Raw genomic sequence first — 57,671 nt, forward strand, 5'->3', positions numbered from 1 at the left:
TTCGGGGGTTTCAGTCAACGATTGTATTTCGGTAAGTCGGAAAATAGAACACAATCTTGACCGCGAGGAAGAGGATTTTTCGTTGGAAGTTGCCTCGGCCGGAGTCTCAGAACCATTGAAATTACCAAGGCAATACAAGAAAAATATCGGAAGGAGGCTTGAAGTCCAAACAAATTCCAATAAATTTGAAGGCGAATTGGTCGCAGTAGATGAAGAGGGAATTAAACTTACCTGGACGGCACGAGAACCCAAGCCGGTAGGGAAAGGTAAGGTAACAGTAGATAAAGAGGCGACATTGGCATTTCAGGAAATCGTGAAAGCTAAGGTTTTAATAACATTTTAATAATTAAACTGATATGGAGAATATCGCATTAATAGAGTCTTTTTCAGAATTTAAAGACGATAAATTAATAGACAGAGTTACCCTAATGGCAATTCTGGAAGATGTGTTCAGGAGTGCTTTGAAGAGGAAGTATGGGGAGGATGACAACTTTGATATCATTGTAAACCCTGATAAGGGGGATTTAGAGATTTGGAGAAACCGTGTGGTAGTGGCCGATGGTGAAGTGGAAGATCCAAACCAGGAGATTTCGTTAACTGAAGCCAGAAAGATAGAGCCTGATTTTGAGGTAGGAGAAGACGTTTCTGAAGAAGTGAAATTAATAGACCTTGGACGTCGTTCAATTCTGGCCTTGCGTCAAAATTTGATCGCCAAGATACACGAACACGATAACACCAATATTTACAAGCACTTTAAAGATCTTGAAGGAGAGATTTATACTGCTGAGGTTCATCATATTCGTCACCGCGCAATTATTTTACTGGATGATGAAGGGAATGAAATAATTTTACCAAAAGACCGACAAATACCTTCAGATTTCTTCAGAAAAGGAGAAAACGTACGAGGGATTATTGAAAGTGTTGAGTTAAAAGGAAGCAAACCCCAAATTATTATGTCGCGAACTGCTCCCGTTTTCCTTGAAAAATTGTTTGAACAGGAAATTCCTGAGGTTTTCGACGGGCTTATCACGGTTAAAAAAGTGGTTCGTATTCCTGGAGAAAAAGCAAAAGTGGCGGTAGATTCCTATGATGACAGAATAGATCCTGTTGGAGCCTGTGTTGGGATGAAAGGATCACGTATTCACAGTATTGTTCGTGAATTAGGCAACGAGAATATCGATGTTATTAATTACACGAGCAATGATCAACTCTTTATTACAAGAGCATTGAGTCCGGCAAAAATAACCTCCATCAAAATGGATGAAGAGAATAAGCGGGCAGAGGTGATGTTAAAACCTGAGGAGGTTTCCAAGGCAATTGGCCGTGGAGGACACAATATCAGACTGGCAAGTCAGCTTACCGGTTATGAGATTGATGTGTTTAGAGATGGAGGAGAGGAAGATGTTGAATTAAGAGAATTTTCAGATGTAATAGAAGACTGGGTAATCGCCGAGTTTGCGAAAATTGGACTGGATACCGCGAAAAGTATTTTGGAACAGGATGTAGATGATTTGGTTCGCAGAACCGATCTTGAAGAGGAAACCATCCGCGAAGTGATCAATGTATTAAAAGAAGAATTTGAAGAACAATAAGCCGTTCTTTTTATATAAGCATACAATAATAATAAGAGGTTAATTTATAGGCAATTTATGGCTGAAGCAAAAACAATGCGATTAAACAAGGTACTACGTGAATTCAATATTTCGCTAGATCGTGCTGTGGAATTTTTAAATTCCAAAGGTCACGAAATAGAAGCGCGTCCTACCACAAAAATTTCTGAAGAGGTTTACCAGGTACTTTTCAATCAGTTTCAAACAGATAAAAGTAAGAAGGTGGCATCCAAGGAAGTTGGCGAGGAGAAGCGCAAGGAGAAGGAGGAACTTCGTTTAGCTCGTGAAAAGGAGCAGGAGGAGAAGCGGAAGGAAGAGCAGAAGCAGCAAGATATCATAAGTGCCAGAACCAAGCTTGAAGGCCCAAAACAGGTGGGTAAAATCGACCTGGATAAAAAGTCTGAAAAAGCGGAAGAAAAACCTAAAGAAGCTGAAGTTGAAGAGAAGCCTGTAAAGGCTGTTTCAGAACCCGCACCAAAAGAAAAGGAAAAAGAAGCTGAAAAGCCGAAGGTAGTTGAAGCTGAAAAACCGGAAGAGAAGGTTGTTTCAGAAGAGAAGGTTGTTTCAAAAGAAACTTCAGCCAAGGAAAAAGAAGTTCCTACTGAAGAAGTTCCTACTGAAGAAGTTATAGCTAAGAAAGAGGATATTCAGCCTAAAAAGGAGGAGCATAAAATAGGTTCCAAAAAAGAAGATGCAGCAGCAAAACCAGCTGAAGAAGATCCTGAAAAGACTCCTGAATCGGAAACTTTAAAAACGAATTATACCAAGCTTAACGGCCCCAATTTTACCGGGGAGAAAATCGATCTTTCCCAGTTTAAAAAACCGGTTAAAAAGAAAGACGAGAAGAAAGCTGCAGATGACAAGAATAAGGCTAAAAAACGTCGTCGCAGAATAACCAAAGATGTTAAGGGGACTCCAGCGCCAGGAGCCGCAGCTGCAAGAGGGCCGAATAAACCGGCAGGTAAAAGACCGGCCAGGCCAGCTATTGCAAGGGAAGAACCAAGCGAAGAAGAAGTACAAAAACAAGTTAGGGAGACCCTTGAAAAATTACAGGGAAAATCTTCAAAAGGAAAAGGAGCTAAATTTAGAAGGGACAAAAGAGATACCCACCGTCAACGTTCGGCAGATGATCTTGCTCAGGCAGAAATAGAAAGTAAAATTTTAAAAGTAACCGAATACGTAACTGCAAATGAGGTGGCTACTATGATGGATGTTCCGGTTACCAAAATTATTTCAGCTTGTATGTCACTTGGAATGATGGTAACGATGAACCAGCGTCTTGATGCCGAAACGCTTTCTATTGTAGCAAACGAATTTGATTACGAAGTAGAATTTGTTTCAGCAGATATTGAAGAGGTTTCAGAAACAGATAAAGATAATGAGGAAGATTTAAAACCACGCGCTCCAATTGTGACCGTGATGGGACACGTAGATCACGGGAAAACATCCTTATTGGATCATATACGTGAAGAGAATGTAATAGCCGGTGAAAGCGGTGGTATTACACAGCATATTGGTGCTTACGGGGTGGAGTTGGAGAATGGTGAGAAAATAGCCTTTCTGGATACTCCCGGTCACGAGGCCTTTACCGCCATGCGTGCAAGGGGTGCCCAGGTAACCGATATTGCAATTATTGTAATAGCAGCAGATGATGATGTGATGCCGCAAACAAAAGAGGCCATCTCTCACGCTCAGGCTGCAGGTGTCCCAATAATTTTTGCGATTAATAAGGTCGATTTGCCTCATTCAAATCCGGAAAAAATTAAAGAAAAACTGGCAGCGATGAACCTGCTTGTAGAGGACTGGGGAGGTAAGATCCAGTCACACGATATTTCAGCTAAAACTGGTTTGGGAGTTAAGGAATTACTTGAAAAAGTGTTACTTGAAGCCGAGATCCTTGAGCTTAAAGCGAACCCAAATAAACCAGGTAAAGGAACCGTAGTGGAGGCTTTTATGGATAAAGGTAGAGGATATGTTTCCACTATACTTGTTCAGGAAGGTTCACTAAGAATTGGGGATTATGTTCTGGCCGGTAAGCACAGCGGTAAAATCAAGGCGATGCAGGATGAACGGGGTAAAGATGTAGAAGTAGCAGGGCCAGCCACACCCGTTTCAATTTTGGGATTGGATGGAGCTCCGCAGGCTGGAGATAAGTTCAGGGTAATGCTGGATGAGCGGGAAGCAAAAGATCTTGCTGCAAGAAGAACCCAGTTACAAAGAGAACAATCGGTACGAACTCAACGTCATATTACACTTGATGAAATAGGTAGGCGTATTGCGCTTGGAGATTTCAAAGAGATCAATATAATTCTTAAAGGGGATGTAGATGGGTCTGTAGAAGCATTGACGGACAGTTTCCAAAAACTCTCCACTGAAGAAATTCAGGTGAATATTATACACAAAGGAGTTGGTCCAATTACTGAAAGTGATGTATTGTTAGCTTCGGCTTCCGATGCGGTGATTATTGGATTTAATGTGCGTCCTGCCGGAAATGCCAGAATGTTGGCAGATAAGGAAGAGATCGATATTAGAATGTATTCTATTATCTATGATGCTATCAATGATCTTAAAGATGCTATGGAGGGAATGTTGTCTCCTGTGATGAAAGAAGAGATTACCGGTACTGCTGAAATTAGGGAAACCTTCAAAATTTCCAAGATTGGAACTATTGCAGGATGTATGGTAACTTCAGGAAAAATCATCAAAAATAACGGAATCAGATTGATACGGGATGGAGTAGTAGTTTATACCGGAGACCTTTCTTCGCTGAAACGCTTTAAAGATGATGTGAAAGAAGTTTCTAAAGGATATGACTGTGGTATGCAAATCAAGAATTACAACGATATTAGAGAAGGTGATGTTGTTGAAGGATACCAGGAAGTAGCTGTTAAGAAAAAAATGAAATAACCCTTAACAGGTAAATTATATTAAAAGCTGTGCAGATATTTCTGCACAGCTTTTTGTTTTTAAAGAGGTTTATGGCCTTTAGCCTATTTTGTTTGCCAGCTGGCTCAGCAAATTCGTTTGATGATATAAAGCTGTCAGAGTGTTTTATAGTGACATTTACTGCTGAATATGGTCCTTATAGAGAATGGAATCCGGTAATTAAAACGCGAGGCATTCAATAAAAGATTTGGCATAAAAAAAACTCCGATAGGAACATTTCTCAACGGAGTTTTTTATTATTAGGTTTATTTTGTTTATCCCCTTTGAGGTTTTGGGATAAATGCAGAAGGGAAATCGGGTTTTATTTTTAATAATGCTCTGTCTGCTTCCAGTCTGTTTCTGAAATTTCCAACCCAAACTTTATAGTTTGGGGTTTCGTAAATAACGGAAGAAGGCAGGGAATTATATTTTGCCCTAAATTCCTTGATCACATTACTCGCAGCGTTGTTATCTCCGTAATATAGCTGGATTGTATAGCGTTCTCCCAGCTTCCCGTCTTTTGTCATCTCCGATTTTAGTTCCAGTAATTTTGGAATAAGCTCATTTTGCTGAATATTGATTTGCCCGGTTTGTGCACTCATGGTGAAACAAATTCCAAGCATAAACATGCCAATGAAAAAACAGTCTTGTATTTTTAATATTCTCATTATAAAAAGGTTTGGTGTAAAAGTATATATTAATAACTTAAACGGGGGTTAAATTTTTATTTAGAACTGTTATAAATTGCAAGTTAACACTTCTATAAGATTTCTAAAATCGACTTTAAGTATTACTTTTGTCCGTGAATTTTAGGGTTCGATTGCTTATATTCATTGATTATAATAATTATGAAAAATCGTGCCAAACAATAAGACGTTAATTCAACTTACAATATGAAAAAGGTGAAATTCCGCCATTCAACCACACGCCTGCTGATTTTATCAGCAATATTTCTGTTTTCATTTTCCGATTTTGCTTTTTCTCAGGAAGGCGATGTGGCTCCAGCTGAAGCGCAGGCACAGGAAGAGGCAGCAACTGCTCCGGAATCAGATTTAGGAGATCCTGTTAACGGGAAATCATTGTTCAACACACTTTGTGCAGCCTGTCATAAGCCTTATTCAAAAGGTATAGGTCCTGCTTTGCACGGGGTAACAGATAAATATAGCCGTGAATGGTTAAATTCCTGGATTCGTAATTCATCAGCGATGATAGCTTCCGGAGATGCACAGGCTATAGCTATTTACGAAGAGTATAACAAAACTCCAATGCCTGCATTCCCTGCATTAACCGATGTAGAAATCGGGGATATGCTTGCCTATGTTGAGACGCCTAAACCGGAACCTGTAGCTGCTGCAGGTCCTGCTGCTGCCGGCGAAACAGGTGCCGGGGTTGGCGGTGTTTCAAATAATATTATTCTGGTTATCCTGGCATTTGTACTTCTAATGCTCTTATTAATTCTTTTTCTTGTAAATAAAACCCTAAGAAAATTTGCTGTGGCAAGTGGGGTTGAGTTACCTGCTAAGAAAGAGCGTGGTACGCCAATTTGGAAAGCATTTGTTCAAAACCAATTTTTAGTATTGGTTACTTCTGTCATTGTTTTATTGGCAGCCGGATATTTTGTGTATGGATTTTTTATGCAGGTAGGTATAGATCAGGGTTATCAGCCTATTCAGCCTATTCACTATTCTCATAAAATTCATGCAGGTGATAACCAGATAGATTGTAAATTTTGCCATTCTTCCGCAAGGGTTTCCAAACATTCGGGGATACCTTCTTTAAATGTATGTATGAATTGCCACATATCCATTGGAGAGGTAGCTGCTGAAACAGCTACTGAGGAATATTCAAAAGAATTTTATGATAATGAGATCACTAAATTATACGATGCGGTAGGTTGGGATCCAGAATCTCAATCCTATACCGGTGAAACCAAGCCAGTGAAATGGGTGAGAATTCATAATTTACCGGATTTCGCATATTTTAATCATTCCCAGCATGTTTCTGTAGGCCAAATCGACTGTCAAACCTGTCATGGACCTATCCAGGAGATGGAAATCGTTTATCAGGATGCTCCGTTAACAATGGGTTGGTGTATTAATTGTCACCGCGAAACCAATGTGAAAATGGAAGGAAATGAATACTATGAGAAAATTCACGAAGAATTATCCAATAAGTATGGGGTTGAAGAGTTAACCGCCGCGCAGTTAGGTGGATTGGAATGCGCAAAATGTCACTACTAGTAGTATCCCTGATAAATCGGGTATTTAATTAAGAAGTTAATAATATTTATACATATGTCATCAAACAAGAAATACTGGAAAAGTGTTGAGGAGCTTAAGGAAAACAGCTCCATTGTTGAGACGCTCCAACAAAAAGAATTTACAGAAGAAATCCCAACCGATGAGTTTTTGGGTGATAAGGAGTCTTTATCCGGATCTTCCACCACTCGTCGTGATTTCTTGAAATATGTTGGTTTCAGTACAGCTGCAGCTTCTTTGGCTGCGTGTGAAGGTCCTGTTATTAAGTCTATTCCTTATGTAGTGCAACCCGAACAGATTGTTCCCGGTGTAGCCAATTTTTATGCAACTACAATGGCCGATGGGTTTGATTTTGCCAGCGTATTGGTGAGAACACGGGAAGGTCGCCCTATTAAGATCGAGAACAATGCTTCGGCTACTGCAAAAGCAGGAGTGAATGCCAGAGTTCACGCATCGGTATTGTCTATGTATGACAGTCAGCGGGTGAAGCGGCCTATGATGGATGGACAAAATGTTTCCTGGGATAAATTTGATCAGGAAATGATGAATTCGTTGCAAAGTGTGCAGGGGGAGATCGTTCTTCTTACACAAACTTTTGCAAGTCCATCTACTACAAAGCTTATAAATGAATTTTCGGGTAAATTCGGTAATGTACGTCACGTAGTTTACGATACTGTTTCAGAAGATGCTGCGCTAAATGCTTTTGAGGCAAAGTATGGTTTTCGTGCTTTGCCAAATTATGATATGGCCAATGTGGAAACTATTGTTTCTGTAGGTGCCGATTTCCTTGGCGACTGGCAAGGTGGTGGATTTGATGCTGCCTATGCTAAAACGAGGGTGCCGGATAACGGAGCGATGTCCCGCCATATTCAGTTTGAGTCAAATATGTCTTTAACCGGAGCAAATGCCGATAAACGAGTGCCGGTAACTCCGTCTCAGCAAAGAACGGTTTTAGCTGCCTTATATAATTACATTTCCGGCGGCTCTTCTACCAGTGCTTTGCCTGCGAATATTGATGATGCTGTGGTAAAAGCAGCTAATAATTTAAGAAAATCCGGAAATAAAGCGGTTGTAGTAACCGGCTTGCCTGATTTTGATGCTCAATCCATAGCGCTTGCTATTAATGAGAGTCTTGGAAGTACGGTAATAGATACTGCTAATCCACGAATGATCCGTCAGGGGAATGCTGAAGAAGTACTAAAGCTGGTGGGGGAAATGAATAGCGGAAGTGTTGGCGCCATTCTTATTGCAGGAGTTAATCCTGTGTATAGTTTGCCTAATTCCGCAGAATTTGTTGAAGCATTGAAAAAAGTAGAAGTTTCGGTTGCATTTTCTATGAAAGAAGATGAAACAGCCAAGCTTTGTAAATATATAGCAGCCACTCCTCATTATTTGGAAAGCTGGGGTGATGTTCAGTTCACCAGGAATAGTTTCAGTTTGATGCAGCCTACAATCAATCCTTTGTTTGATACCAGACAGTTTCAGGAGTGTTTATTGAAATGGAGCGATAATTCCACTTCATATTACGAATATATCAAGGAAACCTGGAATGGATCTTTAGGTTCGGTAACCTGGAATGAAGCGCTTCACGATGGTGTTTTTGAGGGGACTTCACCTGTCGTGGAAGAAGCTGATAATCAAAATACAGCTACCCTCAACAATGCCTCTTCTTTAAGAAATCTTAATCAAAGTTCTGAAAACAGTGGTCTTGAACTAATCCTCTACACTAAAGTCGCAATGGGTGACGGGCAGCAGGCCAACAACCCGTGGTTGCAGGAAATGCCTGATCCCTTGACCAGAGCATCCTGGGACAATTACCTTACAATTTCTCAGGAAGATGCTGATAGGTATGAGTTGATCAATGAGAATGTTGCCAACGGTGCGCTTAATGGAAGTTATGTCAATCTTAAAATGGATGATGTGGTTCTTGAAAATGTGCCGGTCTTTATTCAGCCCGGGCAAGCTAAAGGAACAATTGGTTTGGCGCTGGGTTATGGAAAAAAAGAAAGTTTAAAAGAAGAAATGCAGGTAGGTGTTAATGCTTATCCTTTATATAAAGATTTTAAATCTGTGCAGAATGTATCCCTGGAAAAAGTTTCAGGAATGCATGAATTTGCCTGTGTTCAATTACAAAACACATTGATGGGTCGTGGTGATATTATCAAGGAAACCACTCTTGAAATTTTCAATACTAAAGAAGCTCGTTTTTGGAATAAGGTTCCTGAAGTTTCCCTTAATCATATTGAAACTCCTGTAACATCTCCGGAAGTTGACCTTTGGGAAAGCTTTGACAGATCCATTGGACACCATTTCAACCTTTCTATAGACTTAAATGCCTGTACCGGATGTGGTGCTTGTGTTATAGCCTGTCATTCTGAAAACAATGTGCCGGTAGTAGGGAAGACCGAAGTTAGGAGATCCCGTGATATGCACTGGTTGAGAATAGACCGTTATTATTCTTCAGAAGATACTTTTACCGGAGATATTGATAAGAAAGAAGGTATGTCCGGATTAGGAGATTCACTTTCTCAGTTTGCAGAACTTGAACTTGCGGCAGATAATCCACAGGTAGTATTTCAGCCTGTAATGTGTCAGCATTGTAATCATGCTCCTTGTGAAACTGTTTGTCCTGTAGCCGCTACCGTTCACGGGCGTCAGGGTCAGAATCAAATGGTTTATAACAGGTGTGTGGGAACAAGGTATTGCGGGAACAACTGTCCATATAAAGTTCGTCGTTTTAACTGGTTTAGCTATGCGAAAAATGATGAATTTGATTATCATATGAATAATGATCTTGGTCGGATGGTTTTAAATCCAGATGTAACCGTACGATCAAGAGGGGTGATGGAGAAGTGTTCAATGTGTATGCAAAAGACTCAAAAAACTATCTTGGATGCAAAACGAGATGGCAGGGCTATCGAAGATGGAGAATTCCATACTGCGTGTTCTGCGGCTTGTGATAAGGGTGCAATGCATTTTGGAGATATTAATGATAAAGATGCTAAAATTGTTCAGATGAAAGAAAATAAAAGAATGTATCACTTGCTGGAATATGTTGGAACAAAACCCAATGTGATGTATCAAACAAAAGTAAGGAATACTTCAGAAGCTTAATAAAAACAATTAAAGAATCAATTATAAAAGGATATGTCTCATTACGAAGCACCTATTAGAAAGCCTTTAGTTACCGGAGATAAAACCTATCACGACGTAACCATTGATGTGGCGGCACCGGTTGAAGGAAGGGCGAATAAATCCTGGTGGATAGTATTTTCTATCGCCCTGATCGCTTTTCTCTGGGGTTTAGGCTGTATAATCTATACAGTCTCTACAGGAATTGGAACCTGGGGATTAAATAAAACCGTAGGCTGGGCCTGGGATATCACAAATTTTGTTTGGTGGGTAGGTATTGGCCACGCCGGTACACTTATTTCGGCGGTATTATTATTATTCCGTCAAAAATGGAGGATGGCGATTAACCGTTCTGCAGAGGCGATGACAATTTTCTCTGTAATGCAGGCCGGATTATTTCCAATTATCCACATGGGACGTCCCTGGCTGGCATATTGGGTGCTTCCAATCCCAAACCAGTTTGGGTCATTATGGGTAAACTTTAACTCCCCTTTACTTTGGGATGTATTTGCGATTTCCACATATCTTTCTGTTTCGCTGGTTTTCTGGTGGACTGGTTTGCTTCCGGATTTTGCGATGATACGTGACAGGGCCGTAAAGCCTTTTCAGAAAAAAATATATGGAATATTAAGCTTCGGATGGAGCGGTAGGGCAAAAGACTGGCAACGTTTTGAAGAGGTATCTTTGGTGCTTGCAGGTTTGGCAACCCCATTGGTGCTTTCGGTACATACTATTGTATCCTTTGACTTTGCTACCTCGGTTATCCCTGGATGGCATACAACCATTTTTCCTCCTTATTTTGTTGCAGGAGCTGTTTTCTCCGGATTTGCAATGGTAAACACCTTGCTTATCATTATGCGAAAAGTTTCTAATCTTGAGGATTATATTACAATTCAGCATATAGAATTAATGAATATTGTAATAATGGTAACAGGTTCTATTGTAGGGGTTGCATATATTACAGAATTATTCGTGGCCTGGTATTCCGGGGTGGAATATGAACAATATGCGTTCCTTAACAGAGCGACAGGGCCTTATTGGTGGGCTTACTGGGCCATGATGACATGTAATGTTTTCTCTCCACAGTTTATGTGGTTCAAGAAACTGCGTACCAGTATCATGTTCTCTTTCTTTATATCTATTGTAGTGAATATTGGGATGTGGTTTGAACGATTTGTAATTATCGTTACTTCACTTCACAGGGATTACTTACCATCCTCCTGGACTATGTTTTCACCAACTTTTGTAGATATTGGAATTTTCATTGGAACTATAGGTTTCTTCTTTGTATTATTCCTTTTATATGCAAGAAGTTTCCCAGTAATTGCACAGGCAGAGGTGAAAACTATTTTAAAGGCCTCCAGTGCAAAGTATAAAAAATTACGGGCAGAACATGGAGACGATGTAGATCACTATTCACCACTTGTTAGAGAGCCAAGCGCAAATACCGCAGAAGGTGTTCATAAGCAAATGGAGGATACCAGTGGAGAAGATACCCTGGAAGAGGATGATCATAATCCAACGGTAAATGCGGATGGTCTTGTTACTTCTGAAGTTCAAAAAGACAGAATCGATGAAATGCTGGAACGAATTGGAACTTTTAGTCCATCAACCCAAAAAGCAGATGACCTCACTAAATTGAAATCCGTTGGGCCATTGATGCAACAGCGTTTGCATCAGTTAGGAATTTACACTTTCAGTCAGGTTAGCAAACTGGGAGCAATAGATTTTGAATTGTTAAACGAAATTATTGAAAACTTCCCCGGAGAAGGAGAACGGGAAGACTGGGTAGCCCAGGCAATAAAACTTAATAATAAGTAAAAGATGGCATCAAAAGTTATACACGCTATTTATACCGATGACGATATACTCTTGCAAGCGGTAAAGCAAGTAAGGGCAGGAAGGTATCATATTGCAGAGATTTACACCCCCTTTCCCGTTCATGGGCTAGACAAAGCGATGGGGTTGGAACCAACAAGACTTGCCATTACCTCATTTCTTTATGGTGTGGTAGGGTTCGCGGTATCTATTGTAATGATGAATTACATGATGATAGAAGATTGGCCTCAGGATATTGGTGGAAAACCGAGTTTTAGCTTTATGTCAAATCTTCCTGCTTTTGTGCCTATTATATTTGAATTGACAGTGTTTTTTGCAGCTCACCTTATGGTGATTACCTTTTATATGAGGAGTAAATTATGGCCTTTTAAGGAAGCTGAAAATCCTGATGTAAGAACCACAGATGATCATTTTCTTATGGAAATTGATGTAGAAAATCACGATGTGAACCAACTTTCAAAATTTTTATACAATACAGGTGCACTCGAAATTAATTTAATAGAAAATAAATAAACAGAATGAAAAGTTTATTTCAAAGATCCATAGTATTCTTTCTTATTGCAGCAACAGTTACCTCTTGTTTCGATAAGAACAGCCCTAATTATCAGTATTTCCCAGATATGTATGAGTCTGTTCCTTATGACACTTTTGGAGAATACGATATTTTTGTGAACGAGCAGGAAGCCAAGTTACCGGTTGAAGGAACCATTGCCCGGGGTTGGATGCCATACGAATACGAGAATTCTAATGAAGGGTACACCCAGGCAAAAGCGGAACTGAAGAACACTCTACCTTACACTGAAGAAAATCTTACTAAAGGTAAGGCGCTTTATAGCATATATTGTGCAGTGTGCCATGGAGATCAGGGTGATGGCCAGGGGATTTTGGTACAACGAGAAAAAATTCTTGGTATTCCAAGCTATGACGATGCAGGTAGAGCTATCACAGAGGGTAGTGTATATCACGTAATGTATTTTGGTCTTAATGCAATGGGATCGTATGCTTCTCAAACTTCCATTGAAGAGCGTTGGCAAATAGATCATTATGTAATGAAATTAAAAGCTGCTTTGGAAGGCAATCCTGAAAGGGAATTCGTTGCTGAAACAGAAGAAAACCTTATTCCTGCAATTAATGCAGATAGTACTGCAATCCAGGAATCTGACGAACCCCTTACCTCTGATCAACCAGAAAGTACAAATTAAAAATAACTGTATTTAGATATATTCATATGTACACGCTATCCAGTAAATTAAAATTAACGGCAATTATATTTATGATTGTTGGTGCCATTGGACTCATCTACGCCTTTATAGCTGCTCCGTCCACAATTGAGGAGGTAAAGGAAATGATGGCTGATGATGCCTCTCATGGATCTTCCGAAATGGAAATCGTAGATCAGGATGTTCAAATAGCCGACCCGGATCACGCAGAAGCAGAACATATTTTGGTTGATGATCACGATAATGAACATTATGAACACCTTTTGCACCAATTGCAAAATAAGCCTTGGGCCGCATTGTATATAGCAGCTTTCTTCTTTTTCATGATCGCACTGGGAACGCTTGTTTTTTATGCATTGCAATACGCAGCGCAGGCAGGTTGGTCTCCGGTTCTTTTTCGGGTAATGGAAGGTATCACGGCTTATTTATTACCGGGAAGTATCATTATATTCATAATATTATTACTGTCAGGACTTCATCTAAATCATCTGTTCATCTGGATGGATCCGGAAATTGTTGCGCACGATGAAATCATTCAGGCTAAATCCGGATATCTTAATGTGACGTTCTTTTTGATTAGAGCATTGATCTATTTAGTTGGATGGAATTTATTCAGATACCTGCTTCGTAGAAACTCGCTTAGAATTGATGAGGATTCTACAAACAATAGATGGTTTAAACAAAACTTTAAACTTTCAGCTGGATTTTTAGTGTTCTTTATGGTGACAGAATCTATGATGAGCTGGGACTGGATCATGAGTTTGGATCCACACTGGTTTAGCACCTTGTTTGGATGGTACGTGTTGTCAAGTATGATAGTATCTGCAATTACAGTAATTGCATTGGTTTCCATATATCTTAAATCAAGAGGTTACCTGGAATATGTGAATGATTCGCATATCCATGATCTTGCAAAATTCATGTTCGGTTTCAGTATTTTCTGGACGTACCTGTGGTTTTCACAATATATGTTGATATGGTATTCAAATATTCCGGAAGAGGTTACTTATTTTGTAACCCGAATCGAAGATTATGGTTTGCCTTTCTTTGGAATGGTGGTTATGAATTTTGTTTTCCCTATTTTATTACTTATGAATAGTGATTATAAACGGGTTAATTTATTTGTTATAATGGCCGGAATAATTGTGCTACTTGGGCATTATTTAGATATTTTTGTAATGGTTATGCCGGCAACGGTTGGGGAGTCCTGGTTTATTGGAATTCCTGAGATTAGTGCAATGTTATTGTTTGGCGGATTGTTTGTGTTCGTGGTATTCAATGCCCTTACTAAAGTGCCATTGTTACAAAAAGGTAATCCTTTCATCAAAGAAAGCAAACATTTCCATTATTAATAAAGGACTTATAAAGAAGCAATAAAAAATGACTGTATTTTTAGTAATCATAGTAATAGCGTTGTTTGCCGTAACTATATGGCAGATGTCAAAAATATTTGATCTGTCAAGGAGTAGTGAGGAAGATTCCTCACAAATTGCGACTGACAAGGATAACAAAACCCAGGCGTATATCATGATGGGGTTTGTGGTTTTCCTTTATGGTATTATGATCTATTCTTTCTGGTTCTTAAGTAAGTTATACTTACCTGAGGCAGCTTCAGAACACGGTAGTGAAGTAGATACCCTTATGTTTATTACCATTGTTATCATCATGATAGTTCAGGTTATCACACAGGCCTTGCTGCACTGGTTTACCTTTAAGTATCGGGGTGAGAAAGGTAAGAAAGCGCTCTTTTATGCCGATAACGATAAACTGGAATTTATCTGGACGATTATTCCTGTAATTGTATTGGCAGGTTTAATCATTTATGGATTGTTTACCTGGTCTGATATTATGAATATCAATGAGGATGATGATCCTATGGTTGTAGAATTATATGCGTACCAATTTGCGTGGAGAGCCAGATATTCTGGAGAAGATAACACACTGGGGAAGGCCAATGTGCGCTTTATCGAAGGTATAAATCAATTGGGAGTAGATGAAAGTGATCCCTATGCAAATGATGATGTTATAACCACAGAACTTCATCTTCCTGTTGGAAAACCAGTTGTGTTTAAATTTCGTTCACAGGATGTTTTACATTCCGCTTACTTTCCTCATTTCAGAGCTCAAATGAATGTTGTTCCAGGAATGATCACCCAATTTGGATTTACCCCAAGTATCACTACAGAGGAAATGAGAGCAAGTGAGTATATGGTCGATAAGGTTCAAACCATTAACGAAATAAGAAAAGAAAATTCTATTGAATTAATGGCCCAGGGAGAAACTCCATTAGATACTTATGAGTTCGATTACTTCTTATTGTGTAACAAGATTTGTGGGCAGGCGCATTACAATATGCAAATGAAAATTATAGTGGAAAGTCAGGAGGATTATGATGCCTGGATTGCAGGTCAGAAAACATTTGGTGCATCCATGACAGCTCAATAGCTGTAGGAAGATTCTAAAATAGTACGTATTGAAAACAGAAAAATTAAAAGTTAAAGATTTAAAGATATGTCAGCACTAGGACAGGAAACGTTGGATCATGCGCATGATGATCATGGGCATCATCATAAACAAACCTTTATAACAAAATATATATTTAGTACAGATCATAAGATGATTGCCAAGCAATACCTTATCACAGGTTTGTTAATGGGAATTGTTGGTATATTAATGTCGGTGCTTTTCCGTATGCAACTTGCATGGCCGGGAGAGTCCTTTGCCTTGTTTGAATTTTTTCTTGGAAAATGGGCTCCAGATGGGGTAATGTCTCCAGAAATCTATCTGGCTCTTGTTACCATTCACGGAACAATAATGGTTTTCTTCGTGCTTACCGCAGGGCTTAGTGGTACTTTTAGTAACCTTTTAATTCCACTCCAAATTGGCGCAAGGGATATGGCATCTGGGTTTTTAAATATGATTTCATACTGGTTATTTTTTCTTTCCAGTGTTATCATGTTAAGTTCTTTATTTGTAGAAGCAGGGCCGGCATCTGCCGGTTGGACAATTTATCCTCCGCTTAGTGCATTGCCACAGGCGATTGGAGGTTCAGGTATGGGGATGACGCTTTGGCTTGTTTCAATGGCAATTTTTATTGCTTCTTCTTTGATGGGATCCTTAAATTATATAGTTACAACCATAAATTTGAGGACAAAAGGAATGTCTATGACAAGACTTCCACTTACCATATGGGCATTTTTTGTTACTGCAATTATTGGGGTGGTTTCCTTCCCGGTCTTGCTTGCAGCTGCCCTTTTACTTATAATGGACAGAAGTTTTGGAACATCCTTTTTCCTTAGTGATATTTTTTTACAGGGAGAAGTGTTAAGTCATCAGGGTGGTTCCCCGGTGCTATTTGAACATTTATTCTGGTTCCTGGGTCACCCGGAAGTTTATATTGTTATACTTCCCGCAATGGGTCTTGTCTCAGAAATCTTGGCGACCAATGCCCGTAAACCTATTTTTGGATATCGTGCGATGATTGCTTCAATCCTTGCAATCGCATTTTTATCAACCATCGTTTGGGGTCACCATATGTTTGTGTCTGGGATGAACCCATTTTTAGGATCTGTATTTACCTTTACCACATTGTTAATCGCGATCCCTTCGGCAGTGAAAGCTTTTAACTGGATTACTACCCTATGGAAAGGAAACCTCCAGCTTAATCCCGCGATGTTATTCTCTATTGGGTTTGTTTCCACATTTATTACCGGAGGTTTAACCGGTATTATTTTAGGAGATAGTACACTGGATATAAACGTGCACGATACTTATTTCGTAATTGCTCACTTTCACCTGGTAATGGGTATATCTGCATTGTACGGATTGTTGGCCGGGGTTTATCATTGGTTCCCAAAAATGTTTGGTAGAATGATGAACAAAAACCTTGGTTATGTACATTTCTGGATTACGGCAATTGGAGCGTACGGAGTGTTCTTCCCAATGCACTTTATTGGGTTGGCAGGATTACCAAGAAGATATTATACCAATACCGCATTTCCATATTTTGACGATCTTGCTGATACCAATGTTTTAATCACGGTTTTTGCCTTGATAACAGCAGCTATTCAGGTGGTTTTCCTTTATAACTTTTTTCATTCTATTTTCTTCGGAAAAAAAGCAACTCAAAATCCATGGAGAGCAAACTCTCTGGAATGGACTGCTCCGGTGGAACATATTCATGGAAACTGGCCTGGTGAAATTCCATCGGTTTACAGATGGCCCTATGACTATAGCAAAACCAATGAAAATGGGGAATATGTAATCGCTGGGCAGGATTTTATTCCGCAAAATGTGCCACTTCAGGAAGGTGAAGAGGAGATGAACCACTAACCGCATTTTATACTATATTTTAAGAGAGCCTTTTCTTCTGAAACATTCAGATGGAAAAGGCTTTTTTCTTTTATCTTTGTTTGAGTCCGTTGGTTTTTGAAAGCCGGCAGAATAAATTTTCATGATTCCTTAGAATTTTGAAAACCCTTTAATAATGAACATGAAGTATGAACGAAAACCTGGATCCAACCGGAGAAAATTTCACCCCTGAAGAACTCGATATAGAAAGAGCTTTACGCCCGCTTAGTTTCGACGATTTTGCAGGACAGGATCAGGTGCTGGAAAATCTGAAGGTTTTTGTGAAAGCAGCAAACCTACGTGGAGAAGCTTTAGATCACACCTTGTTTCACGGCCCTCCCGGACTAGGTAAAACTACGCTGGCTTACATTCTTGCCAACGAGTTGAATGTTGGAATTAAAGTCACCTCCGGTCCTGTAGTGGATAAACCAGGGGATCTTGCGGGGCTTCTTACCAATCTGGAAGAACGGGATGTGCTTTTTATAGATGAAATTCACCGTTTAAGTCCAATTGTGGAAGAGTATCTCTATTCTGCGATGGAAGATTATAAAATAGATATCATGATCGAGTCCGGGCCTAATGCCCGCACCGTTCAAATCAATTTAAATCCTTTTACCCTTATAGGTGCCACAACCCGTTCAGGATTATTAACCGCTCCAATGCGGGCAAGGTTTGGTATTTCCAGCCGACTTTCATACTATACCACTGAATTGTTATCAGATATCGTTCAGCGAAGTTCTGATATCCTGAAAGTTCCCATTTCGCTAGATGCCGCGATAGAAATTGCCGGCAGAAGCAGGGGGACACCCAGAATTGCAAACGCATTATTACGCAGAGTTCGGGATTTTGCTCAAATTAAGGGAAATGGGAAGATTGATATGGAGATTGCAAAATATGGTCTTAAAGCCCTGAATGTTGATGCCCATGGACTGGATGAAATGGATAATAAGATCCTCACCACGATTATAGATAAATTCAAGGGAGGACCTGTAGGCCTTTCTACCCTTGCAACCGCGGTAAGTGAAAATGCAGAAACCATCGAGGAGGTATATGAGCCTTTCCTGATCCAGCAGGGATTTATTTACCGAACACCGCGTGGCCGTGAAGTGACCGAAGCTGCCTATAAACATTTAGGCAGGGTTAAGGGCAATACCCAGAGCGGTTTGTTTTAAATTAACATGTTAAAACCTAACAGTTTCAAAAACCTGTAGGTTTAGGCGCAATATCAGATGATTTACTTCTGATGTAAACGACAAAATGTAATGGCAAATAAAAATATTCCTTCGGTTTCTATGTTTCGGTTTTTTGCGAATTCCGTCAATATTCTGAAAAACCCATTACCCTTTCACCACGATAATTTCGAGAAACTAGGGGATACTTTTCAATTAAATATTGGACCCGGGAAATCTGTTATTTTTTCCCGTGATGCCGGATTTGCACAATATGCGCTTCAGAAAAATCAAAAGAATTATAAAAAGTCCACTATTCAAACTGTTGACCTTGCGAAATACGTTGGAAAAGGATTGTTGACCTCAGAAGGTGAACACTGGCGGAAACAGCGTAAACTTATTCAACCCGCTTTTCATAAAAAGCAATTAATCCAGTTATTGGATACTATTCAGGCAGCGATCCTTACCGAACTCGGGAAAATTGAAACTGGTAGCCCAATGGATATTTTCCCCGTTTTTAACGATCTTGCTTTTCAAACCGTTGTGAAATCTCTTTTCAGCAGCGCAGTGGGAGAAAAGGAGATTTCCCGCCTTCAGTATATTACCGAAGCTGGACAAAAAATGCTGGTAAAAGAACTGCGTCAACCTTATTTTGGCTGGTGGTTTAAGCTTGGCGGAAGCATAAAACATCACGTAGGATTGACTCAGGAAGCCAGGGAAATTTTAAAAACACTGGTTGCAAAGCGAAAAAATAGCGGAGTGAGGGAAGAGGACCTTCTGGATATGCTTTTGGATGCCAGGTATGAAGATGGAAGTGCGATGGAAGAAGAGCAGCTTATAGATGAAATTCTTATCCTCTTTACAGCCGGACACGAAACAACCTCAAATGCCTTAACTTTTACTGCGGAACTTCTGGCCAGAGATCCTGATGCTCAGGATAAAATTGCAGAGGAAGTCGCAAAGGCATCTCAGGAAACCACCGGTTTATTTGAATTTATTCAGGCCTGTCCGTACACAAAAAACGTTATTGAAGAAGCTTTGCGTCTTTATCCGCCGGCTTATTTTATAGACAGGGTGAATTTAGAAGACGATGAATTTAATGGAATGTTTATCCCAAAAGGTTCCAATTTGTTATTTTCCATGCACGAGATCCATAGGCATGCCGATTTGTGGGAGGATCCGGATCGTTTTATGCCGGAGCGTTTTGCAGAAGGTAATGCACAAAAACATTCTGCATATTATTTTCCATTTGGCGCCGGTCCCAGGATGTGTATTGGGAATAATTTCGCGATGTACGAGATGATTCTTGCAATTGCTGCATTGATAAAAAAATATAAAATTACTTCAGAAAAAAAAGAAATTGAGATTCATCCATTGATCACACTAAAGCCAAAAAATGCTATTTTGGAATTTAAACTCAAATAGATTTTGTTTGACAATCCTTCAAGATATGCGCAAATCATTAAAGCCGAGGCCAAACGCCTGGGTTTTATGTCTTGTGGAATATCCCGGGCCGGATTCCTTGAAGAAGAAGCTCCCAGACTGGAAAATTGGTTGGCCAAAAATATGCACGGCGAAATGCAGTATATGGAAAACCATTTTGATAAGCGCCTGGATCCCACAAAACTAGTTGAAGGCTCAAAAAGCGTTATTTCGCTGTTGCTGAATTATTTTCCCCAAGAAACTCAAAGAGAAGATTCCTATAAAATAAGCAAATACGCCTACGGCACCGATTATCATTTTGTGATAAAAGACAAACTGAAAGAGTTATTGCAATTCATGAAAAATGAAATCGGGGATATAGATGGTCGCGCATTTGTAGACTCTGCTCCGGTTTTAGACAAAGCCTGGGCCGCAAAAAGCGGCTTGGGCTGGATTGGCAAAAATTCCAACTTACTTACCAAACAAGTAGGTTCATTTTATTTTATCGCTGAATTGATCGTGGATCTGGAGCTTGAAACTGATTCTGCGGTGACAGATCACTGTGGAAATTGTACAGCATGCATCGATGCCTGTCCTACCCAGGCTATTGTAGAGCCTTATAAAGTTGATGGCAGTAAATGCATTTCGTATTTCACTATTGAACTCAAAGAAGAATTGCCAGGTTCTTTAAAAGGCCAATTTGATGACTGGATGTTTGGATGTGATATCTGTCAGGATGTGTGTCCCTGGAATAAATTTTCAAAACCGCATAACGAGCCTTTGTTCAATCCACATCCGGAATTGTTGGAAATAGATAAAAAAGCATGGCAAGAACTTACCAAAGAAACCTTTGATGAGATCTTTCAGAAATCGGCGGTAAAGAGAACAAAATTTGAGGGTTTAAAGAGAAATCTTCGCTTTTTGGAGGAATGACGTGAATCTTTGATTTTTTTTTAGCCGGAGTGAAAAAAATAAAGAAAAGGAATTTTTCCGGCGGTGGAATTACAAGCAAAAAAACGAAAAAGACATTTAAAGTTACGTGAATAAATAATATATTTGTACGTAAAATTAAATACGATGGATAAAAAACTCACATTAAGCTTAAATGAAAAAATTATTGAAAGGGCAAAACATTATGCGAAATCGAATAATGTAAGTTTATCCAAACTAATAGAATCGTATTTAAGCACTTTGACAAAAAGGGAAAAAAAAGAACCAGAAATTACACCACTGGTAGAAAGCCTTAGCGGAGTGATTTCCATAGAGGATGATTTTGATGTTAAAGATTCGTATACTCAATATCTAATGGAGAAATATAAATGAAACATCCATGAGAATAAAATTTCTCATACATAAATATGATTATATGGATGTTATATATAACCGCAAAAACAATATTATAAACAGATGAAACGGATATTGATTGATACAAACATTGTGATAGATTTACTTTCAAAAAGAAAGGATTTTTATGATGATGCGGCCGATTTATTTTCTCAAGCTGATAGAAAAGAACTAAGCCTGAAAATTTCATCATTAACTTTTGCAAATACCAATTATATCCTTTCAAAATTAAAATCAGCGAAAGAAGCGAGAGAGATATTAAGAAAATTCAAGGTACTCGTTGAGATATTGAGTTTAGATAATAAAATAACAGAACTTGCATTGAGCGATGAAAGTTTTCATGATTTTGAGGACGGGTTACAATACTATTCGGCAATCGAAAATGAAGTTGACATTATTATTACAAGAAACAAAAAGGATTTTAAAAATTCGAAATTACCAGTTTTAACAGCAAAGGAATATTTAGCTATCAAATAATGCCAGTTTAGCAACGCATTCCCGGAATTGATGGAAATGGATAAAAAGGACTGGCAGGAGCTTACCAAAGAGACATTTGATGAGATTTTCAGGAAATCGGCGGTAAAGAGAACAAAATCCGAGGGATTAAAAAGGAATATTGAGTTTCTTGGAACATAGATCTCATAAATCCAATACATTTTTCCTCCATTTTTGTTTATGATTTTCAAAAAATTAAGTTCCTGTGCACTGCGAGAATCTTATCTTTGTTGCTTAGCCAAAATAAGTATCATGAGTAATGAAAGTAAAAGAAGAGAAGCCCTGGTGTATCACGCTAAACCAAAACCGGGGAAAATAGAAGTTGTACCTACCAAAAAATATGCAACCCAACGGGATTTATCCCTGGCTTATTCCCCCGGAGTTGCAATTCCATGTCTGGAGATAGAAAAAGATAAAGAGAACGTTTATAAATATACGGCAAAGGGAAATTTGGTAGCTGTTATTTCCAATGGTACAGCCGTTTTGGGACTGGGTGATATTGGGCCGCTGGCTTCAAAACCGGTGATGGAAGGGAAGGGATTATTGTTCAAGATCTTTGCAGATATTGATGTGTTTGATATCGAGGTGGACACCAAGGATATAGATGCTTTTATAGCTACTGTGAAAAATATAGCTCCAACTTTTGGAGGAATTAATCTGGAAGATATAAAAGCTCCGGAGGCATTTGAAATCGAGCGTCGTTTAAAGGAGGAGCTTGATATTCCTGTAATGCATGATGATCAGCACGGAACTGCTATAATTTCTGCTGCGGCCTTATTAAATGCACTTGAAATTGCTAAGAAAAAGATTGAAAAAGTAAAGATCGTTATAAGTGGTGCGGGTGCAGCCGCAATCTCATGCACTAAATTATATAAGGCTTTTGGCGCCAAAACAGAGAATATTGTAATGTTGGATAGTAAAGGTGTAATCCGTTCAGACCGGCCAAACCTTTCCCTGGAAAAACTGGAATTTGCTACCGACAGAAAAATAGACACTTTGGAAGAAGCAATGGTGGATGCCGATGTGTTTTTAGGACTTTCCATAGCTGACATCGTTACCCCTGAAATGCTTGTAAGTATGGCCAAAAGGCCTATTGTTTTTGCAATGGCCAATCCAGATCCTGAGATTGATTACAACCTGGCAATTTCTACCAGAAAGGATATAATTATGGCTACCGGGAGAAGTGATCATCCTAACCAGGTTAACAATGTGCTGGGTTTTCCGTATATATTCAGAGGAGCTTTAGATGTTAGGGCAACAAAGATCAATGAAGAGATGAAGATGGCTGCCGTTAAAGCCCTGGCTTCTTTGGCAAAGGAACATGTTCCGGAACAGGTAAATATCGCGTACGGTGAAACCAAACTTAATTATGGGCCAGAATATATTATTCCCAAGCCTTTTGATCCAAGGTTGATATCTACAGTTCCTCCCGCGGTGGCAAAAGCTGCTATGGAAAGTGGGGTTGCCAGGATACAGATAACAGACTGGGATCGATATGAAGAGGAATTGATGGAAAGAATGGGGAATGATAATAAAATTTCCCGACTTCTAATGAACAGGGCAAAAATGAGCCCAAAACGTATTGTTTTTGCTGAAGCAGATCATTTGGATGTGTTAAAAGCTGCACAGATAGTTCAGGAAGAAGGTATAGGAGTACCAATATTACTGGGAAGAAGGGATGTGATCATGGAATTGATGCAGGAAATTGATTTTGATCCTGAACATGTCACTATAATAGATCCCAAATCGGATGAAGAGAAAATAAAACGCGATGCCTACGCAGAAGTTTACTGGCTTTCCAGAAACCGGAAAGGGGTCACTAAATTCGATGCGGAAAAATTGATGCGCGAGCGAAATTATTTTGCTGCAATGATGGTTAATGAAGGGGATGCAGACGCTTTATTATCCGGGTACTCAAGGGCGTACCCAAGTGTGGTGAAGCCAATGCTGGAGCTTATTGGGATGGCAAAAGGAATAGACCGGGTTGCGGCAACAAACCTGATGAATACTTCCCGGGGGCCATTATTTATTAGTGATACTTCCATAAATATAGATCCTTCTGCAACAGATCTTGCAAAAATTGCGGTAATGACTGCTAAAACCGTGAGATTATTTGGGATGGAACCGGTAATAGGAATGATCTCCTATGCCAACTTTGGCTCTTCAAAAAATGAAAGAGCACGCAAAGTTAAAGAAGCTGTAGCAATTTTGCATAGATCGCATCCGGAGTTGATCGTTGATGGAGAACTTCAAATTGATTTTGCGCTGAATAAGGAGATGCTTCAAACAAAATTCCCTTTTTCCAAACTCGTGGGTAAAAAGGTGAACACGCTTATTTATCCAAATCTTGAAGCTGCCAACGGAACTTATAAATTAATTAAGGAACTCAACAAATCAGACTCTATCGGTCCAATCATGATGGGAATGAAGAAGCCTGTTCATATACTTCAATTGGGGGCAAGTGTAGAGGAGATGGTTAATATGGCTGCAGTTGCAGTTGTAGATGCCCAGGAAAAGGAAAAACGTGCCACGCCGGAAAAATAAGATTTGATGGAAAGCAGGAATATTATTGGGTCTTTGGTTAATTTTACTACATTTGAAATCAACCAGTCAATTAATCTATGATTCATCACTTAAAAGGGCAACTTATTGAAAAAAATCCTACCAATATTGTAATAGATTGCAATGGGGTAGGATATTTTGTTCATATTTCCTTGCATACCTTCTCGTTGCTTTCATCAGCTTCAGAAGCTATAAGTATTTTTACTCACTTACAGGTTAAGGAAGATTCTCAAACCCTTTTCGGATTCATGGAAAAATCTGAAAGGGAATTGTTCAGGTTATTGATATCTGTATCGGGTGTCGGGGCAAGCACTGCGCGTACCATGCTTTCTTCCATAGAACCAAGGCAAATCATGGAGGCAATTGCCTCTGGCGATACTGCCAAGGTGCAAAGTATTAAAGGAATTGGAACCAAAACCGCTCAAAGGATAATTCTGGATTTAAAAGACAAAATTTTAAAAGTTTTTGGGGAAGGGGAAGTTTTTGTTTCTCAAAGCAATACAAATAAAGAAGAAGCGTTATCAGCTTTAGAGACCTTAGGTTTTGCGCGTAAACCGGCTGAGAAAGTTATTGACCGAATAATGAAAGAGACCACAGACCCTACCGTGGAAACTATTATCAAGCTGGCTTTAAAAAATTTATAATTTCATTTTAAACAACCTTGAGGAATAAAGACTTGAAACTCCGTCACTTTTTTCGGCTTTGTGTCTTCTGTTTATTAGCTTTTCCTTCTATTTCATTTGCCCAGGATCAGCCCGTAGCACAGGACTCAATCCGGACCGATTATGCTACGGGTACGCTTTCTTTGCCAAATCCAAACAGCATTGTTGCTTCTTATGAATACGATCCGGTTTTAGACAGATATATTTATACCGAAACTCTTGGCACCTATAACCTTTCCATTCCGCTTATTTTAACCCCGGAAGAATATCAGGAATTGGTGATTGAAGAAGAGATCCGGAATTATTTTAAACAAAAAAACAATGCTATTGCAGCGAACAGGGAGCCGGATCCTGATGCACAACGTGATGCACTGCCCGGCTATTACGTAAATTCCAGTTTTTTCGAAAATATTTTTGGCGGTAGGGAGATTGAAGTTGTGCCCCAGGGTAGCGTCGCCATGGATCTTGGGTTGCTTTATACAAAACAGGATAACCCTGCATTTTCACCCAGGAACAGAAGAAATCTTACATTTGATTTTGACCAGCGTATTCAGCTTAGCTTGCTAGGGAATGTAGGAACAAAATTAAAGGTGATCGCAAATTACGATACCGAATCCACTTTCGATTTTCAGAACCAGTTGAGGTTGGAATATACCCCAAATGAAGATGATATTATCCAGAAAATAGAGGTTGGAAATGTAAATATGCCGCTGAATAGCGCCCTAATTCAGGGTGCTCAAAGCCTTTTTGGTTTTAAAACCGAATTGCAATTCGGAAAAACAAGGATTACTGGTGTTTTTTCTGAACAAAAATCCCAGCGAAGAACTGTGAATGTGGAAGGAGGAGCCACTGTTGAAGAATTTGAAAAGTTCGCGATAGATTATGATCAGGATCGCCACTTTTTCCTCGCTCATTATTTCCGCGATACCTATGACAAGTCTTTGAAAAATTATCCTTTTGTAAACTCTAATATTCAAATACAACGTATTCAGGTATGGGTTACAAATCGCACCAATAATATTCAGAATTTAAACGACACCCGAAATATTGTAGGGATCCAGGATCTTGGAGAATCAAATACGCCAGGGAATATAGGCCTTAATAATCCTCCTGCCGGATTTTTTAACAGTCCTCCCGGAGCTTTCCCCAATAATACGAACAACGATTTTAACCCCTTTGGTATCAATGGTCCCGGGGAATCTATTTTAACTCCGGCGATACGGGATATTTCTACAGTTCAAAGTGGATTCGGTGGTTTACCGGTTTCAGAGGGAACTGACTATGCCAAACTGGAAAATGCACGTCAGCTTAAATCTAATGAATTCACTCTTAATTCCCGCTTAGGCTATTTAAGTTTAAATCAGCGATTGAGCAATGATGAAGTACTGGCGGTAGCTTTTCAATATACCCTTAACGGGCGGGTGTATCAGGTAGGAGAATTTGCCAATGATGGGGTAGATGCCAATACAGACGGGGGAATTGATGGTGTTAGGGTAAACCAGAACCTGGTTGTTAAGTTATTAAAAAGCACGGTAACCAATGTCAATGAGCCTATTTGGGATTTGATGATGAAAAATATTTACGGGCTGGGTGCATTCCAGTTGGAGCGCGATGATTTCAGGCTGAATATTCTTTATACAGATCCGCAACCCTTAAATTACATCACTGCTGCTGAAGGTGGCAATCTTCCATTGCCTGAAGATGTTGAACAAACCACCTTGCTCAGGGTATTTAATCTGGATAGGCTCAACACCAATAATGATCCGGTTAATGGAGGGGATGGTTTCTTTGATTATGTTCCGGGAGTAACGATAGATCCACAAAACGGACTTGTAATTTTCACCACTGTGGAGCCTTTTGGCGAGCATTTATTCGAAAAACTTGATAATACACCTAATACCGGAGGTGAAGATTACAACCTTCCGGAAACCTATAATCCCAATCAGGCAAAATATGTGTTCAGGGAATTATACACAACCACCAAAATTCAGGCTGAACAGGAAGCAGCCGAAAAAAATAAATTTCAGTTAAAGGGAAGATATAAATCTGCCAATGTAGAAGGGATTCCTATTGGGTTCAACCTTCCGCAGGGTTCGGTAACCGTTACTGCAGGAGGAAGGGTTTTACAAGAAGGGGTAGATTATGTCGTGAATTATCAACTGGGGAGGGTGCAAATTATAGATGATGCACTTTTAGCTTCCGATATTCCAATACAGATCAATACAGAGAACAATGCATTGTTCGGGCAGCAATCTAAGAGGTTTATGGGGGTTAACGTTGAACATTTATTCAGTGATAAATTCCTGGTAGGAGGTACCTTTTTAAGTCTTAAGGAGCGACCGCTCACCCAAAAAGCAAATTATGGGTACGAGCCTGTAAATAATTCCATATATGGAGTCAATGCGTCTTATAATACGGAAGTTCCATTTCTAACACGGCTTGTAAACAAACTTCCAAATATAGATACAGATGTTCCTTCAAATATATCAGTGAGAGGTGAATTTGCTTATTTGCAACCGGGAACTCCGCAGGTGAGTGATTTTGGCCAAAAAGCTACCACATATATTGATGATTTTGAATCTTCCCAAACATCAATTTCTATTAATAACCCTTTAGGCTGGGAGCTTTCAAGTGTGCCGCTGGGCTTTGGAGGAGAGCTTGCCAACGGCGATTTGGCAACCGGTTATAAACGCGCAAAAATGTGGTGGTACACCATAGACCCTATTTTTTACAGCAGCCGGCGACCGGATGGAATTTCAGATTCAGACCTCTCAAGTTATGCCTCCAGAAGGGTTTTTCTTGATGAAATATTCCCCAATACAGATGTTGTTCAGGGCCAACCACAGGTGGTTTTTACTATGGATGTCACCTATGATCCAACCGAAAGAGGCACCTATAATTACAATCCTTCCGCAGCAGGAGGAAATTCCTTAAATAATCCGAAGGAGAATTTCGGGGGAATATCAAGAGCGATCAGTTCCACCAATTTTGAACAATCCAATGTGGAATTTATTCAGTTTTGGGTGATGGATCCTTATATCTATCCGGAAAATGCCGGAAATTCCGGGGGGAAAATCACCTTTAACCTTGGGAATATTTCTGAAGATGTTTTAAAAGATGGGAGGAAGCAATATGAAAACGGTCTTCCACAGGATGGATCTACATTAAATACAATTAGTACTGCTTTTGGACGCGTGCCGGCAGACCAGTCTTTGATTTATGCGTTTAATTCGGATGGACAGGAAAGAATTAATCAGGATGTGGGATTTGATGGATTAAGTGATGCTGATGAGGCGCAGCAATTTCCTGATTTTGCAAACCAGAATGATCCTTCCGCAGATAATTATCAATACTTTTTAAATGCTACCGGAAGTATTGTGGACCGTTACCGGAATTATAATGGCACCGATGGTAACTCTCCTCCGGAATTGGGTGCTACAAACCGTGGTAACAGTACCCTTCCAACCACTGAAGATCTTAACAGGGATAATACGATGAATACCGTAAACAGCTATTTTGAATACGATATTGATATTTTTCCCGGTATGAATATCGATAACAGCCCTTACATTACAGATGTAAAAGAGAGTATGGCTCCGCTTCCAAATGGCCAGGAAATCCCCGTGAGATGGGTGCAATTTAAAGTGCCTATTTTTGAGCCTACCGGATCCAAGGGAGGAATAGCCGATTTCAGGTCAATTCGATTCATGCGTTTGGTATTGAGTGATTTTGAAAAACGTACAGTTTTGAGATTTGGGACCATGGATCTTGTTAGAGGGGATTACCGGAGGTATAACCGAAGCCTGGATCCCGAAAATCCGGGACAGCCTGTGCAGGAGGGAACTTTATTTGAAGTTTCTGCAGTGAATATAGAAGAGAATGAGAACCGTGAACCAATACCTTATGTGCTTCCTCCGGGGGTAAATAGGGAAGAGTTGTTTAATAACAATACAAATATCAGGCAGAACGAGCAATCTCTTTCTTTAAGAGTTTGCGGGCTGGAGCCACAGGATGCACGTGCCGTCTATAAGAATTTTCAGGTGGATATGCGTCAATATAAAAACCTCGAAATGTTCCTTCATGCCGAATCTTTGCTGAATCAAATTCAGCTTAAAGATGGACAATTGATCGCTTTTATTCGAATGGGAACCGATTTTACCGAGAATTATTATCAAATTGAGATCCCGCTTACCGCTACTATGTTTGGAGCGACTTCTCCAGAAGAGATATGGCCAGATTCCAACAGATTGTTGTTGTCCCTTGACCTTTTGCAAAAAGTAAAAACTAAGGTTTTAGGGGATCCCGCTTTCAGACCAACTGAGGTGAATTATTTTGATTCAGAACTAAACCCTGCAGATCCCGATGATCCATATCAAATAGGCCAGTTGCGCATAGGTGTAAAAGGGAACCCTAGTTTTGGGAATATCCGTTTATTGATGCTGGGGGTAAAAAATGGCTCCCCATCTAATACCGCTTCCGATATTTGTGGAGAGGTTTGGTTCAATGAACTTCGCTTAACCGATCTTGATAATGAAGGTGGCTGGGCCTCTATTTTAAATATGGATGCCAATGTTGCCGATTTTGCTACGGTTTCCGGAACAGGAAGAATTAGCACGATTGGTTTCGGAAGTTTGGAGCAGGGACCTAACCAGCGCAGCAGGGAAGATTTTCAGCAATATGATGTGGTTACCAATATAAATGCAGGGCAGTTGTTGCCTCAAAAATGGGGAATTAAAATACCGTTTAATTACAGCAGGGGAGAAGAGCTGGTTACTCCAAAATACGATCAGCAATACCTGGATCTGGAATTACAAGCCAGGCTTGATGGAATTACAGATGCTGCAGAAAAAGCCAAAGTAAAAGAACAATCGGAGATTTACACCAAAAGGCAAAGCGTGAATGTTATAGGCCTGAGAAAAGAACGCACCGGCGATAATAAACCGATGCCTTACGATATTGAGAATTTCACGATTTCTACTTCCTACAATCAAATAGATCATCGCGATTTTGAGATTGATGAATCTTTAAGTCAGAATGTTCGGGTGGGAGCAACGTATGATTATAATTTTGCACCACTTTCCATAGAGCCTTTAAAAAATGTTGCGGCATTGGACAGCAGTTTGTATTATCAAATATTCCAGGACATCAATATCAACCCATTGCCAAGTAATATTTCTTTTGGTTCTAATATTTTCAGACAATATAATGAGCAAAAATTCAGGGAACTGGATTTAACCGAGAATGACCTGGGAATTCCTACCTTATATCAGCGCAATTTCTTGTTTGATTGGCAATACCGGGTGAATTATAATTTAACAAAATCACTTCAGTTCAGTTTCAATGCTTCAAATAATCGGGTGATTCGAAATTATATCGACGAGGATAATTTTGTAGATAACAGCATTGGGATTTGGGATGAGTTTTTTGAGATTGGAACTCCCAATCAGCATTTTCAAACCTTACAGGTAAATTATGAATTGCCGCTTTCAAAGATCCCGGTCCTTGAGTTTGTGAAAGCGACCTATTCCTACACAGGAGATTTTCAATGGCAACGGGGATCGGAAGTTTTTAATAGCCTGGAAGGTATTCCTGATCTTGGGAATTCTGTTCAAAACTCCAGTGTTCACCAAATCAATGCTGGAATGGATATGCAAAAGTTGTATGATTATTTGAAACTTGTTCCCAGAAAAAACACTCCATCCGGCATTAAGCAACGCAGCGCAGCAGTGCCAACACTTGATCCAAAAACTCCTGAAAAACCTAAAACAGAACCAGAAGTAAGTCGTGGAGATAAAAGCTACAATACCATGATTGGAATTGTTACCGGAATTAAAAGACTTCAGGTGAATTACAGGGAAAACAAGGGGATCTTTTTGCCTGGATATACCCAGAGTATCGGGTTTATGGGCACTTTGCGTCCTACAGCCGGATTTACATTGGGAAGACAGCAGGATGTTCGTTCTCTTGCCGCTCGAAATGGCTGGTTAACTCTTTACCAGGAATTTAATCAACAGTATACCGCTGTGCAGAACAAGCAACTGGATTTTCAGGCCTCTATGAGTTTTATTCCAGATCTAACTATAGATCTTACAGCAGGAAGAATTTATTCAGAAACTTATTCTGAAAATTATAAGGTAGATCCTACTTCCCTTCAGTATCAATCACTAAGTCCTTATACTTTTGGGAATTTCAATATTTCCACTATTCTTATACGTTCTGCGTTTGATACCAATGACCAGGAGTTTTCAGAAACCTTTGAGAATTTCAGGGGAAATAGGTTGGAGGTTGCCCGCAGGCTTGCAACTGAGAATGGAAGGGATCCAAATATTGTAGATGAAGAAGGTTACCCAATTGGGTATGGAAAAAGCAATCAGGCGGTATTATTACCAGCGTTTTTAGCGGCTTATTCCGGGCAGAATGTTTCTTCGGTAAAACTTGGAGCTTTCCGAGATTTTCCGCTTCCTAACTGGGAAATAAAATATACAGGATTCATGAGAATGGACTGGTTTAAAAAGAATTTCAGAAGATTTTCGTTAAGTCATGGGTACAGGGCAGGATATACAATCAATCAATTTCAAACCAATCTGGATTATAATCCTCAAAATCCATTGGAATTGAATCAGTCCAACAATTTTAAAAACCGTATGCTTTTTTCCAATATCAATTTAACCGAAATGTTCAGCCCGTTAATGCGAATTGATCTGGAAACCAATGATGCGATACGGGTTTTAGCCGAAATTAGGAAAGACAGGGCATTATCGCTTAGTTTTGATAATAATTTACTAACCGAAATTAAAGGAAATGAATATATTTTAGGTTTGGGATATCGCTTAAAAGATTTGAAGATCGTCACCAATTTTGGAGGTCGGAGCCGGGTTATGAGCAGTGACTTAAACTTTAAAGCCGATGTTGCTTACCGAAAAAATATTAACATTATAAGATATCTCGATCTTGAAAGCAGTCAGGTTATAGCTGGGCAGGATCTTTGGGCGATCAATTTCACGGCAGATTATGCCTTGTCCAAGAATCTTACAGCATTGGTTTATTATGACCATACCTTCTCTGAATATGCAATATCTACAGCATTTCCTCAAACCACCATCAGGTCTGGAGTTACCCTTAGATATAATTTTGGAAATTAATGTCAGACTGCTTGACAAAAACCAATAATAAATTAACTTTGTCATCTTATAAAATAAAATCAGGAAATGAGCAAAACTCGATGCAAGCAGCGATGGGGATATGCGAATTACACCCGATAGCTCTGGAGACCAATAAAAAACAATAAATATCTGCATATGAATATTCCACAAGAATTAAAGTATACCAAAGATCACGAGTGGGTGAAAATTGACGGTGATGTAGCTACCGTTGGAGTTACAGATTTTGCCCAGGGAGAACTTGGCGATATCGTTTACGTTGAAGTAGAAACCGTAGGGGAAACCCTTGACCGTGAAGAGGTTTTTGGTACCGTTGAGGCGGTAAAAACCGTTTCCGATCTGTTTTTACCCCTTTCAGGAGAAGTGATTGAGTTTAACAACAGTCTTGAAGATACCCCTGAAAAAGTAAATTCTGATCCCTATGGTGAAGGCTGGATGGTGAAAATTAAAATAGCTGATGAAAGTGAAATCTCAGGGCTTATGAGTCCGGAGGATTATAAAGATCTAATTGGCGGCTAGAATAGCTTTACTTTTAGCGATTGTTTATACAATTGTGTTAACCTTAGCATCTCTAATTCAACTGGGCGATTTATCTGTGGGCGCATTTAGTCCTACAGATAAAATGCTTCATTTGGGAGCTAATTTCGTTCTGGCCTTGGTTTGGATGTTGTTTTATTTGCTGAAAATGGAACAAAAACAGAATTATATTTCCGCATTTATTGTAATTTCTGTTTTAGTTATATTTTTTGGTATGTTAATTGAGGTTTTACAAGGAGCCTTAACAACGTATCGTCAAGCAGATTGGGCAGATGTTTTGGCAAATAGCATTGGTGTTTTGATGGCTTTATTGTTAAGTATTTTCTTTCAGAAATTCTTAATTAAGCTAAAACACAAGTTTAATTTATTTTTATCAAAAAAATTTTTACATTAGCAACCCTTATTAATCATTAAAGAATTATGGAACCCAAGAAAAATCCAAAAGCCGATTTAACGAAAAGAAGTGTCCTCTTTCTGCAGTTGGGTCTAATTTTAGTCCTTTTAATAACCTATTTCGCTATTGAGTGGAAAACCTATGATAGAGAAGCAATAGATCAAGGCCAATTAGATCTGGGAGATCTGGATGATGAAGAAATCCCAATTACGGAATTGCTTAATACTCCACCACCACCACCGCCACCACCACCTGCGCCCGAAATTATTGAGGTTGTAGAGGATGAGGAAGAAGTAGAAGAAACTATTATTGAATCTACAGAGACCAATCAGGATGAGATCGTGGAAGTACGTGAGGTAGTTGAGGCTCCAGTTGAAGAAGAAATTGCTGATGTTCCTTTTGCCGTTATTGAAAATGTGCCAATTTTTCCAGGATGTGAAAACCTTCCAAACAATGATGCACGTAAAAAGTGTATGAGCGAGAAAGTTCAGGATTTTGTGAATAGAAAATTTAACACAGATCTTGGAAGCCAGTTAGGCCTAAGTGGTGTTAACAGGATCATCGTTCAATTTAAAATAGATAAAAACGGAAATATAACCGATGTTCGTTCCCGTGCTCCTCACCCAAGATTAGAGCAGGAAGCTGCAAGAGTGATCAACGCCTTGCCAAAAATGCAACCAGGTAAGCAGCGTGGAAAACCGGTAGGGGTTATGTACTCCTTACCTATTGTATTTCAGGTACAGGATTAACACAAATAAATAATATTGAAATTCCCAAATCGCCGGTCGGTTTGGGAATTTTTCTTTTTGGTCTTTTTTATGAAACATCAAAAAAATTGGTATCTTTCCGCTTGATGAACCCAATTGCATTACCCCTCCATCTATGAAGTATATTGGAAGCTTCCTTTTGTTTTTAATATTTTTTGCGGCCTGGTCTCAGGAGGAAATGTCCAAATTTGAAACCTACCCTGTTTTTTATGAATGTCAATCTGCTGAATTTCAGGATGCAGAATCTTGCTTTAAAAATACACTCCGAACTTTTATACTTCAAAATTTTCAAGTCCCTGAAAAGGTTTCAGAAGAAAATTATAAAGGAGAAATTTATGTTCTTTTCGAAGTTACCCGGGAAGGAAACTTCAAAGTGCTTTTTATTGACGCAATCTATTCAGAATTAAAAGAAGAAATTGAACGGGTTTTTGGAATGTTACCAAAAATTACACCTGCTACTTACAATACAAAGCCAACCTTTGTGCAATTCCGGATGCCGCTAAAGATCTCAATGAATCTAAATACAGCGATAGAAGTGAGTCCGGAAAGCCCTGTTTTACCAGGTGGCAATGATAGTTTGGTGGAAATGCCTAAAAATAGGAATGTTCTGGAGGAATATGATGCAATTGTTTCTAAGCCTTTTAGGAGCAATGTGAATTCCAGTAATTTAAATATTCCATTATCGCACGAAAGATACAGCAGGTTTGATGCGGAGATGAACAGAATTGGAACGAACAGCCACACTGCGACAAAACCTTTTTTATACAGCGATGTTGCAAAATATTATGATTTCGACCGGGAGCAACAAGAACTTCGGAAGAATACTGCTTCCTGGCTGGGTAAAAAAATATGGAATGAGCACCTGGTGACGTTTCAGGGAGAAAACTACTGGTTTACGGGGGATCTTGTGCTGGATTTGCAAATTGGAAAAGATTTTCAAAGTGATTTTGATTTTACTTACAACAATACCCGGGGAGCAATTTTTCAGGGAGGATTGGGTGATAATTTCAACTTTTACACCGTTGTTTTTGAAAGTCAGGGACGCTTCGCCGATTATTTTAACCAATATGCAGAAAGTGTAGCCCCTTTTGGAGGGAATCCGGCTATAATTCCGGGTAGGGGAATCGCCAAGGAATTCATGAACAACGGCTATGATTATCCGGTGGCGGAAGGTTATTTATCTTACAGTCCGGTGAAATTTTTTAATATTCAATTTGGACACGGGAAAAATTTTATTGGCGATGGATACCGTTCGCTTCTTTTCAGCGATGCGGCCAGCCCGTATCCTTATTTAAAGTTGAATACATCTTTTTGGAAATTAAAGTATACCAATACCTGGATGTCCCTTAGGGATGTTAGGGAAGAAGTAGCTGCAGAAGGTTCATACCGCACAAAATATATGGCAAACCATTACCTGAGCCTTAATCTAACCAAACGACTAAATATTGGGGTGTTTGAATCAGTAATTTGGCAAAATGATAATGGCCGTGGATTTGATGTTAATTACCTCAATCCTGTTATTTTTTACCGTTCCATAGAATTTTCTACAGGAGCCAGGGGTGGAAATGCACTCATTGGGATTACCGGAAAGTATAAACTTAGCGATCCTGTAAATATTTATGGACAATGGATCATCGATGAATTTTCTTCCGGGGATGTTTTTGGAGGAGACCAAAGTTGGAAAAATAAACTTGGTTTTCAGTTAGGTGTGAAATATTTTGATGCATTTAATATTCCAGATCTTTATCTACAGGCAGAGTACAATCAGGTGCGTCCTTACACTTATTCCCACAATTCTGTAGTGCTTAATTATGGGCACAACAATCAGTCTATGGCTCATCTATGGGGTTCAAATTTCAGGGAGTTTATAGCAATCGCGAGATACCGGCACAACCGATGGTACGGAAGCACAAAATTTATATTGGGCGAAAGAGGGTTTGATTTTAATACTGAAAAAGATGATGCCTATTACGGCGGCGGAATTTACAGAAGCGAACGGGACAGGCCATTTGAAAATGGAGTTAAAATAGGACAGGGAAATACAACCACTTCAATATTTACAGAAGCCGAAGCAGGATATATTGTTAACCCGGTAACGAACTTAAAAGTATTCAGTAGTTTGATTTTCAGAAATTTCGACCCTATGGAAAACACCTCTCAAAATTTTAAAAGCAATACCCTTTGGTTGAATATAGGTTTGAGAACCGATATTTTTAACTGGTACTTTGATAATTAACCCCAGCATTTGATATAATCCCAAAAAAATATTGAAATTCTCGCTTTTGCCTACCTTCTGTGCTTGTTGTGAAGCTATTGTTTTGTTCTTTCTTCTTTTGATGTAAAGTAGGTATTTTATCAAAAAACTTTAGGTGTATTGATAGTAATTTGGGAAAATATATTTTTTTGATTTCTAAACAAATACTTATTAGAGCGACATTCAGCAATATTTTAAAGTTAAAAAGAAGGATTTCAGCCTTTAAATTAACCATTTTAGCTTCTTGTTAAAACCTAATTATAAAGTATCTTTGCGCCAATTAAAAGAAATGCTTTTTTGAGTAATACAAGCGTACATATCCCTTCTGTATCAATACTTTCAGATTTTAAGGAACTCACTAAAATGCGACTTGCAATAAGTGTGGTTTTTTCTTCCGTAGCCGGATATTTTCTGGGTGCTGAAGTTGTTAATTTTGTTACGGTTTTATTGCTTGCAATAGGTGGATATTTTATGGTTGGAGCTTCCAATGCTTATAACCAGATAATTGAGCGGGATTTGGATGTCTTGATGGATCGAACAAAGAACCGTCCTATTCCTGCGGGAAGAATGTCTGTGAATACAGCATTTACAATCGCCAGCGTTTTTACTATTCTGGGATTGATAGTTCTTTATATCATAAATCCGAAAACAGCGATGTTTGGGGCAATAAGCATTTTTATTTATGTAAGTGTTTATACTCCATTAAAGACCAGAACACCCTTATCTGTTTTTGTGGGGGCTTTTCCCGGAGCAATTCCATTTATGCTGGGGTGGGTAGCAGCTACCAATGAATTTAACATAGAGGCTGGAACTTTGTTTATGATCCAATTCTTCTGGCAATTCCCGCATTTTTGGGCTATAGGATGGTGGCTGTATGACGATTACAAAAAAGGTGGATTCTTTATGCTTCCTACAGGAAAAAGGGATAAAGGAACCGCCATACAGATTATCCTTTACAGCATCTGGACAATTTTGGTTTCCCTTATTCCTGTTTTTGGAGTTACCGGGAAGCTTTATCTAACCCCTGTCTCCGGAGTTATTATTTTAATTCTTGGATTAGGGATGTTGTATTATGCTTTCGATTTGTATAAAAAGCGGGATGCCAAAGCGGCAAAAAAATTGATGTTTGCCAGCGTATCTTATATCACGCTGCTTCAAATAATATATGTATTAGATAAATTTATAAGAGGATGGATTTAACACAAGGAACAACAGAGGAAAAAATAGGACGGGCAAAAAAAATGATGCTTTGGTTTGGGATAGCAAGTATGGTGATGATGTTTGCGGGTTTAACCAGTGCTTATGTTGTAAGTAAAAGTAGGCCAGACTGGATTACAGATTTTCAACTTCCGGCATCCTTATATTGGAGTACTTTGGTAATTGTAATAAGTAGCTTGACTTTCATTCTTGCCAAAAAAAGCATTGCAGAAGGAAATAGAAAGAATGCAACATTCTCATTGCTCGCAACGCTTGGATTGGGGATAGCTTTTGTGATTTTGCAGTTGGAAGGTTTTTCTGAAATAATTTCATCAGGATATTATTTTACAGGAAGTGAAAGTACGGTCACCACATCCTTTATTTATGTGCTGGTTTTGGCTCACCTTGCCCATTTGGCAGCTGGTCTAATCGTTCTTTTGGTTGTAATTTATAACCATTTTAAACAACACTACAAACCGGGGCAAATGCTTGGAATAGAGCTGGGTGCGACCTTTTGGCACTTTCTTGATGTACTCTGGGTTTACCTGTTTGTGTTTTTATATTTCTTTAGATAATAAATTTACGTATTTTTGGCCATCAAATAAATTCAATATCTCCATATGGAAGCTTCTGTTATTAGAACAGGTACCGAGGGTAAAACCTGGGGCGGTGGAAATGAACCGTTAAAAGCCAGTTACGGCAAAATGATGATGTGGTTTTTCATCGTTTCCGATGCACTTACATTTTCCGGATTCCTGGCGGCCTACGGTTTTTCAAGGTTTAAGTTTGTGGACTCCTGGCCTATCGCCGATGAAGTCTTTAATCACTTCCCGTTTTTACATGGAGTAGATGCTCCAATGTATTATGTAGCTTTAATGACATTTGTTCTTATTTTCTCTTCTGTAACCATGGTGTTGGCAGTAGATGCAGGGCATCAGATGCAGAAAGGAAAAGTTACTTTTTATATGGGGCTAACAATTATAGGAGGATTGATATTCCTTGGTTCACAGGCCTGGGAGTGGAAAAATTTCATAAAAGGTGAATATGGTGCAGTTACAACAACAGGAGGTAATATTCTTCAATTTGTAAATGCGGAAGGAGAACGGGTATCGATTAGCGATGTTGCTGTTCCAATAGCATCAGATAGGGTTGCAATGGGAAGTAGCTCTGGAATCTGGTTTAGTGAAGGAGCGTCTTTGCCCACCGTTTCTCTGGAGGAAGTAAAATCAGGTTTTCTTGCAAATGATAACCTGTTGGTCCGTACCCAATTACTTGATGAGAACGGTCATAAAACAATTCTTTCCAGGGAGGAATCCATTCAGAAATTAAACCTTGAAGGGAAAGGAATTGTGGAAGGTGCAAACCTGAGACAAAATGAATATGGAGTTCCATTATTTGCCGATTTCTTTTTCTTTATTACTGGTTTTCACGGTTTTCACGTATTAACGGGCGTACTTATAAATATTATAATATTCTTTAATATTATCCTTGGAACTTATGAGCGAAGAGGAAATTATGAAATGGTGGAAAAAGTTGGATTATACTGGCACTTTGTAGATTTGGTGTGGGTATTCGTATTTACTTTCTTTTATCTGGTATAATTCTGAAAAATTAAAAAATGGCACATAGTACTACACAAACTCACGAATCTAATACCAAAAAAATTTGGTATGTTTTTATATTGCTATCAGTAGTTACCCTTGTAGAGGTTATCCTGGGGATTATAAGACCTGCTTTTTTAATAGAAAATGATTTTTTAAGCATGAAATTGCTTAACTGGATCTTTATAATCCTAACATTATATAAGGCATATTATATCGCATGGTCCTTTATGCACCTGGAAGGTGAAACTAAAGGCCTTAGACGTTCAATTGTATGGACCTCAGTATTCTTAATTAGTTACCTTATGTTTATCTTATTAACAGAAGGTGATTACATTTTCGAGGTTTTTAAAAACAATCATGTAGCCTGGGACTTTTAAAAGTTAAAAATTCTTGAAAAGACGGTTTTTAAAAACCGTCTTTTTACTTTTGTAATTCATAATTACGGTGTCCCCATGAAGAAGTTTCTTGTGCTTGGCGTATTGTTTTTACTGCCAATTTTTGCTTATCTGTTTTTTTCTTCCGGTGTAAATCACTTTGCTAAACTCCCTATTTTAACCAATCAGGTTAAAGATGTAAATCAATTTAATACCAATCAGGATTCCGCTGTTTCCTTTCAGGATAAAATCAGTATCGTTGCTTTTTTTGGAAATGACCCGGAGGATCTAAAAGGGAATACTTTTAATCTTGATCAAAAGATCCTTGAGAAGTTCTATCAATTCAAAGATTTCCAATTTGTAATTGTTTTACCTGAAGATGCCCGGCCACAGACTCAAAAGTTTATAAGTGATTTTTCTGCGGTTACCAACTCCGATTACTGGAAAATGGTATATGGAACTCCTTCACAGGTGAGTGAGGTTTTTAATAGTTTTAAAACTGATCTTCAGCTGGATAAAAATCTCCAGACCCCATATGTTTTTATAATTGATAAAGATAAAAACCTTCGGGGACGTGATGATGATGAAGATAAAGGAATGCTTTATGGGTATGATTCCAGGTCTGTTTCTGAACTCAATAATAAAATGAATGATGATGTAAAGGTTATCCTGGCAGAGTATAGGTTAGCCCTTAAAAAGTATAATAAAGAAGAGGAAGAGTAGCTATGAAAAATTCATCCTATATAGGGATTTCGCTAATCATACTTATTTTTGGAATTATTTTTATTCCAAAAATACTTGACCGTATAGGAAGCGAGGAGATCATAAAATCTGACAGGCTTAATGTGCAAACCAAAAAAGGAGATCCTTCAGAAGTTGCATATATTATTCAGTATGAAGAAAAAAAGCAGGTTCCAGAATTCGAATTTATAAATCAGGATGGCGATACTATCACAGATAAGGATTATTTAGGAAAGGTATATGTGATAGAGTTCTTTTTTACAACCTGTCCTTCCATTTGTCCAATTATGAATGAGAATCTTATCTCGGTTCAAAATGAAATCGATAATGAGGAAGATTTTGGAATTGTTTCCATTACTATTGATCCAGAACATGACACTCCTGAAGTTTTAAAGGAATATGCTGAAAATTACGGGGTGACAAATCCCAATTGGAATTTCCTTACCGGGGATAGAAACAAAATTTATGAAATGGCGAATAGCGGATTTGGCATTTTTGCCGATGAAGATGAAACCGTTCCCGGTGGCTTTGCACACTCCGGGCTTTTCGCTCTTATTGACAAAGAAGGTTATGTGCGTTCCAGACTTGATAAGTTTGGAAATCCAATAATCTATTATCGTGGATCTGTTGAGCGTAACAAGTCTATAGTGGAAGGAGAAGAGGAGCCGGAAATAGATATTCTTATCGAGGATATTAATAAACTACTTTAAGCAACATGGGTGTAGCAAAAATTGATAAAATTGCCATCCCGGCAATAATTACCATTTCCGTGGTAGTTCCTGTCCTGGTTTTGATATTGATGTATCTTCCTGAGCGTTATAATATTTTTGGAACTCAGTCCGGCACGTTTCCGTTTTTCCACGCGGTTTTAAATGGTTCAACAGCATTATTACTTTTATTTGGATATTTTTTCCAGTCTATAGAGGAGTACAAGTGGCATCGGAATTTTATGATCACGGCCTTTCTGCTTTCTGCTATATTTCTGGTGAGTTATGTGATTTCAAAAATAAGCAATGAGCCCGTTCCCTATGGAGGAGAAGGAGCTTTGAGATATATTTATTTCTTTATTTTAATCACACATATCGCTCTTTCCGCTATTATTGTTCCCCTGGTCTTGTTTACTATGTATCACGGTTTAACCGCGCAATATGAAAAACACGCAAAAATAGCCCGATGGACCTTCCCAATTTGGTTATATGTTGCCGTTACCGGAGTGCTGGTTTATTTATTTATGTTGCCATATTATTAAAAAGCATGTTTTTCTTCTTCTGAAAATTGGCTAAATTTGAAGAAAGGAAGGAATTTGATTTATGAGTTATATGAAATTGAAAATAATTTTTATTAGCATAGCTTTGATCTTACTGCCCGCATTGGTAACCGCCCAGTGCGCGATGTGCCGCGCAGTGCTGGAAAGCGAAGGTTCTGAAGCTACTGCCCAGGGGATTAATGATGGGATTGTATATTTAATGATATTTCCATACGTGCTTATTGGGGGAATTGCATTTTTTATATATCGTTCCTTTAAAAAGAAAAAACCTTCCAATTCTTAAAAAAATACCATTATTAACTTGATAATATGGTTGATCGCTTTGATAGGATCTTTTAAAACTACTCAAATTATTTTCCTGTTTTTCCCCTGAACTTATAGTAAACCCTGAATGTTTCTTAATATTCAGTTAAATTTTAACTTTTTTCTAACATGTTATTCTGTAACAATTTTTGATTTCATAGGTCTTATGTCTATGCTGTTCTGAAATTTCATAATTTAGAATAGCTATAATTTTTGCATTATGATCGAAATTAAAGACCTGCACAAATCCTATAAAATGGGAAGCAATTCCATTTATGTTTTGAAAGGCATAAATTTCAGTGTGGCCGAGGGTGAGCTGGTTGCTATTATGGGTTCTTCAGGTTCAGGTAAATCAACCTTGCTCAATATATTGGGTATGCTGGATGAGGCCGATCAAGGTTCTTATACCCTGGACGGACTTCCTATTAAGAATTTGAATGAAAAAATTGCAGCCCGCTATCGGAACAAATTTCTGGGCTTTGTATTTCAGTCTTTTAATTTAATCAATTACAAAAGCGCATTGGATAATGTGGCTTTACCCCTTTATTATCAGGGCGTAAAGCGTGGAGAGCGAATGGATATAGCAATGAGTTATCTTGAAAAAGTTGGACTTGCAAACTGGGCTTCCCATTTGCCTAACGAGCTTTCCGGAGGTCAGAAACAAAGAGTTGCGATTGCCCGGGCGCTGGCATCAAACCCAAAAGTTTTACTTGCCGATGAGCCTACAGGAGCCTTGGACACCAAAACTTCCTATGAAGTGATGGATTTGATCCAGGGAATTAATGATGAGGGGAGAACGGTTCTTGTGGTAACCCATGAACACGATATTGCCCAAATGACCAAACGCATTGTAAATCTCAAGGATGGTTTAATTATAGATGACGCAAAGGTAAATCAAGTAAGAGCTTTAAGCAATGTTTGATATAGAACGCTGGCAGGAGATTTTTGAAACCATCAGCAAGAATAAGCTGAGGACTTTTCTAACCGGTTTATCCGTTGCTTCAGGTATTTTTATTTTGGTAATCCTTCTGGGAATAGGAGAAGGAATGCAAAATGGGATTTCCAAACAGTTTGAACGGAATGCTGCCAATATCCTGTATGTTTTTACAGGAGTTACTTCCAAGGAATACAAAGGACTTAATCCCGGCAGGCAGATCGTGATGAAAAATGACGATTATAGCTACATCAGTTCTAAATATCAGGATGAGCTCGAATATAAATCTTCTATCTTCAGGATCTGGAGCGGACTCATAACTTTTAAAAACGAATCTGGTGCATACAGGGTAGAAGGGGTATGGCCAGACTATCAGTTTTTGGAAAATGCTGGAATGACGGAAGGGAGATATATCAATTATAAAGATCAGGAAAATTTTGAAAAGGTTGTTGTCATTAGTAAAAAAATAAAATCAGATCTGTTTAAAAACGGGGAAAACCCAATTGGAGAATATATCCGAATTAGCAATATCAACTTTAAGGTAATTGGTGTTTATACAGATCCGGGAGGAGAACGGGAAGAAACCCGGGTATTTTTACCCATATCTACTGCTCAGCGTGTATTTGGCGGAGCTAATAATATTAGAAACCTATCCTTCACCTTAGAAAAAAAAGACAATTTTGAAGAAGCCCTTGCAGAATCTGAACGGTTTACGGAAGAAGTTTCTTCTTACCTAAAAGAAAAACACATTATAGCTCCGGATGATACTAGTGCCATAAATATCAATAATACACTGGAAGATGCCAAAAGATTTTATGATCTTATAAATATGATCAAGTTCTTTTTTTGGGGCGTAGGTATTTGTACGATCATCGCGGGAGTGGTTGGAGTTAGCAATATTATGCTGATTATAGTCAAGGAACGAACCAAAGAGATTGGAATTAGAAAAGCCCTTGGGGCCGAACCTCTTGCTATTATAATTATGATTCTTCATGAATCTATTTTTATAACGACAATAGCCGGATTTACTGGCCTTATTTTTAGTCTTGCACTTCTGGAGTTTGTAGGGCCCATGATAGAAACCGAATATATAACTAACCCCTCCATCAATTTTAGTGTCGCTATTTCCACTGTTTTTATATTGATAATAGCCGGTGCAATAGCTGGATTTTTCCCGGCCTGGAGAGCAGCACGAATTAAAGCAATTGAAGCTTTAAGAGACGAATAACATGTTTAACAGAGATAACTGGAGCGAAATAATAGAAGCCCTGACCACAAATTGGTTTAGGACACTGCTCACTTCCTTTGGAGTGCTATGGGGAATATTTATTCTGGTTATTCTTTTGGCGGCAGGAAAAGGGCTTGAGAACGGTGTGAAGCAAGGTTTTGGAGGTATGGCCACGAATTCGATGTTCATGTGGTCACAAACCCCTTCAAAACCCTATAAAGGTTTGCCAAAGGGAAGACGTTATAATTTCAAAACCGGGGATGTTGCAGCAATTCGACAAAATGTTCCCAACCTAAGATTTGTATCTCCAAGAAATCAACTGGGTGGTTTTGGTGGAGCAAATAATGTGGTGCGGGGATTAAAAACAGGAGCATTCAACGTATATGGGGATTACCCGGAGATCATTCAGCAGGAACCCATGGACATAACTTCAGGTAGGTTCATCAATTATTCAGATATCAAGGATAAGCGGAAAGTGGCGATTATTGGAGAAGGTGTTCGAAATGACATGTATCAACCCGGAGAAGAGGTAATAGGAAGTTATCTCAAAATTAATGGGGTGAACTTTATGGTGATAGGAACCTATAAAAAGAAAGGCAATAATAACGGAGATGCGGAAGAAGCCCAAAAACAGATATTCGTTCCCTTTACAGCCTTTTCCCAGGCATTTAATAGAGGGGATAACGTGGGGTGGATGGCGATTACCGCCAATGATGAATCGACTATAACGGAGCTTAAAAGTCAGGTTTTTGATATTATCAAATCAAATCATTCCATTCATCCTGAGGATGACCGTGCCATTGGTAATTTTGATTTACATGAAGAGTACAGTAAAATAAACGGTTTGTTCGTCGCTTTAAAAGCAGTGGCTTATTTCGTTGGGATTCTGGTATTGCTTTCAGGAATAATTGGAATTAGCAACATCATGCTTATCGTGGTAAAGGAGCGCACCAATGAGATAGGAATACGGCGGGCGCTGGGAGCAACTCCGTGGGCAATTCGCGGACAAATTTTGATGGAATCTATCTTCCTGACCATAATTTCAGGGATGGCGGGAATTGCCCTTGCAACAGGAATAATAGCGCTAATCAATAATCAATTAGATGGAATGGATACTTCAGAAATGATGTTTGCAAATCCCAGTGTAGATCTGGGAGTGGTAATTACCGCACTTACAATTTTAATAATATCGGGTTTACTGGCAGGATTAATACCGGCACAAAATGCTATAAAGATCCAGCCGGTAGATGCTTTAAGAACGGAATAAATAAATAGATTAACTCAATTCAAAGATGAAAAAAACTGTCACTGTCGTCATACTTTTGGTAATTGCGATAACCTTCGTGGGGGCGTTGTATTACCTCTATCAGAAAAATCAGGAAAATCCTGTTGTATATGCAACAGAAACTCCTTCAAGGCAAACCATAATCAAGAAAACCGTAGCTACAGGAAGCATAGTTCCCAGGGAAGAGGTATTGATTAAACCGAATATTTCAGGAATTATAGATGAGATCTATATCGAAGCGGGGCAAAAGATAAAGGCAGGGGATCTTATTGCAAAAATACGGGTAATTCCGAATGTTTCTACCCTACAAAGTGCAAAGGATGCCGTTGCCACTGCAAAAATAAATCTTGATAATGAGAAGAAGATGTTTGATCGTCAAAAAACCTTATTTGACAAGGGGGTTATTTCTGTAAATGATTTTGATAATGTTCAGGTATCCTACCAGAGGGCTCAGCAAAATTACAAATCGGCGCAACAAAATTTTGAAATTGTACGCACGGGGACAACAAGTGGACTGGGAACTGCCGCAAATACGTTAATTCGTTCTACTATTGATGGAATGGTGTTGGATGTTCCGGTGAAAACAGGAAATCAGGTAATTGAAAGCAATAACTTTAATGATGGTACCACCATAGCTACTCTCGCCGATGTCAATAAAATGATCTTTGAAGGAAAAGTTGATGAAAGCGAAGTTGGGAAGATACGGGAAGACCTTCCGTTGGAAATTACCGTTGGCGCTATAGAAAATAAGACCTTTAATGCGGTTTTAGATTACATCGCGCCAAAAGGGGTAAGTGAAAATGGCGCTATTCAGTTTGATATTAAAGGCACTTTAAATAAATCGGATACTACTTTTATCCGTGCCGGGTTAAGCGCGAATGCTTCTATTATTCTTGAGAGGGTAAATGATGCCCTGGCAATTAAAGAAGCCTTGGTACAGTTTGATCCCAAAACTCAAAAACCTTTTGTGGAAGTAGAATCAGGAAACCAGGAGTTTGTTAGAAAAGAAATTAAGCTGGGAGTAAGTGATGGTATTTATGTTCAGGTTTTGGAAGGAATTTCTGAGGATGATAAAATCAAAATCTGGAACCAGATTAAGCCTTCTCCATCTTTTTCTGCAAACTAATCTGTAACAACTTCCCAATTTGTTAGACATGTATTTTACAAGCACAATTATGAAAAAAATAATATTTTTAGCCTGTTTTCTTTTTATAGGTATTTATACCCAAGCTCAGGAAAAGCGATGGACACTTCAGGAATGTGTTGCTTATGCCCTGGAAAATAATATTTCGGTAAAACAATCGGAACTGGATGTGGAAGCTTCAGCAATTGACAGATCTGATGCTATTGGTAATTTTATACCATCCCTGAGCTCCCAAATGAGTCTTACCAGCAACAGCGGTTTAAGTATCAATCCAACCACTAACCGTTTTGAAAGTACTCGTTTTACCTCTTTTTCAGGTAGTGCCACCACAGCCTTAACTGTTTTTGACGGGCTTAGGAATTACAGGCAGTTTCAGCGATCTAAACTTGCCCAACTGGCAAGTGAGTATTCCCTGGAGTTGATGAAGGATGATATTGCCCTTTTTGTTGCAAACTCCTATTTACAGGTGCTTTTTAATAAACAAAGCCTGGTAGTTTTGATCTCTCAAAATATGGTTACCAATGAACAGCTGGAAAGAACAAGGGAGCTTGTAGACGCAGGTGTACTTCCATCCGGAGATCTTCTGGAAATTGAAGCCACCAGTGCCAATGAGTTGCAACGTATCGTGGTAGCTGAAAACAATATAAAAATATCCCTGATCAGTTTAGCGCAAACGCTTCTGATAAAGGATTATGAAAACTTTGATATCGCTGAAGATGATTATGATGTTTTTGGAGCAGAAATCCTTACAAGAACTCCTTCAGAAATAATTGAAAGAGCAAAGGAAGAACGCTTTGAAATAAAAGTAGCAGAGGAAAACAAAAAGATTGCCGTAAAAGATGTTGAAATAGCCAAAGGTGCATATTGGCCGACAATTAACGCATTTTTTAATTACAATACCAGGTATGCTGATAATGATCCGTTCAGCCGGGATTTCACCACCCAGTTATATGAGAATGATGGAACTACTTATGGTTTGCAATTGAATATTCCTGTTTTAAACGGATTTGCTGTTAGAAATCAGGTAAAACGAAATAAGATTAATGTTGAACGTGCCGAATATCGTTTGGAACAGGCAGAACTGGATCTCGAGGCTAATGTTTATCAGGCTTACGTAGATGCTCAGGGAGCTTTCAGGTCTTACGAAGCTGCCCTGGTGGCATTGAATGCCCAGGAGCAGGCTAATTCCTATGCTACAGAAAGATTTGACGTGGGTTTAACCAATGCTTTCGAATTTAGTCAGGCAAAATTAAGGCTTGAAAATGCACAAACAGAGGTGGTAAGAACCAAATACGATTATATATTTAAATTAAAAGTGATCGAGTTATACTTCGGGATTCCGGTAACCGATCTTAAATTTTAGGACATGAAGAAAAAAACACTCATTATTATTGGTGTTATCGCAGTTGCGCTTATTGTAGTACTTATAGCAGGAAAAAAAGCAGGATGGTTTGGAGCATCTGGAAATATTAAGGACGTAGAGATCACTAAGATTGAACCCATCCAAATTGTTGAAACCGTTTCGGCTACCGGAAAGATTCAGCCAGAGCTTGAGGTTAAACTTTCTTCTGAAGTTTCCGGAGAGATTATTGAGCTTCCTGTGGTGGAAGGTCAGTTGGTTGAAAAGGGAGATTTACTGGTGCGCATCAATCCTGATATTTACCAGTCCAGTTTACTTCGTTCCCGGGCTGGATTGCAAAATGTTCGTGCAAATTATGCTCAGTCGGAAGCGAATTTAAAGGAAGCAAAGGCCAATTATGACCGGAATAAAACCCTTTTTGAAAGAGGAGTGATCTCGAAGGCAGAATGGGATCGTGCTGTTGCAGCTTTTGAAGTTGCCGAGGCTGCTAAAAATGCAGCATTTTACAGTATGCAAAGTGCCTCAGCCACCGTGACTGAAGCTACCGATAATCTTGCCCGAACCAGTATTTTCTCACCTATGCGTGGGACTATTTCAAAACTGGCAGTAGAATTAGGCGAAAGAGTGGTAGGGACCCAACAAATGGCAGGAACCGAGATCATGAGGGTGGCGAATTTAGCCAATATGGAAGTGGAAGTGGATGTAAATGAAAATGACATTGTAAAAGTATCTGTAAACGATTCTACCATTGTGGAAGTAGATGCCTATTTAAAAAGAGAATTCAAAGGAGTTGTTACCGAAATCTCTAATTCTGCCATAGAAGGATTAACTGCAGATCAGGTTACAAACTTCAAGGTGAAGGTGAAAATCCTTAAAAGTTCCTATGAAGATCTACTGGAAGGAAAGCCGGAAAATTATTCACCCTTCAGGCCAGGAATGACTGCAACAGTGGATATAATTACCAGAAAAAAGGACAATGTTATTGGTGTACCTATTAGTGCTATTGTGATTAAGAATGACACAACTTCAACTCCCGGAAAGAAACCGGCAGATGCTTTGACCGATAAAAAATTTGAAACAGTTTTTGTAAAGGATGGAAATCAGGCTAAATTGCGGGTTGTTACCACTGGGATCCAGGATAATAGAAATATAGAAATAGTATCCGGTTTAAAAGAAGGGGAAACCGTGATCACCGGACCCTATAACACCGTAACCAAGAGTTTAAAAGACGGGGATGAAGTACAGGTTGGTACGGAAAAAACACCCCCTTCAGAATAAAATAAAAAAGATTTGAATATACTTTGTATAGAAACCGCCTCCACGAATTGTTCTGTTGCACTTGCTAAGAATGGAAACTTGTTTGCCTTAAAGGAAGATTACAGCAATGGGTTCTCCCATGCGGAAAGGCTTCATATTTTCATTCGGGATATTTTGGCCGAAAATGATATGCAACTATCAAACCTTGATGCAATTGCTGTTAGTAAAGGCCCGGGTTCCTATACAGGACTGAGAATTGGAGTATCTGCAGCCAAAGGATTATGCTTCTCTCTTGGGATCCCACTTATCTCAGTTTCCACTTTAACAGCGTTGGCCTATCAGGTAAAGGAAAAAGTTTTGGTTATTCCTATGCTCGATGCCAGGAGAATGGAAGTGTATACCGCTGTTTTTGATAATGAACGGGAACAGATATTGAAAACGAGCGCAATGATCCTTGACGAAAATTCCTATTTTGAATATTTAGAAAAAGGACCTGTGTATTTTATAGGGAGTGGAGTGACAAAATTCAACGAGATATGCAAGCATCCCAACGCTATTTTTGTTGAAGGAAAACTTCCATCGGCAAAAGAAATGGTTGATTTGGCTATATATAAATACAAAATAAGCGACTTTGAAGATGTCGCTTATTTTGAACCTTACTATTTAAAAGATTTTATGGCCGGATAGGTTTATGTTTATTTCCCCGTATTTTCATTGATTTCTTTTGCATCTTTAGAATGATTAAAAAAATGCACATCCCGTTGAGGGAAAGGAATTCCAATTCCGGCGGCTTCCAGCCTGAATTTTGCTTCTTCAATAGTAAACCAGTGGCATCCCCAGTAGTTTTCATTTAAAGCCCAGAATCTTAACGAAAGATTTACAGAGCTGTCCGCAAGTTCGGCTACTACAACCTGTGGTTCCGGATCTTCCATGATTCCTTCCTGTTCTTTCATCAGGTTTATTAAGATCTCTTTAGCTTGCTTAATATTGCTGTCATAGGATATTCCAATGGTAATAGAATCTTTACGTTTCCCTTCAACCGTATAATTTATAATTTCATTATTGGTTAAATCTCCATTTGGGATAATGGCAAGTTGGTTTCCAAAGGTATTGAGATAAGTGTAAAAAAGAGAAGTTTCTTTTACCGTTCCCGATACATCTCCAACTTCAATCCAGTCGCCTATTTTAAAGGGCTTTAATATTATAATTAGTACACCCCCGGCAAAGTTGGCTAATGAACCCTGTAAGGCAAGTCCAATTGCAAGTCCGGCGGCACCAACAACTGCGATAAGCGAGGTTGTTTGTACCCCAAGCTTCCCGATAACGACAATAAATAAGAGGACTTTTAAAGTCCAGTTTATCAAAGTGAGAATGAAGTTTTCCAGAGTTATATCATAATCTTTTTTCTGAAAAATTTTACGGGTATAACGCAATATGAGTTTAATGATCCAAAGACCAAATACTAATATTAAAATGGCAGCAATAAGGCTGGGTAAATAGTCTATAAGTTTTGAAAGATAATTATTGGCAAGTTCACTCCAATTGTCTATTTGATCCATAATTTTTAAATTTTCACAAAGGGAAGATTTTTAGTAAAAATATCGGAATAAATTTTGTTTAAATTTTGTTAAATAATTATTTTTAAGAGTACAATGTAGTCAAAAAAAATTAGGATATTTGGGACGAGAAATCTGAATCCCACCAAAGAATTGAATCCCTGAAAATTCATTGATTTTTTTGAAATAAAAAGACTCCCTTTTATAGAGAGAGCCTTGGATTTGCTTCGTGAAAAAAATTAAGTTAACTCAAAGGTGATTTTGAGGATTACTCTAAACTCGGTGATGTTTTCACCGGTAACCATCGCCTTTTGTTCCTTTACATAAACCGATTTAATATTTTTTATGGTTTTGGAAGCGCTTTTTACAGCATTTCTAGTGGCTTCTTCCCAACTATCTTCAGAAGTTGCAATAACTTCAATTACTTTAAATATGGACATATTAATTTTTTGTTTTTGTGAGTATTAAAAATTTCAATAGTAAGATACGAAAATTTTAATTTCTCCAGTGCTATTAATTTTGAAATAGCCTACCCGTCTTTTCTTTCTGGCCCGCCCGTCCCGTTCGGGCAGGATTTCATCAATATTCTTGAAATTGATTCCTTTAAAATAGGTCGCTTGATAAAGTCAAAAGGTTTGATTTGGGGGGCTTTAATAGGCTCTGTTAAATGATCTTTCTTCTTAAAGTTTTAATAACTTTGGAAAGTCTTTTTTTATAATTTAAATAAGAACTTTTGTAGGCATGTAAAGGCATTATGGAAAACATTTATATCTTGATGTTGATTGCTTTATTTGCCCTGGCAATTATTGACCTGGTGGTAGGTGTAAGCAATGATGCAGTAAACTTTTTAAATTCTGCCATAGGCTCCAAAGTTGTACCTCTTCGAACAATTCTTATCATTGCCAGCATAGGGGTGGCGGTAGGAGCGGTTTTCTCCAGCGGACTTATGGAGGTTGCCCGGGAAGGAATATTTATCCCTGGGAAATTTCACTTTGAGGAGATCATGATCATCTTTCTGGCGGTTATGATCGCAGATGTTATTCTATTGGATTTTTTCAATTCGTTGGGTCTTCCAACATCAACAACGGTTTCAATTGTTTTTGAATTGCTTGGAGCTGCGGTATTTGTTGCGCTTATAAAAATATATTATTCTACCGGAGATTATGAAACCTTATTTACATTTATAAACACTTCAAAAGCAACCCAAATAATTTTTGGTATAATGCTCTCTATCGTTATTGCTTTTGCGCTTGGGTCAATGGTTCAATATTTTTCCAGGTTGATCTTTACTTTCCAATACGAAAAAAAAATAAAATATGCTGGAGCCATATTTGGAGGGCTTTCATTTACTGCCTTGTTTTATTTTATTTTAATGAAAGGGATTTCAAGTATTTCTTTCATTCCTCCAGGTTTTCTGAATGATGTAAAAAATAATTCCCTTGTTATTGTGATCTCCGGTTTTTTCCTTTTTACAGGGATATGCCATTTAGCAATTGCAACTTTTAAGGTAAATATCCTTAAAACAATTGTTGTAATTGGAACTTTTGCCCTGGCACTAGCATTTGCTGGAAATGATCTGGTAAATTTTATTGGTGTGCCTATTGCGGCCTGGCAGTCCTATGAAATCTGGCATGCTGCTTATTTGGCTACCGGAGAATTGCCATCGCAGTTATTGATGAGCGGATTATCTGAAGAGGTAAGTACCCCCATCCTGTTTTTAATTCTTGCAGGTCTGGTTATGGTTACAACCCTTTGGTTTTCTAAAAAAGCTATGCGGGTTACACAAACCGAAATAAAACTTGGCAGGCAGGAGTTTGGAGATGAACGTTTTGCGCCCAATTTTTTTTCCCGTGGCATCGTTCGGTACTTTATTGTTATTGGCAATGTTTTCGAATTCCTTATCCCGGATTCTTTATCGCATAAAATGAGTTCCAAATTTAAAAAAGAAGAGATACTTGTCGGTGAAAGAGGTCTTGAAATACCATCCTTTGATCTTGTGCGGGCGTCCGTAAATCTTGTTGTGGCCAGTGTTTTGATTTCCCTGGCAACAAATTTAAAATTACCATTATCTACCACCTATGTTACTTTTATGGTAGCTATGGGGACTTCTTTTGCCGATGGTGCCTGGGACAGGGATAGCGCTGTGTTTAGGGTAGCGGGTGTTTTAAATGTAATAGGTGGGTGGTTTGTTACCGCCTTTAGCGCATTTTTAGTGGCAGCACTTTTTGCCGCCATCATTTACTTTGGGGGGATTATAGCCATTGCTTTCCTTGTATTGCTTGCAGTGATCCTGATTGTTCGGAGTTATGTAGTGCATTCCAGGAAACTGAAACAACAAAAGAAACAAAAGCGTTTTAAACATAGCGATATAGTCACGATTAACGAGATCACTATTGAATCTTCTCAAAATATTTCCAGTGTGATAGGCGGAATTAATAAAATGTACACCAAAACCGTTGATAGCCTTGGATTACACGATTTAAATAAACTAAAAAAGAACAATAAAGGAATAGAAAAACTGGAAGCAGAGATTGATGAGTTAAAGGGGAATATTTTTTATTTTATCAAATCTCTGGACGATGAGTCTGTGGAAGCAGGTAAATTCTACATCCTTATTTTAGACCATTTACAGGATATGGTGCAATCCATTGGTTTTATAACACGAAACAGTTATAATCATGTCCACAACAATCACAAAAACCTGAAATTCAATCAAACCCGCGATCTTAAAGCTATAAACAACAAAATGCAGATGTTGTTTGATGATATTAAACTTATTTTTGATTCTCACAGATTCAGCAATATTGATAAGGTAATTGCTGAAAAACGAGTATTGCTTGAAAATATTTCAGAGTTAATTGAGCGGCAAATAGAGCGAATCCGGACTACGGAAACCAGCCCGAAAAACTCTAAATTATATTTCGGGTTATTGCTGGAAACAAAAGATTTGATTAGCTCTACGATGAGTTTGCTTCAGCTTTTTCAGGAATTTCATAAAGAAGCGAAGCAAACAATCTATTGATTTTTTAAATCTCTATCGGATGGAAACTATACCGGAGATTTCCGAGTAAATAATTTCCTGAAATTAATTATCCATTAACCGCTTCAACGTAATCCACTTTCCCCTGAAGCATATCGCGCATCATGGTTTCGATCCCATTTTTTAAGGTTGCAGTGGAGGAAGGGCATCCGCTACAGGCTCCCTGTAATATTACCTTTACTGTTTTAGTTTCCGGGTTGTAGGAATCGAAGGTGATATTTCCACCATCGCTGGCTACTGCCGGCTTAATGTATTCATCTAAAATGTCTATAACCTGCAAAGACACTTCATCCAAATCCCTGGAATTCGATGCTGTCTTTTGGGAAGTTTTGTTTTCTGTTTCTACCGATTCTTCCTTTAATAAAACTTCCTTGCCTTCCTGAAGATAATTTCTGATAAATTCTCTTAATTCCATGGTGATGTCATTCCATTCGGCCATGTCATATTTATTGACGGAAATATAATTTTCGTCCATGAAAACCTCTTTAACAAAGGGCAGATGGAACAAAGCTTTTGCTAAAGGGGCATTTTCGGTAGAATCTATATTTTTAAACTCGGCAGGAGCTATAACCAATTTTTTATTGGCTACAAATTTCATTACCGAAGGATTGGGTGTGCTTTCTGCATAAACAGTTACCGGAACCACTTTTTTGGACGGCTCACTTTCAATGTTAAGAATAACGCCTCCGTCATTTAGAAAATCCTTAAGCTGGGTTGCCACTTCTTCCTGTACATCATCCCATTCTATGATATTGTACTTTTCAATAGCGATGAAATTTTGTGCGATAAAAACTGTTTTCACAAAAGGTAAATGAAATAATTGTTGGGCCAATGGTGATTTTGAGGCTTCTTCTATATTTCCGAATTCAAAACTTTCATGACGGGTCAAAAACTGGTTGGTCTCAAATTTTAGAATTGCGGGATTTGTGGTAGGGTGTATATGTATGGTATATGGATTCATATATAGATATTTATTGTTTTTTTAAATGATCTCCCGATAGCTATCGGGTGTAATTAGCATATCTTCATTCATGTTTTTGTCAAGTTTCCGCTATGCTCATTTCCTACTATAAAATTTTATGCAAAATTACTAAAACAAACTAGGCTAATCTATATATTTACAATTGATATTAAATTTATGTTTATAGGCTTTTCTTATTTTTGGCCTTGTCACGCTTTATTGGAGGATCTTTTTCTTCTCACGGACATTAAATATTTTAAATGAAATCATTTTTCGCTATATTTTTCACGCTTGTTTTTTTCTTTTCTATAAAAATAACAGCACAGGAAGTAATACCAACTTATTCTGATTATTTGACCGATAATCTTTATTTGCTGCACCCTTCTATGGCTGGCGCTTCAAATTTTAACAAAATCCGCCTAACCGCTAGACAACAGTGGTTTGATGTAGATAATGCACCGGCATTACAAACCCTGAGCGTCCATGGCAGGGTGGGGGAGAAAATAGGTGTGGGTGGTATTGTTTTTAACGACCAAAACGGAAATTATTCAAAACGTGGTATGTATGCCACCTTTGCCTATCACCTGCTTTTCTCCCGAAGTGAGCTGGATTTAAATCAATTGTCTTTTGGTCTAAGCGGTGGAGTTGTGCAGCATAGTCTCGATCAAAGCGGTTTTACAACTTTTGATCCTCTTATTGGGGATGGAAATTCTGCAGATATTTATGGGAATGTAGATGTAGGAATGTCGTACTACTATCTTGATTTTTTTGCACATCTTACGGCAAAGAATATTCTTTCAGTAAACAGGGAATTTTTCTATTCAGATGCGGTGCCCAGCAATCAGCGGAAATATCTCTTTTCTGCGGGATATGTTTTTGGCCAGGCAAATAGTGACTGGAGTTATGAGCCTTCAGTGTTATTTCAATTGAGAGAACAAACTTCAGAAAAAAATATAGATGCAAATTTGAAGGTTTATAAAAGTCTTGAACTGGGCGGACTATGGGGTGGATTATCCTTTAGAAGAAGTTTTGAAGGCGCTGAATATACCACGGATGGAGTTGAGATTCAAAATCAGCAGTTGCAATATTTTACCGGTTTTGTTGGACTGGATTACAAGCAATTTCTTGTTGCATATACCTATTCCCATCAAATAAATTCGCTTGTTTTGAGCAATGCCGGGTTTCATCAAATTACCCTAGGGTATAATTTTGGGCAAAACCGTGCGCGTTATGATTGTAAATGCCCGGCGATCAATTCGAATTAATCAAAACTCCAGGTAAGAAACCTCTATGGAAGGGTTCAAAGCTTCTCCTACAAGGTTTGCAAGCACTTCCGAATTACTGTTGCTGAATAATTTGTGTTTTGAAACTTGCCCGGAAATATTAAAGAGATCGAATTTCTCTAAAATTCTTTTGGTTTGTCTGGCTACAGCTTCACCTGAATCTATTATTTTAACGCTCTCAGGAAGGATCTCCTTCAGTTTTGGAGTGAGATAGGGATAATGACTGCATCCTAACACCAGGTAGTCTATTTCAGCTTTAAGCATTGGGGCTAAAAGATTACGTAAAAGGGTTTCCATTTCTGAAGAATCTTTTTTTCCTTCCTCTATTAATTTCACCAATCCTTCCCCAACTACTTCAATTATATGGATATTGCTGGCATATAATCCTGAAGTTTTAGCAAAGAGTTCACTGGATAGAGTGCCTTTTGTTGCCAGTATTCCAATAGATTTTCCAATGGAATTTGTTGCCGCGGGTTTAAGCGCGGGTTCTATTCCTATAAATGGAACTGGATAGCTGGATCTTAGAAAATCTATAGCATTTGTTGTGGCAGTATTACAGGCAACCACGATAAGTTTGGCTCCCATTTCAATTAATTTCTCCGTATTTTTCCGGCTTAACGCAATTATCTCATTTGGTGATTTTTCACCATAGGGAGCATTCCTGCTATCGGCAAGATAGATGCTGTTCTCGTTGGGAAGAAGCTGTACGACTTCTTTCCATATGGAAGTTCCGCCTACGCCAGAATCAAAAAAACCTATAGGAGCTGTGTTGTTCATTTGATACAAAAATAAAAACTGCGCCCGGATAGAGCGCAGTTTTATAAATTATATTTAGAAAATATTACATTCCCAATTCTTTTTTAACATCTGCCATCAGGTCATAACCATCGGCCATAATCACTCCTGAACCATTTGAAGAGTCCAATACGTAATCATAACCTTTTGCTCTTGCAACTTTTTGAATTGCAACACGTGCTTTTTCATACACTGGTTTAAGTAAATCGAGTTCTTTCTTTTGAAGATCCTGTTGTGCATTTTGACCGTGTTCCTGGATCCTTCTTTGAGTGCTTTGTAATTCCTGAGCTCTTTTTGAGTTTTCTTCTTCCGTTTTTGTTGGAGCTTCAGACTCATAACGCTGCATTGTTTTTTGAGCTTCCGTCATCATATCTCGAATCTCTGCATCATAGGTTTTTTGCAATTTTTCCAATTGAGCCATTGCGTCTTTATAAGCCGGAAGTGTTTGTACCAGCTCCTGAGAAGCAACATGCGCAATTTTTGATTGTGCATTTGTAAAAGCAGTGGCTCCAAGGGTTAAAGCCACGGCTATAAGTAAGGTTTTGAATTGTTTCATTTTTAAAATATTAAGGGTTAAAGTGTTAATGGTTTTCATTCTAATTGTTATTCTTGGGTTTATTATTTTCTTCTATTCTTTTTTTGCGTAGGTTGTCTATCGAGTCTTTTTTGCGTTGCCGCTCTTCAAGAACTTTTGCTCTTCGTTCCTCAAATTCTTTTTGTTTCACCGCCCTTAAGGAATCTCGCTCGCGCTGACGTTCCTCTATGAAAGCTTCTCTTTCTGTTTTCACCTTTTCAATAGCTTCTTTCTTTTCAGTGATTGCAGCATCTTCTTCCACAGTTCGGTTTTCTTCTACCTCCATTTTGGCAATTTCATCTTTGGAACTCAATTGTTCCCTTCCTGCTGCACGGGTAATAATTCTTAAAACCTGATCACTTATATTATGTCTCTCTGCAGAAAATACCAAGCCAACATTGGAAGTTCTGTCAAAAATAAAATCATAATTTCTTTGAACTCCTATTTCTTGTAAAGCATTGAAAACCTGATCTTGTATTGGTTGTATCAATGCCTTCTTTTGAATTATCAAATCTCCATTAGGGCCAAATCTTTTTTGCTGATATTCCGCAATTTTTGATTCTTCAAAACCTAAGGTAGCTTCGCGTTCTTCAATTAATTCTTTGGTGAGTAAGGCCCGCTCCTGTTCAAGTGCGATTTTCATTTCCTCCACCTTTTTCAAATCTTTT

47 protein-coding genes and 1 pseudogene (2 of these 48 running past the window's edge) are annotated in these 57,671 nt (G+C 38.6%); 41 read left to right on the forward strand and 7 right to left on the reverse strand.

All coding sequences use genetic code 11. The features are described from left to right. The 3 genes in view from rimP to infB are tightly spaced (at most 57 nt apart) and all read left to right on the forward strand, a layout consistent with a single transcriptional unit that may run on beyond the window. A protein-coding gene (rimP, locus tag ACKGJN_RS04770; RefSeq protein WP_409538284.1) for a ribosome assembly cofactor RimP crosses the window boundary here: on the forward strand, positions 1-343 show its 3' portion. The gene continues 119 nt to the left of window position 1, outside the view; only the last 343 of its 462 coding nucleotides appear in the window; the start codon falls outside the window, past its left edge; it ends in the stop codon at positions 341-343. A gap of 13 nt (positions 344-356) precedes the next feature. Next, a complete protein-coding gene (gene nusA, locus ACKGJN_RS04775) occupies positions 357-1,592 on the forward strand; it encodes a transcription termination factor NusA (protein ID WP_409538285.1) in 1,236 nt (411 codons plus the stop codon). A gap of 57 nt (positions 1,593-1,649) precedes the next feature. Continuing rightward, entirely contained in the window at positions 1,650-4,517 is a 2,868-nt protein-coding gene (gene infB, locus ACKGJN_RS04780; RefSeq protein ID WP_409538286.1) for a translation initiation factor IF-2, read from the forward strand. 293 nt (positions 4,518-4,810) lie between these two features. Here the strand turns inward: infB and ACKGJN_RS04785 are convergent, their stop codons facing one another. Then, on the reverse strand, positions 4,811-5,203 hold the full coding sequence (locus ACKGJN_RS04785; protein WP_409538287.1) for an SPOR domain-containing protein: 393 nt from the start codon (positions 5,201-5,203) through the stop codon (positions 4,811-4,813). 225 nt (positions 5,204-5,428) lie between these two features. Between ACKGJN_RS04785 and ACKGJN_RS04790 the strand changes: the two genes are divergently transcribed. From ACKGJN_RS04790 to tsaB, 36 genes and pseudogenes are all read left to right on the forward strand, one after another. Continuing rightward, positions 5,429-6,775, forward strand: a complete 1,347-nt coding sequence (locus ACKGJN_RS04790) for a c-type cytochrome (RefSeq protein WP_409538288.1) — start codon at positions 5,429-5,431, stop codon at positions 6,773-6,775. 54 nt (positions 6,776-6,829) lie between these two features. Next, on the forward strand, positions 6,830-9,907 hold the full coding sequence (locus ACKGJN_RS04795) for a TAT-variant-translocated molybdopterin oxidoreductase (protein WP_409538289.1): 3,078 nt from the start codon (positions 6,830-6,832) through the stop codon (positions 9,905-9,907). A gap of 33 nt (positions 9,908-9,940) precedes the next feature. Continuing rightward, entirely contained in the window at positions 9,941-11,746 is a 1,806-nt protein-coding gene (gene nrfD, locus ACKGJN_RS04800) for an NrfD/PsrC family molybdoenzyme membrane anchor subunit (RefSeq protein WP_409538290.1), read from the forward strand. Positions 11,747-11,749: 3 nt separating this feature from the next. After that, positions 11,750-12,277: a DUF3341 domain-containing protein gene (locus ACKGJN_RS04805; protein WP_409538291.1), complete on the forward strand. Its 528-nt coding sequence runs from the start codon at positions 11,750-11,752 to the stop codon at positions 12,275-12,277. Positions 12,278-12,282: 5 nt separating this feature from the next. Then, positions 12,283-12,966, forward strand: coding sequence for a c-type cytochrome (locus ACKGJN_RS04810; RefSeq protein ID WP_409538292.1), 684 nt, complete (start codon positions 12,283-12,285; stop codon positions 12,964-12,966). Between the two features lie 26 nt (positions 12,967-12,992). Beyond that, positions 12,993-14,336, forward strand: a complete 1,344-nt coding sequence (locus ACKGJN_RS04815; protein ID WP_409538293.1) for a quinol:cytochrome C oxidoreductase — start codon at positions 12,993-12,995, stop codon at positions 14,334-14,336. 28 nt (positions 14,337-14,364) lie between these two features. Then, positions 14,365-15,429 (forward strand): cytochrome c oxidase subunit II, encoded by a 1,065-nt coding sequence (locus tag ACKGJN_RS04820; protein ID WP_409538294.1) that lies wholly within the window; start codon positions 14,365-14,367, stop codon positions 15,427-15,429. 66 nt (positions 15,430-15,495) lie between these two features. Next, positions 15,496-17,316, forward strand: a complete 1,821-nt coding sequence (locus ACKGJN_RS04825) for a cytochrome c oxidase subunit I (protein WP_409538295.1) — start codon at positions 15,496-15,498, stop codon at positions 17,314-17,316. 167 nt (positions 17,317-17,483) lie between these two features. Continuing rightward, entirely contained in the window at positions 17,484-18,506 is a 1,023-nt protein-coding gene (gene ruvB / locus ACKGJN_RS04830) for a Holliday junction branch migration DNA helicase RuvB (RefSeq protein WP_409538296.1), read from the forward strand. 90 nt (positions 18,507-18,596) lie between these two features. After that, entirely contained in the window at positions 18,597-19,928 is a 1,332-nt protein-coding gene (locus tag ACKGJN_RS04835) for a cytochrome P450 (protein ID WP_409538297.1), read from the forward strand. A 3-nt stretch (positions 19,929-19,931) separates the two neighbouring features. Then, a complete protein-coding gene (gene queG, locus ACKGJN_RS04840) occupies positions 19,932-20,858 on the forward strand; it encodes a tRNA epoxyqueuosine(34) reductase QueG (RefSeq protein ID WP_409538298.1) in 927 nt (308 codons plus the stop codon). A gap of 144 nt (positions 20,859-21,002) precedes the next feature. After that, positions 21,003-21,248, forward strand: a complete 246-nt coding sequence (locus ACKGJN_RS04845; protein WP_409538299.1) for a DUF6364 family protein — start codon at positions 21,003-21,005, stop codon at positions 21,246-21,248. An 84-nt stretch (positions 21,249-21,332) separates the two neighbouring features. After that, on the forward strand, positions 21,333-21,746 hold the full coding sequence (locus tag ACKGJN_RS04850) for a type II toxin-antitoxin system VapC family toxin (protein WP_409538300.1): 414 nt from the start codon (positions 21,333-21,335) through the stop codon (positions 21,744-21,746). Positions 21,747-21,758: 12 nt separating this feature from the next. Beyond that, positions 21,759-21,905, forward strand: a pseudogene (locus ACKGJN_RS04855) (tRNA epoxyqueuosine(34) reductase QueG); the annotation flags it as partial. 111 nt (positions 21,906-22,016) lie between these two features. After that, on the forward strand, positions 22,017-24,308 hold the full coding sequence (locus tag ACKGJN_RS04860; protein ID WP_409538301.1) for an NADP-dependent malic enzyme: 2,292 nt from the start codon (positions 22,017-22,019) through the stop codon (positions 24,306-24,308). A 77-nt stretch (positions 24,309-24,385) separates the two neighbouring features. Next, positions 24,386-24,970: a Holliday junction branch migration protein RuvA gene (ruvA, locus tag ACKGJN_RS04865; RefSeq protein WP_409538302.1), complete on the forward strand. Its 585-nt coding sequence runs from the start codon at positions 24,386-24,388 to the stop codon at positions 24,968-24,970. A 17-nt stretch (positions 24,971-24,987) separates the two neighbouring features. Continuing rightward, a complete protein-coding gene (gene sov, locus ACKGJN_RS04870) occupies positions 24,988-32,130 on the forward strand; it encodes a T9SS outer membrane translocon Sov/SprA (RefSeq protein WP_458250431.1) in 7,143 nt (2,380 codons plus the stop codon). 156 nt (positions 32,131-32,286) lie between these two features. Further along, entirely contained in the window at positions 32,287-32,667 is a 381-nt protein-coding gene (gene gcvH, locus ACKGJN_RS04875) for a glycine cleavage system protein GcvH (RefSeq protein WP_409538304.1), read from the forward strand. After that, positions 32,657-33,079 carry a VanZ family protein gene (locus ACKGJN_RS04880; RefSeq protein WP_409538305.1) on the forward strand — a complete coding sequence of 141 codons (423 nt, stop codon included), beginning with the start codon at positions 32,657-32,659 and terminating at the stop codon, positions 33,077-33,079. Before gcvH ends, ACKGJN_RS04880 begins: the two co-directional genes overlap by 11 nt. Positions 33,080-33,105: 26 nt before the next feature. Continuing rightward, the gene (locus ACKGJN_RS04885) at positions 33,106-33,828 is read left to right on the forward strand and encodes an energy transducer TonB (RefSeq protein ID WP_409538306.1); all 723 of its coding nucleotides are present in this window, start codon (positions 33,106-33,108) and stop codon (positions 33,826-33,828) included. Positions 33,829-33,961: 133 nt separating this feature from the next. Further along, entirely contained in the window at positions 33,962-36,082 is a 2,121-nt protein-coding gene (locus ACKGJN_RS04890; protein ID WP_409538307.1) for a gliding motility protein RemB, read from the forward strand. 315 nt (positions 36,083-36,397) lie between these two features. After that, positions 36,398-37,300 (forward strand): heme o synthase, encoded by a 903-nt coding sequence (cyoE, locus tag ACKGJN_RS04895; RefSeq protein ID WP_409538308.1) that lies wholly within the window; start codon positions 36,398-36,400, stop codon positions 37,298-37,300. After that, the gene (locus ACKGJN_RS04900; protein ID WP_409538309.1) at positions 37,291-37,872 is read left to right on the forward strand and encodes a cytochrome c oxidase subunit 3; all 582 of its coding nucleotides are present in this window, start codon (positions 37,291-37,293) and stop codon (positions 37,870-37,872) included. Before cyoE ends, ACKGJN_RS04900 begins: the two co-directional genes overlap by 10 nt. 45 nt (positions 37,873-37,917) lie before the next feature. Then, positions 37,918-38,898 (forward strand): cytochrome c oxidase subunit 3, encoded by a 981-nt coding sequence (locus ACKGJN_RS04905; RefSeq protein ID WP_409538310.1) that lies wholly within the window; start codon positions 37,918-37,920, stop codon positions 38,896-38,898. A 17-nt stretch (positions 38,899-38,915) separates the two neighbouring features. After that, the gene (locus ACKGJN_RS04910) at positions 38,916-39,278 is read left to right on the forward strand and encodes a cytochrome C oxidase subunit IV family protein (protein ID WP_409538311.1); all 363 of its coding nucleotides are present in this window, start codon (positions 38,916-38,918) and stop codon (positions 39,276-39,278) included. Positions 39,279-39,353: 75 nt separating this feature from the next. Next, positions 39,354-39,998, forward strand: a complete 645-nt coding sequence (locus ACKGJN_RS04915) for a hypothetical protein (protein WP_409538312.1) — start codon at positions 39,354-39,356, stop codon at positions 39,996-39,998. A gap of 2 nt (positions 39,999-40,000) precedes the next feature. Then, positions 40,001-40,726, forward strand: a complete 726-nt coding sequence (locus tag ACKGJN_RS04920) for an SCO family protein (protein WP_409538313.1) — start codon at positions 40,001-40,003, stop codon at positions 40,724-40,726. 5 nt (positions 40,727-40,731) lie between these two features. Further along, positions 40,732-41,265, forward strand: coding sequence for a DUF420 domain-containing protein (locus ACKGJN_RS04925; RefSeq protein WP_409538314.1), 534 nt, complete (start codon positions 40,732-40,734; stop codon positions 41,263-41,265). Positions 41,266-41,335: 70 nt separating this feature from the next. Further along, positions 41,336-41,566 carry a hypothetical protein gene (locus ACKGJN_RS04930; RefSeq protein WP_409538315.1) on the forward strand — a complete coding sequence of 77 codons (231 nt, stop codon included), beginning with the start codon at positions 41,336-41,338 and terminating at the stop codon, positions 41,564-41,566. Between the two features lie 240 nt (positions 41,567-41,806). Continuing rightward, entirely contained in the window at positions 41,807-42,508 is a 702-nt protein-coding gene (locus tag ACKGJN_RS04935; protein WP_409538316.1) for an ABC transporter ATP-binding protein, read from the forward strand. Beyond that, a complete protein-coding gene (locus ACKGJN_RS04940) occupies positions 42,501-43,748 on the forward strand; it encodes an ABC transporter permease (RefSeq protein ID WP_409538317.1) in 1,248 nt (415 codons plus the stop codon). Before ACKGJN_RS04935 ends, ACKGJN_RS04940 begins: the two co-directional genes overlap by 8 nt. 1 nt (position 43,749) lies before the next feature. Continuing rightward, entirely contained in the window at positions 43,750-45,015 is a 1,266-nt protein-coding gene (locus ACKGJN_RS04945; RefSeq protein ID WP_409538318.1) for an ABC transporter permease, read from the forward strand. 25 nt (positions 45,016-45,040) lie between these two features. Next, the gene (locus tag ACKGJN_RS04950) at positions 45,041-46,159 is read left to right on the forward strand and encodes an efflux RND transporter periplasmic adaptor subunit (RefSeq protein WP_409538319.1); all 1,119 of its coding nucleotides are present in this window, start codon (positions 45,041-45,043) and stop codon (positions 46,157-46,159) included. Between the two features lie 49 nt (positions 46,160-46,208). Beyond that, positions 46,209-47,540: a TolC family protein gene (locus ACKGJN_RS04955; protein WP_409538320.1), complete on the forward strand. Its 1,332-nt coding sequence runs from the start codon at positions 46,209-46,211 to the stop codon at positions 47,538-47,540. A 3-nt stretch (positions 47,541-47,543) separates the two neighbouring features. After that, positions 47,544-48,815: an efflux RND transporter periplasmic adaptor subunit gene (locus tag ACKGJN_RS04960; RefSeq protein ID WP_409538321.1), complete on the forward strand. Its 1,272-nt coding sequence runs from the start codon at positions 47,544-47,546 to the stop codon at positions 48,813-48,815. Positions 48,816-48,827: 12 nt separating this feature from the next. Next, positions 48,828-49,481 carry a tRNA (adenosine(37)-N6)-threonylcarbamoyltransferase complex dimerization subunit type 1 TsaB gene (gene tsaB / locus ACKGJN_RS04965; RefSeq protein ID WP_409538322.1) on the forward strand — a complete coding sequence of 218 codons (654 nt, stop codon included), beginning with the start codon at positions 48,828-48,830 and terminating at the stop codon, positions 49,479-49,481. A gap of 8 nt (positions 49,482-49,489) precedes the next feature. On the opposite strand, the gene ACKGJN_RS04970 is transcribed toward tsaB, so the two are convergent. After that, positions 49,490-50,353, reverse strand: a complete 864-nt coding sequence (locus ACKGJN_RS04970) for a mechanosensitive ion channel family protein (protein ID WP_409538323.1) — start codon at positions 50,351-50,353, stop codon at positions 49,490-49,492. Positions 50,354-50,589: 236 nt separating this feature from the next. Further along, positions 50,590-50,790, reverse strand: coding sequence for a dodecin family protein (locus tag ACKGJN_RS04975; protein WP_409538324.1), 201 nt, complete (start codon positions 50,788-50,790; stop codon positions 50,590-50,592). A gap of 314 nt (positions 50,791-51,104) precedes the next feature. On the opposite strand from ACKGJN_RS04975, the gene ACKGJN_RS04980 reads away from it, so the two are divergent. Further along, complete coding sequence (locus tag ACKGJN_RS04980) at positions 51,105-53,372, forward strand: inorganic phosphate transporter (protein WP_409538325.1); 2,268 nt, start codon at positions 51,105-51,107, stop codon at positions 53,370-53,372. A 67-nt stretch (positions 53,373-53,439) separates the two neighbouring features. On the opposite strand, the gene ACKGJN_RS04985 is transcribed toward ACKGJN_RS04980, so the two are convergent. Next, positions 53,440-54,351, reverse strand: coding sequence for a NifU family protein (locus ACKGJN_RS04985; protein ID WP_409538326.1), 912 nt, complete (start codon positions 54,349-54,351; stop codon positions 53,440-53,442). 260 nt (positions 54,352-54,611) lie between these two features. Here ACKGJN_RS04985 and ACKGJN_RS04990 point away from each other — a divergent pair, with 260 nt between their 5' ends. Beyond that, a complete protein-coding gene (locus ACKGJN_RS04990) occupies positions 54,612-55,616 on the forward strand; it encodes a PorP/SprF family type IX secretion system membrane protein (RefSeq protein ID WP_409538327.1) in 1,005 nt (334 codons plus the stop codon). Here ACKGJN_RS04990 and murI read toward each other — a convergent pair whose 3' ends face one another. The 3 genes from murI to ACKGJN_RS05005 form a co-directional block, all read right to left on the reverse strand. After that, positions 55,617-56,411 (reverse strand): glutamate racemase, encoded by a 795-nt coding sequence (gene murI, locus ACKGJN_RS04995; protein WP_409538328.1) that lies wholly within the window; start codon positions 56,409-56,411, stop codon positions 55,617-55,619. 64 nt (positions 56,412-56,475) lie between these two features. Next, positions 56,476-56,985 carry an OmpH/Skp family outer membrane protein gene (locus tag ACKGJN_RS05000; protein WP_040507058.1) on the reverse strand — a complete coding sequence of 170 codons (510 nt, stop codon included), beginning with the start codon at positions 56,983-56,985 and terminating at the stop codon, positions 56,476-56,478. Between the two features lie 40 nt (positions 56,986-57,025). Continuing rightward, positions 57,026-57,671, reverse strand: partial view of an OmpH/Skp family outer membrane protein gene (locus tag ACKGJN_RS05005; protein ID WP_409538329.1) — the 3' portion only. It continues 182 nt past the right edge of the window; the window shows 646 of its 828 coding nt (coding positions 183-828); the start codon falls outside the window, past its right edge; the stop codon is at positions 57,026-57,028.

The organism is Gillisia xinjiangensis (assembly GCF_046298265.1).
GTDB classification, from domain to species: Bacteria; Bacteroidota; Bacteroidia; order Flavobacteriales; family Flavobacteriaceae; genus Gillisia; species Gillisia xinjiangensis.

Coding starts and splice junctions, on each gene's coding strand:
- ACKGJN_RS04945 (WP_409538318.1), top strand. CDS start 43,750: ATGTTTAACAGAGATAACTGGAGCGAAATAATAGAAGCCCTGACCACA.
- ACKGJN_RS04980 (WP_409538325.1), top strand. CDS start 51,105: ATGGAAAACATTTATATCTTGATGTTGATTGCTTTATTTGCCCTGGCA.
- ACKGJN_RS04885 (WP_409538306.1), top strand. CDS start 33,106: ATGGAACCCAAGAAAAATCCAAAAGCCGATTTAACGAAAAGAAGTGTC.
- ACKGJN_RS04985 (WP_409538326.1), bottom strand. CDS start 54,351: ATGAATCCATATACCATACATATACACCCTACCACAAATCCCGCAATT.
- ACKGJN_RS04850 (WP_409538300.1), top strand. CDS start 21,333: ATGAAACGGATATTGATTGATACAAACATTGTGATAGATTTACTTTCA.
- ACKGJN_RS04810 (WP_409538292.1), top strand. CDS start 12,283: ATGAAAAGTTTATTTCAAAGATCCATAGTATTCTTTCTTATTGCAGCA.
- nusA (WP_409538285.1), top strand. CDS start 357: ATGGAGAATATCGCATTAATAGAGTCTTTTTCAGAATTTAAAGACGAT.
- ACKGJN_RS04920 (WP_409538313.1), top strand. CDS start 40,001: ATGAAAAATTCATCCTATATAGGGATTTCGCTAATCATACTTATTTTT.
- ACKGJN_RS05000 (WP_040507058.1), bottom strand. CDS start 56,985: ATGAAACAATTCAAAACCTTACTTATAGCCGTGGCTTTAACCCTTGGA.
- ACKGJN_RS04950 (WP_409538319.1), top strand. CDS start 45,041: ATGAAAAAAACTGTCACTGTCGTCATACTTTTGGTAATTGCGATAACC.
- ACKGJN_RS04900 (WP_409538309.1), top strand. CDS start 37,291: ATGGATTTAACACAAGGAACAACAGAGGAAAAAATAGGACGGGCAAAA.
- ACKGJN_RS04785 (WP_409538287.1), bottom strand. CDS start 5,203: ATGAGAATATTAAAAATACAAGACTGTTTTTTCATTGGCATGTTTATG.
- ACKGJN_RS04820 (WP_409538294.1), top strand. CDS start 14,365: ATGACTGTATTTTTAGTAATCATAGTAATAGCGTTGTTTGCCGTAACT.
- ruvB (WP_409538296.1), top strand. CDS start 17,484: ATGAACGAAAACCTGGATCCAACCGGAGAAAATTTCACCCCTGAAGAA.
- ruvA (WP_409538302.1), top strand. CDS start 24,386: ATGATTCATCACTTAAAAGGGCAACTTATTGAAAAAAATCCTACCAAT.
- ACKGJN_RS04990 (WP_409538327.1), top strand. CDS start 54,612: ATGAAATCATTTTTCGCTATATTTTTCACGCTTGTTTTTTTCTTTTCT.
- ACKGJN_RS04955 (WP_409538320.1), top strand. CDS start 46,209: ATGAAAAAAATAATATTTTTAGCCTGTTTTCTTTTTATAGGTATTTAT.
- ACKGJN_RS04845 (WP_409538299.1), top strand. CDS start 21,003: ATGGATAAAAAACTCACATTAAGCTTAAATGAAAAAATTATTGAAAGG.
- ACKGJN_RS04915 (WP_409538312.1), top strand. CDS start 39,354: ATGAAGAAGTTTCTTGTGCTTGGCGTATTGTTTTTACTGCCAATTTTT.
- ACKGJN_RS04930 (WP_409538315.1), top strand. CDS start 41,336: ATGAAATTGAAAATAATTTTTATTAGCATAGCTTTGATCTTACTGCCC.
- nrfD (WP_409538290.1), top strand. CDS start 9,941: ATGTCTCATTACGAAGCACCTATTAGAAAGCCTTTAGTTACCGGAGAT.
- ACKGJN_RS04815 (WP_409538293.1), top strand. CDS start 12,993: ATGTACACGCTATCCAGTAAATTAAAATTAACGGCAATTATATTTATG.
- ACKGJN_RS04860 (WP_409538301.1), top strand. CDS start 22,017: ATGAGTAATGAAAGTAAAAGAAGAGAAGCCCTGGTGTATCACGCTAAA.
- ACKGJN_RS04825 (WP_409538295.1), top strand. CDS start 15,496: ATGTCAGCACTAGGACAGGAAACGTTGGATCATGCGCATGATGATCAT.
- infB (WP_409538286.1), top strand. CDS start 1,650: ATGGCTGAAGCAAAAACAATGCGATTAAACAAGGTACTACGTGAATTC.
- ACKGJN_RS04835 (WP_409538297.1), top strand. CDS start 18,597: ATGGCAAATAAAAATATTCCTTCGGTTTCTATGTTTCGGTTTTTTGCG.
- ACKGJN_RS04940 (WP_409538317.1), top strand. CDS start 42,501: ATGTTTGATATAGAACGCTGGCAGGAGATTTTTGAAACCATCAGCAAG.
- ACKGJN_RS04970 (WP_409538323.1), bottom strand. CDS start 50,353: ATGGATCAAATAGACAATTGGAGTGAACTTGCCAATAATTATCTTTCA.
- murI (WP_409538328.1), bottom strand. CDS start 56,411: ATGAACAACACAGCTCCTATAGGTTTTTTTGATTCTGGCGTAGGCGGA.
- ACKGJN_RS04905 (WP_409538310.1), top strand. CDS start 37,918: ATGGAAGCTTCTGTTATTAGAACAGGTACCGAGGGTAAAACCTGGGGC.
- ACKGJN_RS04890 (WP_409538307.1), top strand. CDS start 33,962: ATGAAGTATATTGGAAGCTTCCTTTTGTTTTTAATATTTTTTGCGGCC.
- ACKGJN_RS04975 (WP_409538324.1), bottom strand. CDS start 50,790: ATGTCCATATTTAAAGTAATTGAAGTTATTGCAACTTCTGAAGATAGT.
- ACKGJN_RS04910 (WP_409538311.1), top strand. CDS start 38,916: ATGGCACATAGTACTACACAAACTCACGAATCTAATACCAAAAAAATT.
- ACKGJN_RS04925 (WP_409538314.1), top strand. CDS start 40,732: ATGGGTGTAGCAAAAATTGATAAAATTGCCATCCCGGCAATAATTACC.
- ACKGJN_RS04935 (WP_409538316.1), top strand. CDS start 41,807: ATGATCGAAATTAAAGACCTGCACAAATCCTATAAAATGGGAAGCAAT.
- ACKGJN_RS04805 (WP_409538291.1), top strand. CDS start 11,750: ATGGCATCAAAAGTTATACACGCTATTTATACCGATGACGATATACTC.
- gcvH (WP_409538304.1), top strand. CDS start 32,287: ATGAATATTCCACAAGAATTAAAGTATACCAAAGATCACGAGTGGGTG.
- ACKGJN_RS04960 (WP_409538321.1), top strand. CDS start 47,544: ATGAAGAAAAAAACACTCATTATTATTGGTGTTATCGCAGTTGCGCTT.
- ACKGJN_RS04790 (WP_409538288.1), top strand. CDS start 5,429: ATGAAAAAGGTGAAATTCCGCCATTCAACCACACGCCTGCTGATTTTA.
- ACKGJN_RS04795 (WP_409538289.1), top strand. CDS start 6,830: ATGTCATCAAACAAGAAATACTGGAAAAGTGTTGAGGAGCTTAAGGAA.